This window comes from Stenotrophomonas sp. S39 (assembly GCF_016624665.1).
GTDB lineage: Bacteria > Pseudomonadota > Gammaproteobacteria > Xanthomonadales > Xanthomonadaceae > Stenotrophomonas.
Genome location: NZ_JACVTT010000036.1, coordinates 1 through 42,065, shown reverse-complemented (window position 1 = coordinate 42,065; position 42,065 = coordinate 1). Strand labels below are relative to the sequence as shown.

Genomic DNA, 42,065 nt, shown 5'->3' with positions numbered 1-42,065 from the left:
GTTGTTGGCGATACGGGTAACGCGCGCCGGGTAGCGCCGGGCCATGCCCGGTGTCGTGGGGCGTCGCCAGCCGAGCATGGGCTCGGCTCTACAATGGTCAATACACGTCGCGGCGGTAACGACCGGCCATCAACAGTGCCTCCTTGCACTCGGCACCGAGCACCTGTTCGATCACCGCATCCACCGCCGGGGCCATGCCCTGCAGGCTGCCGCAGACCAGGATCGTGGCGCCTTCTTCCACCCACTGCCGCAGCGTCGCTGCTTCGGCCAGCAGCCGGTCCTGCACGTAGCGGTGGGCGCCGCCATCGCGGCTGAACACCGCATCCAGCCGCGCCAGCGTGCCGTCGGCCAGCAGGGTCTGCAGCTCCTCGCCGAAATGGAAATCGTGCGCGGCCGAGCGTTCGCCAAACAGCAGCCAGGTGCGGCGCGCACCGCTGCGGGCGCGCTCGTGCAGGTGCGCGCGCAGGCCGGCAATGCCGGTGCCGTTGCCGATCAGCAGCAGCGGTACCTCGGCGGCCACGCCATGGAAATTCTGGTTGCGGCGCAGGCGCAGCTGCACCGGCTCCTGCATCACCGCGTGGTCGCACAGCCAGCCGCTGCCGATGCCGGGCGTGCCGTCGGCACGCAGCTGGCGGCGAAGCAGCAGTTCCAGCGCGCCATCGGCCATCACCGAGGCAATCGAGTACTCGCGATGCGGCAGCGGCTGCAGTGACGCCAGCAACCCGGGCAGGTCGCCCGGTGCGACGAGGCTGGGCAGGTGCGAGCGCACGACGCGATCCAGCAGGGCGACGCCATCGTCCAGACGCAGATCCGGATCGAAACCGCGCTCAAGCAGCCACGCGCGCGTGGAAACGGCAGCGTGCTGCGGGCCGATTTCGGCGATGTCACCGGCCTGCCACTGCGCATCGCTGCCGGCCGGTGGCTGCAGGCGCAGCCAGTACACCGGCCCGCCGAGGCTGCCGGGGTTGAGGTGTTCGCGCTGCAGCAGCGGCCACGGCTGGTACTCCGCCGGGCTCCAGTCAGGCAGCTCGCTCACACCGCCGCCGATCTGTCCCAACAGCTGCTGCCAGTGGCGCAGCGCGGCCGGATCGGCGTTGTCGACGTCGATCGCATCGAACATCGGGTGCGCGCCGTGTTGGCGCAGCCAGTCGTCGAGCCGGTGGCCGAACGCACAGAAATGGCCGTAGCTGCGGTCACCCAGCGCGAGCACGCCGAACTGCAGGTGGCCCAGCGAGGGTGATGTGCTCATCACCCGGCGCAGGAAGGGCAGGGCGTGATCGGGGGCATCACCTTCGCCGGTAGTGCTGGCGATGAACAGTGCGCGCTGGCTCTGCGCCAGCAGCGCGGTGTGGACTTCATGCAGCCCACGCACGCGCACCGGCAGGCTGGCGGCACGCAGGGCCTCGGCGCTGCGTTCGGCCAGTTCGCGGGCGAAGCCGGTCTGGCTGGACCACACCAGCAGCAGCGGCGTGACATCACCGCTGGCGGCGTCATCGCGCGGGCGCCCACGCCACCACACTGCGGTGCAGGCCAGCGCATACAGCGCGATGGCCAGCACGGCGCCCTGCCAGTGGCGCGTGGGCGGGGCACCCTGCCACCAGGCTTCGCCCAGGTGCAGGCGCAGCAGGGCGTAGCCGGCCACGGCCAGCAGCACCATCACGATGAGGTTGCCGAGCACGGCGCGCGTTGGCCGGCGGCTCATGCGGCCTGCTCGTCCAGCAGGCGCTGGAAGGCGCTGCTGAGATGTTCGCGCGGACCGTCGATCGCGCGTTCCAGGTAGCGTGCGGCCAGGCCTTCGCGCTCGGCCAGGGCCAGGCCCTGTTCGCGGCCGAGCACGGTCAGCGCAGTGGCCCAGGCATCGGCGTGCATCGCATCGTCGGCGACCACGGTCACTGCCGCTGCCACCTGGCGCACGGGCATGCCGGTGCGCGGGTCCAGGCTGTGGCTGTAGGCCTGGCCATCGGCGTGGTACTGGTGCCAACGGTCGCCCGAGGTGGCCACGGCCTTGCCATCCAGCGCCAGCACGCGCGGTGGCGTATCGCCGCGCGCGTCTTCTTCCGGGGCCGACTCCACCAGGACGCGCCACGGCTGTCCGTCGGGCTTGCGGCCGTAGCCGGCCAGTTCGCCGCCCACTTCGATCAGTGCCGCGGTGATGCCCTGCGCGCGCAGCCAGGCAGCGACGTGGTCGACACCGAAGCCTTTGGCAATCGCAGAGAGATCGAGTTCCAGGCCGCCAGGTTGCAGCAGGGTGTCAGCGCGCCACTGCAGCTGCTGCCAGCCACAGCGCGCACGCGTGGCCTGCAGGGTGGCGGCGTCGGGCACGCGGCGCGGGCCGGCCTGTGCACCGAAGCCCCACAGCGCGACCAGCGGGCCCAGGGTGGGATCGAATGCGCCGTCGCTGGTGGCGGCAATCGCCTGCGCGGCGGCCAGCACTTGGCGGGTTTCGGCCGGCAGCGGGCACCACTGGCCGGCGGCGGCGCGGTTGTAGCGGGCCAGGTCCGAGCCGGCGTCCCAGGTGCTCATCTGCGCGACCACGTCATCCAGGCGCGCCTGGATGCCGGCGTGCAGCGGGTGCAGGTCGCGCTGGCGTGGCGCCACCAGCGACACACTCCAGGTGGTGCCCATGGTGGTGCCGCCCAGGCGGGCGATGTCGGACAGGGGATCGGTCATGGCGGGGCGTTGCAGGCGCGGTGCCGGGACGGGCCCGGCACCGCGGTCCACGTTACTGCGGCAGCACTTCCAGGGTGGCGACGTAGCTCAGGCGGCGCTTGGCGGCCTGCTTCACCGAAGTCTTGTTGTCTTCGGTACCGGTTTCCAGCCAGTACATGCCGGCTTCGGGCCAGGTCACCTTGATCTCGCCCTTGGCATCGCTGGTCAGCTTCAGCTCGTCCTGCGCGTTGCGGTAGCGGGTGGCGCCACGCACGATCTCGAATTCCAGGCCGGCGGTCGGCTTGCCATCCACCAGCACGCGGAAGGTGGACTCCTCGCCAGCGAACAGATCGTTCGGATGGCCCACGGCCACCAGCTCGATGCCGCGGTTGGTCGGCTTCAGCGCGGTGGCGTTCGGCGCGCCGTTGGTGACGAAGGTTTCCACGCGGCCCACCGACTGGCTCACTTCCAGCTTCTTCGCATCCTTGGGCAGTTCGCCGAAGGTCGCGGCGGTGCCACGCCAGCGCTTGCGCTCGCCGTTCTGTTCGTAGGTGGCGAACAGGCCGTCATTGACCGAGGCGATGCGGTAGGTGCCCTGCTGCTTCAGCTCGATGTCGAACACGCTGCGGTACTTGCCGGTGGCGGCGTTCTGCGGCTGCACGCTGCTGCCGTCCGGCGCGGTGATCACCAGCGATTCCAGGCGCAGCGGCACGTGGTTGAAATAGAACAGGTCGTTGGAGACCGCACCGTCGACGGTGATCCACGGCGCGTTGCCGGCGATGACGGTCTGCGAGGGCAGCAGCCAGGCTTTGTGGGCCAGGGCGGAGAACGGAAGGGCAGCGGCCAGGGCGGCGGCTAGGACGAGCGTGCGCTTCATGCGGAAGACTCCAGGGGTGGTGGTGGGGCCAGAGCCCTTCCTGCGGAAGGGATCCGACCCGGGGGTCATGCAATTACGGTTTGACGGCGAGGGTGACCTGGCCCAGTTCGGTGGCGCCCTGCGCCTTGCCGTTCTGCGCGGCGGTGGCCGGCCAGGTGAAGGGGATCTTCAGCAGTTCGCGGCCGCCGACTTCGCGCACCGCTTCCACCACCAGGGTGTAGCTGCCCGGGGCCAGCTGCTTCAGGGCCGGCTGCTGGTCGTTGAACGACAGTGCGTGCTTGCCCGCCGGGCGGGTCGGACCGGTCACGCCATCCACCGGCACCTGCAGCGTGCGGCCGCTCTTGCGCCACCACTGGCGCAGGTCGGGCAACCACTTGGTGCCATGGCCTTCACTGTTGCTGGTCTGCTGGTACCAGACCGACAGGTTGGCGGCGACCTTCTGGTCGGCGCCTTCCAGCCACACGGCCACATACGGGCGGTGGTATTCGGCAACGTTGAGCTTGGGCACTTCGACGTTGATGTCGAGGGTGGCGGCATAGGCCGGCGAGGTGGCCAGCAGGCCGCTGAGGGCGATGGTGAGGGTGACGCGCATGGGGCGGCTCCGGAGGGAACGGATGGAAGTCAGTGGATCAGCAGCAGGGCGATCAGCAGCGGGATCATCAGGCCCAGGCCGACCAGCGGCCAGGTCATGCGCCGCTGCCGCGCATGCAGGTGCAGCAGGAACAGGCCGGTGATGCAGAACACCAGGCAGGCCACCGCGAACAGGTCCAGGAACCAGCCCCACGCCGGGCCCGCATTGCGGCCCTTGTGCAGGTCGTTGAGGTAGGACACCGCGCCGCGCGAGGTCGATTCGTATTCCACTGCACCGCTTTCGCGGTCGATGCTCAGCCAGGCGTCGCCACCGGGGCGCGGCAGCGACAGGTAGATTTCTTCCGGCGACCATTCGGCCGGGCGTCCGCCGATGCCGATGTCCAGCTGCGCATCCAGCCATTGCCGGGCCGGCAGCGGAATGGGGGCGTTGCCGTCTTCGCGGTCACCCAGCGCGCCGAGAAGCTCAGCCGGCAGTTCCAGCTTCTGGCTCTGCACCTGCGGTTTGGCTTCGATCTTCGCCGCGTGGTTCAGGGTCAGGCCGGTGGCCGCGAACAGCAGCATGCCGATCAGGCACACCGCCGAGCTGATCCAGTGCCACTGGTGCAGCGTACGCAGCCAGAAGCCACGGCTCTGTTGCTGCTGCACGGTGGAGGACACGGGACGGCTCACGGTGTTTTTCGGGGCGGGTGAAGACTACCCATTACAGCATTAATGAGAATGGCTCGCAATTAGGTGTCGTTGTGTATCCCGTGTGGGAGGAACCCGGGCAATGCCGGCCAGCGGCCGGCACTACCGGTGCAGTAGATCCACGCCATGCGTGGATGCCACAGCAGCGCAATGCCGGCCAGCGGCCGGCACTACCGGTGTGCAGTAGATCCACGCCATGCGTGGATGAAGCGGTGCCGACCAAGGTTGGCACCCACCACGGCAGGGGGCGCGGTCAGAACTTCGCGTTCAACGAGATCCAGTAACTACGGCGCTGGTCCTTGGTCGCATAGTCATCCACGCAGTTGAACTCGCTCTGGCTGATCAGCAGGCACGACTGCGAGACGAAGTCCTTGTCCAGCAGGTTGTTGACGCGTGCATTGACGGTCAGCCACGGCGTGGCATCCCAGCTGCCGCCCAGGTGGAAGATCGTGTAGTCCTGGTAGTAGCGGTTGTGGCTGGCGCCGCTGGCATCGAGGATGGTGTCGCGGTAGCGGTCGTAGCGGCCTTCGCCGATCAGCGACAGGCTGATGGCATCGTTGAGCTGCCAGTTGAGGCTGGCGTTGGCCATGTGCTTGGCCGGGGTGGTGCCGGTGATCGGCAGGCCCTTCTGCGGGCCGCTGGTCTGCTCGCTCTTGGTCCAGGTGTAGTTGCCGCGCAGCTGCAGGTTCTGCAGCAGGTCGACGTGCGCGGCCATTTCCACGCCACGCGTTTCGGCCGTGTCGATGTTCACGCTCTGGGTGAAGGTGCTGTAGCCCAGTTCCGCCCAGCCCGGTCCGATGTCCACGCAGTAGCCGCTGCCGGCCGGCGCCACTTCGCAGTTCGGGAAAGTGCCGCCGCTGGCGATCTTGTCATCGAACTTGTTGATGAAGCCGGTGACGTTCATGCCCCAGCGCTGGCCTTCGTAGTACGCGGCCAGCTCGTAGTTGGTGCTGGTTTCCGGCTTCAGGTTGGGCGAGCCTACCAGCGGCAGCACGCCCTGGCCGCCGAAGCCGCTGATGCCGGGGAACAGCTGGTCCGGACGCGGGGTCTTGTAGCCGGTGCTGACGCCGCCCTTGAGGGTCCAGGCGTCGCTGGCATTCCACACCAGGTAGCCGCGCGGGCTGACATGGCTGCCGAACACGTTGTGGTCGTCGTAACGCAGGCCGAAGGTCGCGGTCAGGGTGTCGGTCAGCGACCAGTTGTCCTCGGCGAACAGCGCCCACATGCGGTGCTTCTGTTTGGTGTTGCTGCGGTAGCCGGCGCCGTCCATGCCGAACACGCCGTCGATCATGTCGGTGTCGTTGTACTGGCCGCCGACGGTCAGCTTGTGCGCGCCGAAGTCGAGGTCGAGCATCGTGTCCAGCACGTAGCCTTCCAGTTCCATGGTGCGCAGCGGGCGCGGCAGGAAGGCCTGCAGGCGCGCCATCTCTTCGGCGTTGAGCGCACCGAGTGCGTTGCTGCGGCCGGCGGCGCAGTTGTTGGCGGCACCGGTGCGCTGGCAGACGTCGTTCCATAGGGTCTGCAGGTTGGCGCGCTCGTCCAGGGTGAGCGGCAGCGAGCGGCCGAGGTTGTTGCTCTTGCTGTGGGTCAGCGAGGTCTGCCAGGTGCCGAAGCTGTAGCGGCCCTGGTGGGTCAGCGACAGCTGGTCGCGCTCGTAGCGCTGGTAGGCGGTGTAGCCCACGCGCGGCTGCACCACGCGGCGGGTGATCGTGCCGCTGCCGTTCGGGTTGGGGATGACCGCGTTGCCGACGCGCCACAGGCTGGCCAGGCTGTCCAGGGTGCCGGTCTGGCCTTCACTGTTGTCGTACTTCTGCCGCGAGACGTCGTAGTCCAGCCACAGCTCGTGGTCGTCGTTGATGCGGAAATCCAGGCGCAGGCCGGTGTTCCAGTTGGTGTTGGCCACCGACTTGCCGCCGCCGCCGAAGCCGATGCTGCGCTCCCACGGCGTGCCATCGGGCAGGGTCAGCGCATCCCATTCGGGGTTGGACGCCTTGGCGTCGTAGTAGCTGCCGCGCACGGCCATGCTGATGCGGTCCTTCAGCAGCGGGCCGCTGAGGTAGACATCGGTGGTGCGCGCGTCGCCGAACTGGTCGTCCTGCTGCACGGTGAAGCCCTGGCTGAGCGAGCCGTGCCAGCTGTCCTGGTTGCGGCGGGTGATGATGTTGATGACGCCGCCCATTGCATCCGAGCCGTACAGGGTGGACATCGGGCCGCGCACCACTTCGATGCGCTCGATGGCCTCCAGCGGCGGCAGGTACGAGAACTGGCCGCCGCCGAAGTTGTTCGGGTACAGCTGGCCGACATTGCTCTGGCGGCGGCCGTCGATCAGCACCAGGGTGTATTCGGAGGGCAGGCCACGCATGGAAATGGTGGCGCGGCCGTTCTTGTCGGTGGCTTCCAGGCCCACGTCGATGCCTTCGACGTCGCGCAGCGCATCGACCAGGCTGGTGTACGGGCGCTTGCTCAGTTCCTCGCGGCTGACCACGCTGATGCTGGCCGGCGCATCGACCACCTTCTGTTCGAAGCCGGAGGCGGTGACCACCACCTTGTCCAGGGTCTGCGGGGCGGCGGCTTCGCCGTGGGCGAAGGCGGGGCTGGCGAAGGCGGCCAGCACGGCGCTGGTCAGCAGGTGGCGGGACAGGGACGAACGGACACGATGGCGCTGGGCCATGGCAGTAACCTCGAAGGATGCAGGGTGGTGCGATGCCAGCGCGGAACGCGTGGCATGCACGGGGAGCCCCGGTCAGGGGCAGCAGGGATGCAGCAGGGGATGAGGCAGGCAGCAGCGCGCAGGCGCGACCGCAGGTGCGGTCACGAAGGGCCGGAGATCAGGCCAGCGGCGGCGCCTGGCCGCGTTGCTGGCGGCGCCCGGGCGCATCGGCCCACGGCGTGTCCGGCGTGGCCAGCGGCCAGTGCGGACGGGCCCCGGCGCGGACCGGGGCGAGGGGAATCAGATCCAGTTCACTGCGCAGCCATTGGCTGGCCAGCAGCAGCGGCGGCGGTGCCTTGTCGGCGGCCTTGGTCGGCGTGCAGACGCAGCGGCGCAGCTTGGCCGGCGCGTCTTCTTCCATCGGCACTTCACCACCGCGGCCTTCCATCGGCTGCTGCCAGGCCTGCGCGGCGGCATCAGTCGCGTCGTGCGGCAGCAGCGGCAGCGTGCCCAGCAGCAACGCCAGCATCGCGACCCACGCCAACAGGCTGGCCAGTGCAGGGCGATGACCGCGCATGGCGGTACCGAACTGCACGAGGCGAAGCGGGCGAGGGCGGAACGGGCGACGCAAGGCAGACAACCCCTGGGCGTACGCCGGACCATCCGGCGTCAACGGGGCGTGATTGTAATGAGAGCTGTTAGCGGTTGCAAATGAGAATGATTGCCAAAGTGTCGCAGGGCCGCTGCGCCGGCCTCAGACTTCGCTCCAGCGCCGCAGCAGGTTGTGGTACACGCCGGTCAGCTGCAGCACCGCGGTAGCGTCGCCACCGGTCTGCCGCAGGCGTTCGATGGAGGTGTCCATTTCCCACAGCAGGCGCCGCTGCACATCGTCGCGGACCATGCTCTGCACCCAGAAGAACGAGGCCACGCGCGCGCCACGCGTGACCGGGTTGACCTGGTGCAGGCTGCTGGACGGATACACGATCAGGTCGCCGGCGGGCAGCTTCACTTCGTGCTCGCCGTAGGTATCGCTGATCACCAGCTCGCCGCCGTCGTACTCCTCCGGCGCGGACAGGAACAGGGTGCAGGAGATGTCCGAGCGCAGCTGTTCGCCGTGGGCCAGGTTCATCACCGCGCCATCGACGTGGAAGCCATAGGTGCCGCCGCCGCTGTAGCGGTTGAAGCGGGGTGGCAGGATCTTCAGCGGGAGCGTGGCCGCAAAGAACAGCGGGTTGCGCCGCAACGCGGCCAGCACGCCCTGGCCGAGCTCGGCCTTCAATGGCGAGGCATCGGGCAGTTGCTCGTTGTGCTTCACCAGCGCGCCCTGGGCGCCGACGGTCTCGCGACCGTCGGCCCAATCGGCCGCATCCAGCCGCTGGCGCATCTGTGCCACCTCTTCCGGGGCAAGCACGTTGGGTATATGCAGCAGCATGGCGGTTCCTCGTCGATACGCGGGGGAGTCAGGCTCCCCCGCGCAGGTGCATCAGAAACGGACGTCCGCGCTGAGCAGGAAGGTACGCGGGGCGCCCGGGGTGTAACGGTAGCCGCTCTTGTTGATGCTGGCCACGTACTGCTTGTCGAACAGGTTGTAGCCGTTCAAGCGCAGCGACACGTTCTCGTTGATCGCCCAGGACACCACCGCGTCATAGACCACATACGACTTGGTGAACGCAGGCGTGCCGACGGCACCGTCGGTACCGCGGTGCATGCCGGCGGCATAGCGGACGCCGCCGCCCACGGTAATGCCATGCGGCAGCACGTAGCTGGTCCAGCCGGTGAACGTATCGTCCGGGGTATAGACCAGGTTGTTGGTGCCATCGGCGGCCACCTTGGCACCATCCTTCACGTCGGTGTTCAAGTGGCTGTAGCCTGCGCTGATCGACCAGTTCTCGGACACGCGGCCCACGGCAGACAGCTCAACACCCTTCACCCGCTTGCTGCCGGTCTGCGTCGGGTTGCCAGCGTCGTCCAAAACGGTGGTGTTGATTTCGTTTTCCACATCGGTCTGGAACAGCGCCAGGTTCACCGCCAGCGCATCTTCCATGAAGGCCCACTTGCTGCCCACCTCGAAGGTCTTGGCCTTCTGCGGATCCAGCTTCGGGTTGTCGGCGCTGCTGGCCGAGCTGCTCAGCTGGAAGTTGGCGCCGCCCGGAGGCTGCTGTGAAATCGCGTAGTTGGCGTAGACGCTGACCGTGTCACCGACCTTGTACAGGGCACCCAGCTTCCAGTTCAGCAGGGTGTCGGACGCTTCCAGCGTGGGATTGCGCAGTACGGTGCCGGTGGGGTTGCTGCCACACACCGGGCCGCCACGGCCGCCACACACCGAGGCGCTGGCGTACTCGGTCCTGTAATGATCGGCACGTACGCCTGCGGTCAGCAGGAAGCTCTCGCCAAACGACAACGTATCGAACACGTAGGCCGAGGACGTGGTGGTCTTGCCGTGCGCGTCGGCACCGTTGTGTGCCCAGCTCAGGCCACCCACGTTCCAATCGGGGTTGTACAGGTTCGCGGCAGGCCAGCTGCTGCCACCGGTGGCGGCCTGGCCGTAGCTGTCCAGTTCTTCGCGGGTGAACTCCAGTCCGGCACTGAGGGCGTGGCCCACCGCACCGGTGTTGAAGTCGGCGCGCAGGTTCAGCTGGTCGGTCAGGATGGTGTTGCGCTGGTCCTTGAAGGTCGGCAGGCTGCGCGCGATCGCGTAGGTCGAAAGATCCGCTGCGTTGGTATAGGTGATGTTGCCGGTCGGCCGGCCGTTGGCGCCGCGCACGCCGGTGCCCATGAAGGCGGTGAGCAGGTAGTCCTGTTCGGTACGGCCCCAGCGGGCGGTGTTGGTCAGGCGCACGTTGTCGTTGAAGTCGTGCTCGAAGCGGAACGTGGCCATCTTCGCGGTGACGTCGTCGTGGTCGGCGCGGGTGCCGTAGAAGTTTTCAGGGTCCACCGGATGGCCGGCCAGCGCTTCCAGCGTCGGTTGCGGCGTCCAGCCGGGCAGGCCCAGGGTCGGCACGCCGCCATCGGGCACGTTGTCCTGCTTCACATAGAGCAGGTTGAGGTAATAGCGGGTTGCAGTGCCCAGGCCGAAGGCCAGCGACGGCGCGATGCCCCAGCGCTTGTTCTGCACGTGGTCGCGGCCCGGCTGGTCGCTGTCCTGCCACATGCCATTGATGCGCAGCGCGCTGGTTGCGCCCAGCGACTGGTTCCAGTCGGCGGTGGCGCGGCGCTGCTGGTCGCTGCCTACGGACACGCTGGCCGAGGTCGCATCCTGCAGGTTGGCCTGTTTGCTGACCAGGTTGATCGCGCCGGTCGGCGCCGAGCGGCCGTTGTCGGTGCCGGCCGGGCCCTTGGTCACTTCCACCTGCTCGATGTTGAAGACATCGCGCGAGATCGAGCCCAGATCGCGCACGCCGTCCACGAACAGGCTGTTGGAGGTGTCGAAGCCGCGCATGAACAGCGCATCGCCGGTGGTGGTGTTGCCGTTCTCACCGGCATAGAAAGTACCCACGCCCGGGCTGTTGCGCAGGGCTTCGGTGAGGGTGGTGGCGCCCTGCTGGTTGAACAGGTCGCTAGTGATGACCTGGATCGTCTGCGGCGTGTCCTGCAGGCGCTGGGTGAACTTCGGCGAGGCGACCTTGTCGGCTTTGTAGCCGCGGGTGGCGTGCACGTCGATCTTGTCCAGCGTACGGGCATTGTCGGTGGCGTCTGCCAGGGCCACGGCGGGCAGCGCGGCCAGGCCAAGGCCGGCGGCCAGGCTGGCGGTGGCCAGGGGCAGTGAACGAAGCGGGGAGGCGTGCTTGCGGCTCTTGATCGAGGTCATGGGATGGGCTTTGCCGGGGGCAGGAAGGCCCCATCGACGCAGCGGTCGGCGGGGCGGTTGGCGCGGGGGGATTGGGTACGGAAACGCGGGGGCGGCGCCGGTGCCGGCGCAGCGGCTCAGCTCAGCAGGGCTGGCGGTGCGTGCGAGGGCGGCTGACGACGGCCCGCCAGGCGTACCGCTGCTGCGGCGCGCACAGGCAGGCGCAGGGTCTGCGGGCCCGACAGCGGGACGAGCAGGCACAGGCGGTGCAGCAGGGGCGGGCTGTCGCCGTGGCTGCCTTCTGGGCCGGATTCGATGCGCGGGGCCAAGGGCCCGGGTGGTGGTGATTCGCCGGCACGCCCGCTGGCGTGTTCATCCAGCGCTGCTGCAGACGGGGACAGGGTTGCATCCCCGGATACACGGCGGCCTTCCTGCAGCGCCGACCACCCCAGCCACAGCGCCAGCAGCGCGGCCACGAGCAGCGGCCACCCCTGACGGGCGAGCAGGCACAACGCGGCGATGGGTGCGGGCGAAGCCAAGATGCGGTCCGTTACAAACCGTTACGAATCAGGCGCGCAGGATAACACCAACGATAATGATTCGCATCTGCGCACTTGGCAGGGGCGGCTGGGCGGCGCGCAGGGGTGCTGGGAGGGCGCACAAAGGGCGCGGGTGGCCAATCTGCAGTAGATCCACCCCATGGGTGGATGAAGGTCGGCGTCGGCGGGGGCAGGCACTCGGGCGCGCCCCCGCTCGGATCACTCGCGGTCGTCGCGGGTCCAGATGGCGTCGTGTTCGCGCTTGACCGGGAACTTGGGCGCGGCGGTGTAGGCCGGGGCACACAGGGCGCGGCCATCACGCACATCGAAGCGCGCGCCGTGCAGCACGCACTCGATGCTGCCTTCGGCGGTGTTGAACTCGCCCGAGGACAGCTCGAATTCCTCGTGCGTGCACTGGTCTTCCAGCGCATACAGCTCGCCGTCGAGGTTGAACACCACGATGGGCGTGCCGGTCACTTCATCGAACACGCTCTTCATTTCGCCCGGCAGCAGCTCGGCGCCGGCGCAGACGAAGGTCCAGGCCTCGCTCATGCCGATTCCCCGGCCAGCGGCTTTTCCAGGATTTCAAAGCGCAGGTCGTCGCGCTTGGGGATGCCGAAGCGCTCGTCGCCATAGGGGAACGGCTTCTTGATGCCGGTGCGCTGGTAGCCGCGGCGCTCGTAGAAGGCGATCAGTTCGTCGCGCACGTCGATCACCGTCATCTGCATGACCGGCACGTTCCACTCGCGCGCGGCATGGGCTTCGGCCGCATCCATCAGCTGCTTGCCGACGCCACCGCCCTGCTGGGCCGGGTCGACCGAGAACATGCCGAAGTAGCCCTTGCCGTCGACATCGGCAACGTGGGCGCAGGCGACCAGTCGGCCGTCGCGTTCAGCCAGCAGGATGGTCGAGCGCGGGCGGTCCAGGTCGCCCTGGATGCCCTCGGCATCGATGCGGGCGCCGTCCAGCAGGTCGGCCTCGGTGGTCCAGCCGGCGCGGCTGGCGTCGCCGCGGTAGGCCGAGGTGACCAGGGTGATCAGGGTAGGGATGTCGGCCGACGTGGCGGCACGGAAAGTCAGGGTGCTCATGCCGCCATTCTAGGTGGGGCAGGGGCGCCCGCAAAATGGCGCGGGGTCAGATCCCTTTCGCAGCGCGAAAGGGCTCTGACCCCTGGGTACCGGCTATGCTCCCCGTTCATCGCGTTCCCGCAGGAGGCAGGAATGAACAGGCAAAGCGGAGGCGGTGTGGCTGCGAAGGTCGTGACGCTCGGTCTGGTCGTGGCGCTCACCAGCCTTCTGGCGCGCATGGATGTCTCCGTTGCGGGCAGGGACGCTGCGTTCAACAGCTTTGCCTGCCCTAGGTTCAACCCGACGCGTGCACTGCCTGTCGCGCTGGAGGAACTGCGCGCGCACCCGGTCCGCTACCAGGGCCGCTTGGTGAAGGTGCGTGGCGCGTATGTCGATGGCTGGGAAATGTCGGCGCTGCATCCGGGGCCGCCGGTACGTGACCCGTGGGCGGCGGATGGCATCTGGGTGGAGGGCATTGCGCCGATGACGCTGCCGACAGAGCAGGTCGTTGAAATGACCGGGATCGTGTCGGCGGCGCGACCCGATGCGGTGAGCGGCAAGGGGCATTTAGGCAAGTGGCCGGCCCAGTTGTGCGTGTCGTCGGTGTGGCGGTTGTAGGCGTGACCGGGCGTGGGGTGCTGTGCTGGCCAGGCCAGGCCCTCTGCAAACGATGTGAGACGATGACGCCATCACACCGCTTGGCGGCATGGCCAGGCCGGAGGACATGCGGGACACCATGATCGCAATGAACTGGATTCGCCAGGATGAGCAGGGATGGCATTTCGATGCCTACTTCGACTATCTGGCAGGGGCAGCGGCGGACTTGCCCGACACACTTCGCGAGTTCGCGCTCGATTTCAGCAACTACGCGCTGCGCGGCCGCGATTCCCTGCACGACGCGCGCATGAGCGCGTTCCGGGTTGAAAAATCGGCTGTTGACGGTGCCGAAGGGGCGACGGTCAGCATCGAGGTGGTCCTGCTTGATCAGCAGTTCGAAGGCGAAATGCTGATGACGTACTCGGGCGTGGTCGGCTATCTCCTGCAGGAAACGCTGTGCAGTGACGACCCCGGCGTCGATGTGCTGGTGCATGAGGTATTAGTGGTCGAACCGGGGCGCTACCGGCACACCGTGCTGTTCGACAACGGTGGCGGCTATGCAGTGGAATTCTCCGGGTTCACCCGGGCGCGCCGCGAGCGCGGGCCATCGCGCATGTAACGCAGCGGAACCAACGAAAAACGCCACGGTCTCCCGTGGCGTTCTGCTTCCGTCAAGCTGCCAGAGCCTCAGCCCAGCAGCTTCCGCACCTTGGTCAGCGCAGCCATGAAGCGCTCGATCTCGGCGTGCGTGTTGTAGAACGCCAGCGAGGCACGGCAGGTGGCGGCAACCCCGTAATACTGCAGCAGCGGGTGTGCGCAGTGCTGGCCTGAACGCACGGCCACGCCTTCCAGGTCCAGCAGGGTGGCCAGGTCGTGCGCGTGCGCGCCGTCGATCAGGAAGGACACCACGGCAGCCTTTTCCGGTGCTTCGCCGAGGATGCGCAGGCCATCGACCTTGCGCAGCTCTTCGGTGAAGTGCGCCAGCAGCTCGGCCTCACGCGCTTCCACGTGCTCCAGGCCCAGGCCCTGCAGGTAATCCACGGCCACGCCCAGGCCGATGAAGCCGGCGATGTTCGGGGTGCCGGCTTCGAACTTGTGCGGGGCATCGTTGAACACGGTGCCGTCGAAGCTGACTTCCTTGATCATCTCGCCACCGCCGAGGAACGGCGGCATGGCGTCGAGGTGCTCGCGGCGTGCCCACAGCACGCCGGTGCCGGTCGGGCCGCACATCTTGTGGCCGGTGAGGGCGTAGAAGTCGCAGCCGATCGCAGCCACGTCGACCTTGCGGTGCGGTACGGCCTGCGAACCATCGACCACGGTGATGATGCCGCGCTTGCGCGCTTCACGGCAGATCTCGCGCACCGGGTTGACCGTGCCCAGCACGTTGGAGACGTGGGCCACGGCCAGCAGCTTGACCTCGGGGGTCATCGCGCGGCGCAGTGCATCCAGGTCCAGCGCGCCATCGGGGGTGATCTCGGCCACGCGGATCGTTGCACCGGTGCGCTGGGCGACCAGCTGCCACGGCACGATGTTGGCATGGTGTTCCATGCGCGAGACCAGAATGACATCACCGGCTTTCAGCCGCGGCAGCGCCCACGAATACGCCACCAGGTTGATGGCGAACGTGGTGCCGCTGCACAGCACCAGCTCGTTGCTGCGCGCGTTGAGGAAGTGGGCAAGCTTGTTGCGCGCGCCCTCGTAGGCGTCGGTAGCCTCGGTGCCCAGCGCGTGCACGGCACGGCTGACGTTGGCGTTGTAGCGGCGGTAGAACTCGTCCACCGCGCCGATCACCTGCACCGGCTTCTGGCCGGTGTTGGCGTTGTCGAAATACACCAGCGGCTTGCCGTGCACTTCGCGCATCAGCAGCGGGAAGTCGAGGCGGACGCGGTCCCAGTCGGGGGTGCCGGCGGGGGATTCGATCGGGCGCGGCGTGGACAGGTTCATGCCACGCCTGCCTCGGCCAGGGCCTTGTCCAGGCGGCGCGCCAGCTGTTCGCGCAGCGCTTCGGGCAGCACCTTCAGCGGCTCGTGGCAGAACGCGGCGCTCAGCAGCGCCTGTGCCTGCGGCTGCGGCAGGCCGCGCGAGCGCAGGTAGAACAGCGCATTGGCATCGAGCTGGCCAACGGTGGCACCGTGGGCGGCCTTCACTTCGTCGGCGTCGATCACCAGCACCGGCTGGGTATCGATCTCGGCGTCGGCCGAGAGCAGCAGGTTCTTGTTGGACAGGTTCGCATCGGTACCGTCGGCGCCTTCGCGGATCTGGATGCCGCCATGGAACACCACGCGGCTGCGGTTGGCCGCCACGCCGCGCCACAGCAGCTCGCTGCTGGTGTCACGGGCGATGTGATCGATGCCCAGGCGGGTATCGACATGGCGGCGGCCATTGCCGAGCAGCACGCCATTGGCGGTCAGCTGGGCGTTGTCGCCTTCCAGGCGCACGTTCAGTTCGTGGCGGCTGAGCGCGGCGCCCAGTTCCAGGTCGACGCGGTGGTACTGCGCATCGCGTGCCAGCACCGCATCGGTACGCAGGAAGCTGGTCTGGCGTGCGCTGCCGGCCTGCACGCGGGCGTGCTTGAGCACGGCGTCGCGGGCCACTTGGGCATGCAGCACGGTGTTGTCCAGGTGCGCCGAGTCACCCACGCTGAAGCGGTGCTCGACCACGCCCAGGCTGGCGCCGGCACGCAGTTCGATCAGGTGGCGGTGGTGCCAGGCCAGGTCGGTATCGCCAGCCACGCTGGCGAACACCAGCTGCAGCGGCACCTCGACCTGCACGCCTTCGTCCACGCGCAGCACCACGCCTTCATCAGCCAGCGCAGCATTGAGGCGGGCGAACACGTCGTCGCTGCGCTCGTAGCGGCGGCCGAGGAAACGCGCTGCATCCTCACCGGCGGCCAGCGCCGAGGACAGCGGCTCCAGCTGCACGCCGGCCGGCAGGCCGTGGGTGTCGCTGAGCGCGTCGCTGAGGCGACCGTTGACGAACACCAGGCGCGGTGCCGGGATGTCTTCCAGCACGGCCACGTCCAGCGCCGGCGGTGACAGCGGCGCAGCGGCGAAAGCGCGGCGCTCCAGCTGGCGCAGCGAGGTGTACTTCCAGGCTTCGCTGCGGGCGGCCGGCAGGCCATCGCGCAGCACCGTGTCGAGCACTTCGCGGCGCGCATCGCTGCCGCAGAAGGCCTGGGCCATCGAGTCGAGCAGGGCGCTCATCAGACCGCCGCCTCGCGCACCACGCGATCCTTGAGGAAATCGTAGCCGTGCGCTTCCAGTTCCAGGGCCAGTTCCGGGCCACCGGTCTTGACGATGCGGCCATCGGCCAGCACGTGCACCACGTCCGGCTTGATGTAGTCCAGCAGGCGCTGGTAGTGGGTGATGACCAGGAACGAACGGTCGGCCGCGCGCAGCGCGTTGACGCCGTCGGCCACGCTCTTCAGCGCGTCGATGTCCAGGCCCGAATCGGTTTCGTCGAGGATTGCCAGCTTCGGCTCGAGCACGGCCAGCTGGAAGATCTCGTTGCGCTTCTTCTCGCCACCGGAGAAGCCTTCGTTGACGCCACGGTGCAGCAGTTCGTCCTTCAGGTGCAGCACGGCCAGCTTCTGCCGCACCAGCTTGAGGAACTGCATGGAATCGAGTTCTTCCTCGCCACGTGCCTTGCGCTGGGCATTGAGCGCGGCGCGCAGGAAGTAGGTGTTGTTCACGCCCGGGATTTCCACCGGGTACTGGAAGGCCAGGAACAGGCCGGCAGCGGCGCGCGCTTCCGGATCCTGGTCGAGCAGGTCGCTGCCTTCGAACTGCACGCTGCCTTCGGTCACTTCATAGCCGTCACGGCCGGCCAGGACATTGCCCAGGGTGGACTTGCCGGCGCCGTTGGGGCCCATGATGGCGTGCACCTGGCCAGGCTTCACTTCCAGGGACAGGCCCTTGAGGATTTCCTTGTCGCCGATGCGGGCGTGGAGGTTGTCGATCTTCAGCATGATACGGATCCAGTAGAGCCACGCCATGCGTGGCTGAATAATCAGAACGAGGGCAGCAGGCGGGTCAGCCGACCGAACCTTCCAGCGAGACTTCCAGCAGCTTCTTGGCTTCCACTGCGAATTCCATCGGCAGTTCGCGGAACACCTGCTTGCAGAAGCCGTCGACGATCATCGACACCGCGTCTTCCTGGCTGATGCCACGGGCGCGGCAGTAGAACAGCTGGTCGTCGGAGATCTTGGAGGTGGTGGCCTCGTGCTCGACGGTCGCGCCCGGGTTCTTCACCTCGATGTAGGGGAAGGTGTGGGCACCGCACTGCTTGCCGATCAGCAGCGAATCGCACTGGGTGTAGTTGCGCGCGCCATCGGCGTTGCGGTCGACCTTGACCAGGCCGCGGTAGGTGTTCTGGCCGCGGCCGGCGCTGATGCCCTTGCTGACGATCTTGCTCTTGGTGCGCTTGCCGACGTGGATCATCTTGGTGCCGGTGTCGGCCTGCTGGCGGTGGTGGGTCAGCGCGACCGAGTGGAACTCGCCCACCGAATCGTCGCCCAGCAGCACGCAGGAGGGGTACTTCCAGGTGATGGCCGAACCGGTCTCGACCTGGGTCCAGGTGACCTTGCTGCGCGCACCACGGCATTCGGCACGCTTGGTGACGAAGTTGTAGATGCCGCCGACGCCGTTCTCGTCCCCCGGGTACCAGTTCTGCACGGTGGAGTACTTGATCTCGGCATCTTCCAGCGCGACCAGCTCGACCACCGCGGCGTGCAGCTGGTTCTCATCGCGCATCGGCGCGGTGCAGCCTTCCAGGTAGGACACGTAGGCCTTGTCCTCGCACACGATGAGGGTGCGCTCGAACTGGCCGGTGTGGCCGGCGTTGATGCGGAAGTAGGTGCTCAGTTCCATCGGGCAGCGCACGCCCTTGGGAATGAACACGAAGCTGCCATCGGAGAACACCGCCGAGTTGAGCGCGGCGAAGTAGTTGTCGCCCACCGGCACCACGGTGCCCAGGTACTGGCGCACCAGCTCCGGGTGTTCCTTGATGGCCTCGGACATCGAGCAGAAGATGATGCCCTTCTCGGCCAGTTCCTTGCGGAAGGTGGTACCGACGGACACCGAGTCGAACACCGCGTCCACCGCCACGCCGGCCAGCTTGGCGCGCTCGTGCAGCGGCACGCCCAGCTTGTCGTAGGTGTCCAGCAGCTCCTTCGGCACGTCATCCAGCGAGGCGTACTTCGGGCCCTTCGGCGCGGAGTAGTAGCTGAGCGCCTGCAGGTCGATCGGGGCGATCTGCAGCTTGGCCCAGTTCGGCATCGGCATGGTCAGGAAGTGGCGGTAGGCGTCCAGGCGCCACTGCGTCATCCACTCCGGCTCTTCCTTCTTGGCCGACAGGGCGCGGATGGTGTCCTCGTCCAGGCCCGGCGGCAGGGAATCCGATTCGATCTCCGTGATGAAGCCGGCCGAATACTTGCGGCCGAGCTGCTCATGGATCTCGCGGTTGGGGGTGTCGTCGTGGGCGACGGTTTCGATGGTTTCGGTGGCCATGGGGGGCTGCCTACGGATCAGGAGACGACGTCGACAGCGATGGTGCGGCGCTGTTCGTCATCGACAAGGGGAAGGGGGGGCAGGATCTGGGCGAGAGTGACATCGCGCAGGGCCTCGGAAACCACGTCGTTGATCAGCCGCCAGCTGCTGCGCGCGCCGCACTTGGGCGCCATGCCGCACTGGTGGTGGTCGTGGCTGCATTCGGTCAGGGCCAGCGGCCCTTCCATCGCTTCGACCACTTCGAACAGCGATATCTCGATGGACGGGCGGGTCAGCCGGTAGCCGCCGCGGACGCCGCGCAGGCCCTCGACCAGGCCGGCCTGGGCCAGCGGCTTGAGCACCTTGCTGACGGTGGGCGGTTCCAGACCGGTGAATTCGGCCAGCTCGGTCGCGCTCAGCACTTCACCCGGGCGGGCGGCAAGCACGGTCAGCACGACGGTGGCGTAATCGGTAAGTTTGGTGACGCGCAACATGGGGGATGCGAGTGGTTCTTAAAGCGGACTGAAATTGTACGCTTTTCTTCGCCAGCATCCAACCCGGGCATTCAGCCAGCGCTGGGGGCGGTCCTGGGCGGGCCGGGAACAACACACCGGGCGCCACCGGGGCGTAATGCTGCGGCATGCGGGTTGTTTTCGCAATCACCCGGAATGGGTGAGAATCGGGGTTCCTTTCGCTGCAGACCTCCCTTGCCGATGCCCAAGAAGATCCAAGCCCGCAAGTCCGCCATCCATGGCAACGGCGTGTTCGCCGTGGCCCCGATCAAGCAGGGCGAGCGCGTGATCCAGTACAAGGGCCTGCTGCGCAGCCACGGTGATGTCGATGCCGATGACAGCGGCGACGTCGAAAGCGGCCATACCTTCCTGTTCACCCTCAACGACGACTGGGTGATCGACGCCAACTACAAGGGCAATGACGCACGCTGGATCAACCACAGCTGCGACCCGAACTGCGAAGCGGTGATCGAGGAAGACGAGGACGGCGACAGCCGCGGCGACAAGGTCTTCATCGAGGCCCTGCGCGATATCAAGGCCGGCGAGGAGCTGACCTACAACTACGGCATCACCCTGGCCGAGCGCCACACGGCAAAGCTGAAGAAGATCTGGGAGTGCCGCTGCGGCTCGCCCAAGTGCACCGGCACGATGCTGCAGCCCAAGCGCTGACCGGAATGGGGTAGTGCCGGCCGCTGGCCGGCATGGGCCTGATCGCGATGCCGGCCAGCGGCCGGCACTACCAAGAGCGTCTGCACCTGCCGTGCACGGCCAGGTCACCGCGGTCCAATGGCCATTGGCCGACCCTGTGTGCTCCCTTTCCCGGAGCACACACCATGGCACAGCGTATCGCCGGCAAGCAGGTCGCCATCCTCGCCACCCACGGCTTCGAGCAGTCCGAACTGATCGAACCCAAGCGCCTGCTGGAAGCGGAGGGCGCCATCGTCACCGTGGTGTCGCCGGCAAAAGAGGCCAGCATCAAGGGTTGGAAGGACAAGGACTGGGGCGGCGTGGTGGCGGTGGATCTGCCGCTGTCCGACGCCGATGCCGGCCGCTTCGATGCGCTGGTCCTGCCCGGCGGGGTCATCAACCCGGACACGCTGCGCACCGATGAGGCCGCACTGGGCTTCATCCGCAGCGTGGCGGGGGCGGGCAAGCCGGTGGCGGCCATCTGCCATGGCCCGTGGCTGCTGATCAACAGTGGGCTGGCCGAGGGTCACGAGGTGACTTCGTGGCCCTCGCTGCAGCAGGACCTGGTCAATGCCGGTGCGCGCTGGCGCGACGCCGAGGTGGTCGTGGACGGCAACCTCATCACCAGCCGCAAGCCGGACGACATCCCGGCCTTCAGCGAGGCCGTGGTGAAGGCACTGGCCGCGTGATGCATTGCTGGTAGTGCCGGCCGCTGGCCGGCAGATAGGGTAACCGGGCTGCCGGCCAGCGGCCGGCACTACCCTTATTTGCCGAGAAGGCCGGCCGGCACCAGGTTGCCCAGGTTCTGGTTGAAGGTGACCACCAGCTTGCCGTTCTTCACCTGCGCCGACTGCACCTGCAGCGCGCCCAGCAGGCCGGCCACGGCCGGATCCAGCTTGTAGATCGGTTCGCGGCGGGCGTAATCGCTCAGCGCGGCATTGAGCAGTGCACGGGTACGCGAATCCAGGCGGCCGCCCTGGCTGGCCGGGCTGAAGTCATCCACGGTCGGGTCCTGCAGGTGGAAACCCTGGGTCTGTGCGTCGTAGCGCAGGCCGCTGCTGAGCTTGACCTTGCCCAGGTTGGTCGGGGTGCCACCGGCGGTGGCCAGGGCCAGGTCCATGCCCAGGTCGAGGCGCTCGCCCGCCGGCAGGCTCAGCTGCGGGTGGCTCATGGTCAGCGCGATCAGGCCGCCCAGCGCATCCTGGGTGCGCGGGAAGCTGCCATCCAGATACTGCTGCACGTCGCTGGCGGCAACCGCCAGTTCACGCCCGGAAATCGAGGGGGCCGCCTGCGCACCGATCGCGGCGGCGATCAGCACGGTGGACGCGGCAAGGCGGGTCATCAGGGAACGCAGGCGCATGGCGGTGGCCGGGGGGATGAATGAGGGCTACAGAGTAGCTTTGCACGCTGAATCGTGCGTGCATGCCGCTGCAACGGTTCAGTCCAGCGTTGGCTGCAGGTGCGCCGACTGGATCTGCCAGCCCTGGCCATCGGTGCGCGGCTGCACGCGGTACCAGCCGTGGTAGCGGAACAGGCCCTCGCCGGTCGTGGCGCGGATGCGTACCGGCACCTCCAGCAGGCGTGACGGCTGCTGTTCGTCCCGTGGCACGGGCGGGTCGCTGTCCAGGCGCAGGTTGCGCACGTCCGGCAGCAGGCGCAGCGCAGCATCATCGGCACGGCGTGCATCGGGCGGGGCGATGGCCCACGCCGCTTCGATACCGGCCTTGTTGTGGTTGAGCAGGTCCAGCACGTAGCGGTTGAGCAGTCGCGCCGGCGTTTCGCCATCGGGCGCGACGGCCGCATACAGCGGATCGATGCCGAGCGTCGCCACGGCGGGTGCTTCGCCTGTCGAAGCGGGGTGGCCCGGGCCTGCCGTCGCCGCATCTGCGGAAGGGGCTGCGGCAGCATCATCAGGCGGGGTCGGGCTGGAACAGCCCAGCATGGACAACGACGCGATCAACAACAGGGCACTGCGCATGTCTGCCTCCTCCCCGAGGCGACCTGGAGAACAGCAGTGTATCGGCAGCGCCGGGCTCAGCGCGATGCGGGCAGCTGTTCCAGCGCGTCCAGGGCCGGCAGCACCTGGGCTGCGATCGCCGCCAGCGCATGGCCGTCGGTGTCGGCGTGGCGCTGCACGATGTCGCGCAGCAGCTGGGTCGCGACCACCAGGGTGGCGCGCTCGTCACCGCTCAGGCCGGCCGTGCGCGGCGCGGTTTCCAGCAGGCGCATCAGGTCGCGGCTGGCGCGGTGCTCCAGTTCGATGGTGCAGCGCCCGGTGCACTGGTGCCCGTCCTTTTCGATCGGGGTCACCGAGATCCGGTAGCGGGTGGAGGGGCTGGCCATGAGGGTGTGCTCGCCTGGGTGTGGAGGGATGTGCCCACCATAGGCAAGGCGGCGACCGGCGGCGACGGCCGGGGCTGCACGCAGTGTTCCACCCGGTCCGTTCCCGACAGTGAAAAACGAGGTCCCGGCCAATGCTGGTGCGGCTGTCGGCGGGAACGCTGCGGGGCGGAAACGCTGTGTTGCGGTTTGCAAGGGGGCTGGCGGCGCCCCAAACAAAAACGGGACGGCCTGCGCCGTCCCGTCGGAAGATGCCGTTGGGCGCGCGCTTAGAGCGCGGCGTCCTTCAGCTTCTTCAGCGGGCGCACCTTCAGCTTGGTGGTGGCCGGCTTGGCAGCGAACCACTGCTCTTCCTTGGTGAACGGGTTGATGCCCTTGCGCTTCGGCTTGGCCGGCACGCTGACGGTCGAGATCTTCAGCAGGCCCGGCAGGGTGAAGGAGCCAGCGCCCTTCTTGTGCACCGAGGAAGCAACGGCGGTTTCAAGCGAGGCCAGCACCGCGCGCACGTCCTTGGCAACAACGCCGGACGCTTCCACGATGTGTGCAACCAGGCCCGACTTGGTCAGCACTTCCTTGATCGGCTTCGGAGCGGCCGGCTTGGCGGCAGCCTTCGTCGCGACTTTCTTCACTGCCTTTTTCGGGGCAGCCTTCTTAGCGGTCTTTGCCATGGTTTCCTGTTCCGTGAACGGTTGGTTGTGTGGTCGGCGCCGAACCCCGTCGGCAAGCGCAATGTAGGGCAACTCTCGAGCGCCGCCAATAGCCCGGAGCGCTGAAAGTGCATGTTTTTTCATATCCAGGCCGATTCAGTACATGTCCGGAAGCGGGCAAACAGGCGGTGCGCTGCAGTGCGCAATAGGGGGTGCCGCTGCTGCGGAACGCGCGAAACCGCTGAAAACAAGGGGAAAATTCATTTCGCGCTGGCGAGGAAGTGTCCACCGGGCTGGCCCGGGACTACGGCGTGCCCTGCGGCGGGGCGACGCAGGGCTAACGCGAGCCGTGCGAGGGTAGCCGTTCATCACCGCCACGCAGGAGCTGCACATGGGAATCTCGCGACACGCCACCGCGCACTGGGAAGGGGACCTCAAGTCGGGCAAGGGCCAGTTGAGCACGCCGCAGAGCGGGCTGCTGGACAAGACCCGCTACGGCTTCAACAGCCGCTTCGGCGATGAGAAAGGCACCAACCCGGAGGAGCTGATCGCCGCCGCGCACGCCGGCTGCTTCACCATGGCGCTGTCGGCCAAGCTGGGCGATGCCGGGTTTACACCGACCTCGCTGGATACCGAAGCCAAGGTCGACCTGTCGATGGAAGGTGGCCCGCAGCTGTCGCAGATCCGGCTGAAGGTGAAGGCGGTGGTGCCGGGCATCGATGCCGCGCAGTTCCGCGCGATCGCCGACGACGCCAAGCAGAACTGCCCGGTGTCCAAGGCGCTGAGCGCGGTGCCGATCAGCCTGGAAGCCGAGCTGGGCTGAGAAATCGCGGGCCGGGATAGCCACGGTAGTGCCGGCCGCTGGCCGGCAACCGCAAGATGTCGAGGTCCAGGTAACAGCCGGCCAGCGGCCGGCTCTACCACCCCAGCGCAATCACCAATCAATCGTTCCGGCAATCACCGTCTGCACCTGGCCGCCGGACCACACCTCGCCGGCGTCGTCCACGCGCAGCGTCAGCCGCGCGTCGTGGCCGACCTCGCGACCCTGGCTGACTTCATACGCTTGGCGGCCGCGCGGGAGCACGCCACGCAGGTCCAACCACGCGGCCAGCACGGCATTCGCCGCACCCGAGGCGGCATCCTCGAAGCGCCGTCCGTTGCCGACGAAGGCGCGCACGGCCAGGTCGAAGCCCTCGCTGCCATCGCTGAAGGCGTAGGCGAACACGCCCATGCTGTCGGTGGATTCGGCCAGCGTGGCGATGGCGTCCCAGTCCGGCTGCAGTGCACGCAGCGCGGCCTCGTCGGCCACCTGCACCACCCACCAGCTGCGGCCGCCCTGCATGCGTGCCGGCGGCAGTTCGCCCAGCGGCCAGCCCTTCAGCGCTGGCTGCAGGCGCGGATCCCCGGCCTGTGCGGTTTCGGCCAGCTGCGCGCGCGGGGTGCGGATGGCGATGCGCTGCTGCGCGCCTTCACCGCTGACCTGCAGGGGCAGCAACCCGGCGATGCCGTCCTGCACCAGCACGCCCTCCACCGGTGCGGCCAGACCGGCCTGCAGCACAGCATGGGCGGTGCCGACGCTGGGGTGGCCGGCGAAGGGCACCTCCTTCTGCGGGCTGAACATGCGCAGCCGGTAGCTGCTGCCAGCGGTCTGCGGCGCGAATACGAAGGTGGTTTCCGGCAGCCGGGTCCAGCGCGCGATGGCCTGCATGGCGGTGTCGTCCAGGCCCTCTGCATCGAGCACCACGGCCAGCGGATTGCCGGCGCCGGCGCGCGGCGAGAACACATCGAGCTGCAGGAAACGGCGGGTGGTCATAGGGGGGAACTCCAGAATCAGGCAGCGCGCAGCTTAGCGCGCCGTTGTAGAGCCGAGCCCATGCTCGGCTGTATCGGGGCGTGGGAAGAAGCAGCCGAGCGTGGGCTCGGCTCTACATCCAGCTGACCTGCCCGTCGATCACCGGCTGTACCTGGCCGCCAATCCACACCGTGCCTTCGGCATCGACGCGGACGTGGACGCGGCCGTCGCGGCCGACTTCGCGGCCCTGGCTGGCCACGTACGCACCGCCGCCGCCGGGCAGGGCGCCACGCGCGCGCAGCCAGGCGCCGATGAGCGCGTTGGCGCTGCCGGTCACCGGGTCCTCGGGCACGTTCACCGCATCCCCGGGGCAGAACGCGCGCACCACGCGGCTGTGTCCAGCGCCGGCTTCATCGGCGAACACCGCCACCCCGGTCGCGCCGGTGGCATTGGTCCAGTCGCGCAGGGCGGCCATGTCCGGGGCCAGGCCGCGCACGGCGGCGGCATCGCGCAGCGGCAGCAGCCACCAGCGCGGGCCGTTGTCCCAGAGCTCGGGGGCATGGCCGTCGGCGGCCAGCGCCAGCAGCGGGTCTGGTACCTGGCCGGGCGCGGCGGGCAGGTGGCGTGCCGGCGGGCTGGCCAGTTCGATGCTGGGTGCGTCCGCCGGGCCACTCACCCGCACCGGCAGCAGGCCGGCGGCGCACTGCTGGACCAGGGCGCCGCCGTCGCGCGGCGTGGCCAGGCCGCAGGTGACCGCGGCCCAGGCCGCGCCGACGCTGGGGTGGCCCGCAAACGGCAGCTCGCTGCCGGGGGTGAAGATGCAGATGTGGTAGTCGGCGCCGGGGGCGCTGGGGCGCAGGAAGAACACCGTCTCGGACAGGTTCAGCCAGGCCGCCAGCGCCTGCATGCGCCCGGCGGACAGCCCGTCGGCGCCCAGCACCACGCCCAGCGGGTTGCCGCTGCCGGGCTGGTGGGCGAAGACATCAAGCTGCAGGTAGCGGAAGGCGGCCATCGGCGGGTCCATTGGGCTTAGAATCGAAGGTTCCGCCCCCTCGGGCGGCTCCCCCACATTACACATAGCCTATCCATGTCAGCTTCCCCCCTTGTCGATCGTTGGATCGTACTGAAGTTCGGCGGCACCTCGGTGTCGCGTCGCCACCGCTGGGACACGATCGGGAAGCTGGCGAAAAAACGTGCGGAAGAGACCGGCTCGCGCGTCCTGGTGGTGGTCTCGGCACTGTCCGGGGTCACCAACGAACTGACCGCGATTGCCGATGGCGCGCCGGACAGCCGCGATCGCGTGGCCGCCCTGGTCGAACGCCATGAGGGCTTCCTGGCCGAGCTCGGCCTGGGCCGCGAAGTACTGGGCGAACGTCTGGCCGCCCTGCAGGGGCTGCTGGATGACCCGCGCGCGGCCACCCGCCCGCTGGAATGGCAGGCTGAAGTGCTGGGCCAGGGCGAACTGCTGTCCTCGACCCTGGGCGCGGCCTACCTGCACGCCTCGGGCCTGGACATGGGCTGGATGGACGCCCGCCAGTGGCTGGACGCGATGCCGCCGCAGCCGAACCAGAGCGACTGGTCGCAGCGCCTGTCGGTGAACTGCCAGTGGCGCGCCGACGCGGAGTGGATGCAGCGCTTCCGCGCGCAGCCGACCCGCCTGCTGATCACCCAGGGCTTCATTTCCCGCCACGCCGACGGTGGCACCGCCATCCTCGGCCGCGGCGGTTCGGATACCTCGGCGGCGTACTTTGGTGCGCTGCTGGGCGCCAGCCGCGTGGAAATCTGGACCGACGTGCCGGGCATGTTCAGCGCCAACCCCAAGGACGTGCCGGACGCGCGCCTGCTGACCCGCCTGGACTATTACGAAGCGCAGGAAATCGCCACCACCGGCGCCAAGGTGCTGCACCCGCGCTCGATCAAGCCGTGTCGCGATGCCGGCGTGCCGATGGCCATCCTCGATACCGAGCGCCCGGAACTGCCGGGCACCAGCATCGATGGCAGCGCCGCACCGGTACCGGGCGTGAAAGCGATCAGCCGCCGCAACGGCATCGTGCTGGTGTCGATGGAAGGCATCGGCATGTGGCAGCAGGTCGGCTTCCTGGCCGATGTGTTCGGCCTGTTCAAGAAGCATGGCCTGTCGGTGGACCTGATCGGTTCGGCCGAGACCAACGTCACCGTGTCGCTGGACCCGTCCGAGAACCTGGTCAACACCGATGTGCTGGCCGCGCTGTCGGCCGACCTGTCGCAGATCTGCAAGGTGAAGGTGATCGTGCCGTGCGCGGCCATCACCCTGGTCGGCCGTGGCATGCGTTCGCTGCTGCACAAGCTGTCGGACGTGTGGGCCACCTTCGGCCGCGAGCGCGTGCACATGATCTCGCAGTCGTCCAACGACCTGAACCTGACCTTCGTCATCGACGAAGCCGACGCCGATGGCCTGCTGCCGATCCTGCACGCCGAACTGATCGACAGCGGCGCGATGCCGGTGGAAGAGACCGAAGTGTTCGGCCCGCGCTGGCGCGAGATCGCCGGCACCGTGCGCCCGCGCGGCACGCCGTGGTGGCGTGGCCAGCGTGCGCACCTGCTGCAGCTGGCCGACGCCGGTACGCCGCGCTACGTCTACCACCTGCCGACCGTACGAGCCCGCGCCCGCGCGCTGGCCGCGATCAAGCCGATCGACCAGCGCTACTACGCGATCAAGGCCAACAGCCACCCGGCCATCCTTGAGCTGCTGGAAGCCGAAGGCTTCGGCCTGGAATGCGTTTCGCACGGCGAGCTGAAGCACGTGTTCCAGCACCTGCCCGAGCTGTCGCCCAAGCGCGTGCTGTTCACCCCCAGCTTCTGCCCGCGCGAAGAGTACGAAGCCGGTTTCGCGCTCGGTGTCACCGTCACCGTGGACAACCTGGAAGCGCTGCAGCGCTGGCCGGACCTTTTCCGCAACCGCGAAATCTGGCTGCGCGTCGACCTGGGCCGTGGCGAAGGCCACCACGCCAAGGTCCGCACCGGCGGCAAGGATTCCAAGTTCGGCCTGCCGATGGCGCGCGTGGATGAGTTCGTGCGCACCGCCACGGACCTGGGTACCCGCGTGGTCGGCCTGCACGCGCACCTGGGCAGCGGCGTGGAAACCGCGCAGCACTGGCGCCTGATGTGCGATGAGCTGGCCGGTTTCGCCCGCCGCATCGGCAGCGTGCAGACCATCGACATCGGTGGCGGCCTGCCGATTCCGTACAGCGACGAAGACGAGCCGTTCGACCTGGATGCCTGGGCCGAGGGCCTGGCCGAAGTGAAGGCGCTGCACCCGGCGTTCCGCCTGGCGATCGAGCCGGGCCGCTACCTGGTGGCCGAATCGGGCGTGCTGCTGACCCATGCCACCCAGGTGGTGGAAAAGGACGGCGTGCGCCGCGTCGGCCTGGATGCCGGCATGAACACCCTGATGCGCCCGGCGCTGTATGACGCCTGGCATGACATCGAGAACCTCAGCCGCCAAGGCGGCTATGCCGAGGCGGCGTTCGATGTGGTCGGCCCGATCTGCGAATCCAGCGATGTGTTCGGCAAGCGCCGCAAGCTGCCGGTGTCCACTGCGCCGGACGATGTGATGCTGATCGCCGACGCCGGTGCCTACGGCTATGTGATGTCCAACACCTACAACCAGCGGGCGATGCCGCGCGAAGACGTGATCGAGTGATCACCACCCGCGCCCTGCACCCGCCCACCGACACGCCCCGCGCCCGCGCGCGGGTCCGTGCCTGACCGGAAACACCATGACTGCTTTCGACAAACACCAGGTTTCCCGCTTCCGCTTCGTCCGCTGCGAATTCGCTGCGGATACCGGCGTGGCCAAGCTGGTCTACGCCTTCGATGACGGCCCGGAGATGGTGGAAACCATTACCGTGCCCGGCGCCCCGTTCGTACTGGACGACGCGCGTGCCGCCGCGGTGCAGCGCGCACTGCAGCTGCTGCACCTGATTGCCGGTGTCAGCTACTACAAGGCGGGCGTGCCGGAAACGGTCAGCATCGACAGCTATGCCATCGATGCCGATACCGCAGCGCTGGTGGAGACGGTCTACCTCAACGGCCTGGGCGAGTTCGCCTACCGCAACGGCCTGAACCTGCGCGGGCGCTTCCGCCTGCCGGTACAGGGCGACGCGGTGCAGGCGCCGGTGCTGGGCCTGCAGCCGCATGCGCTGGTGGCCATCGGCGGCGGCAAGGATTCGCTGGTGAGCATCGAAGCGCTGCGCCGTGCAGGCGTGGACGAGACGGTGACCTGGATCGGTGGTTCGCAGCTGATCCGCGCCTGCGCCGAGCGCACCGGCCTGCCGACCCTCAACCTGGGCCGCGCGCTGGCGCCGGAACTGTTCGAGCTCAACCGCCAGGGCGCCTGGAACGGCCATATCCCGGTCACCGCGGTGAACTCGGCGATCATGGTGCTGGCCGCGCTGCTGCAGGGCGTGGACCAGGTGGTGTTCTCCAACGAGCGTTCGGCCAGCTACGGCAGCCAGATTCCGGGCACCGGCGAAGTGAACCACCAGTGGTCCAAGGGCTGGGCATTCGAGCAGGCGTTCGGCAACCACGTGCAGAAGCAGGTGGCCGCCGATCTGCACTACTACTCGCTGCTGCGCCCGATGTCCGAGCTGGCGGTGGCCCGCCAGTTCGCCAAGAGCGATTTCTACGACGCGCATTTCTCCAGCTGCAACCGCAATTTCCACATCCTGGGCGAGCGCCCGGTGAACCGCTGGTGCGGTGTCTGCCCGAAGTGCCACTTCGTGTTCCTGGCGCTGGCCCCGTTCATGCCCAAGACCCGCCTGGTGCGCATCTTCGGCCGCAACCTGCTGGACGATGCCGCGCAGGCCGGTGGTTTCGATGCACTGCTGGAGTTCCAGGACCACAAGCCGTTCGAATGCGTGGGCGAAGGCCGTGAATCGCGTGCGGCGATGGCGACCCTGGCGCAGCGCCCCGAATGGAAGGAAGACGTGCTGGTGAAGCGCTTCTGCAACGAGATCCAGCCGCAGCTGGATGCCGCTGAACTGGAACTGGCACCGCTGCTGCAGCTGCAGGGCGAGCACCGCATTCCGGCGGCGCTGTGGGAACGTGTGCGTGAAGATTTCGCAGCTTGAAGGCAAGCGCGTTGCGCTGTGGGGCTGGGGGCGTGAGGGCCGCGCGGCCTTTGCGGTGCTGCGCGCGCGCCTGCCTGCGTTGGCCCTGAGCCTGTTCTGTCCGGCCGCCGAGGCCGAGGCGGCACGTGCGGAAACGCAGGGGCTGCTGGACGTGCGTGGCGAGCCCACTGCCGAGGCGCTGGCCGCCTTCGATGTGGTGATCAAGTCGCCCGGCATCAGCCCTTACCAGCCGATCGCGCTGGCGGCGGCGGGGCAGGGCACGGCCTTCATCGGCGGCACCGCGCTGTGGTTTGCCGAACACGCCGGTACCGATGGCATCGTGCACGACACCGTGTGCGTGACCGGCACCAAGGGCAAGAGCACCACCACCGCACTGGTGGCGCACCTGCTGCGCGCGGCCGGCCACCGCACCGGCCTGGTCGGCAATATCGGCCTGCCGCTGCTGGAGGTGCTGGACCCGCAGCCCGCGCCCGCGTTCTGGGCGGTTGAACTGTCCAGCTACCAGACCGGTGAAGTGGCGCGCAGTGGCGCCCGCCCGCAGGTGGCGGTGGTGCTCAACCTGTTCCCCGAACACCTGGACTGGCACGGCAGCGAACAGCGCTACATCGAAGACAAGCTGCGGCTGGTGACCGAGGCCGCGCCGCGGATTGCCGTGCTCAATGCCGCCGATCCGCATCTGGCCGCGCTGTCGTTGCCGGACAGCGAGGTGGTCTGGTTCAACCAGCCGCAGGGCTGGCACATGCGTGGCGATGTCGTGCACCGTGGCGAACAGGCCGTGTTCGATACCCGCAACACGCCGCTGCCGGGCCGCCACAACCGCGGCAACCTGTGCGCGGTGCTGGCCGCGCTGGAAGCGCTGGGCCTGGACGCGGTGGCGCTGGCACCGGCGGTGCAGGATTTCCGGCCCCTGCCGAACCGCCTGCAGCGCATCGGCGTGGCCGAAGGCCTGACCTACGTCAACGATTCGATCAGCACCACGCCGCACGCCAGCCTGGCCGCGCTGGAATGCTTTGCCGGCCAGCGCATCGCGCTGCTGGTGGGCGGCCACGACCGTGGCCTGGACTGGACCGGTTTCATGCAGCACATGGCGCACGACGAGCCGCCGGTGGAGATCGTCACGATGGGCAGCAACGGCCCGCGCATCCACGCGATGCTGCAGCCGCTGGCCGATGCCGGACGTTTCGGCCTGCACGCGGCGGGCGATCTGCCCGAGGCGATGGCGCTGGCGCGTACGGCGCTGGGTGCGCAGGGCGGGGTGGTGCTGTTGTCGCCGGGCGCGCCGAGTTTTGGTGCCTACCGCGATTACGTGGCCCGCGGCCGTCACTTTGCCGAACTGGCCGGGTTCGATCCGGACAGCATCAGCGCGATTCCGGGCCTGGGCATCGGGTAGTGCCGGCCGCTGGCCGGCAATCCGCGGCACCGCATCCACGCATGGCGTGGCTCTACTGCAGGGGCGAGTTACCATCGGCGCATTCCCGGACGGATTCGAGAAGCCTGCATGTGCACCTTCATCACCCTGTTCCTGCCCACCTCGTTTGCGCACGTTGAAGCCGCCGCGATCATGAAGCGCAGCGGCCGGAGCTTGTTCGCCCAGGCATCGCCCAGCCTGCAGGCGGCGGTCGGGCCCGGCTGGCAGCCGTGGCTGAGCGCCGCGCACTGCGATTGCGGCACGGCCCTGGCGTCGGCACGCACGGAGCCGGAATGGAAGGGCGATGCCGAGCGCTGGCGGAAAAAAGGCTGGAGCGAGGCGAAGATCGCCCGCGCCCTGGCAGAGCAGTTGGCGCATTTCGAGCAGGAGCGGCAGGCACGCCAGAGCAAAGGCCTGGGTGATGCCGGCCAGTGGCTGCAGCGCATCGACGCGCTGCTGCAGGCCGGTGCGGCGCGCATCGGCCTGCTGGTGCGTGACTACGACGGTGCGGTGAGTGCCCAGCAGCCGAACCCGCCGGAACATCATTGGTCGCGGGATCAGCTGGCCGCCGCGGATCTGCTGGCGCTCGCGCCGGGCACGTTGCATTGGATCGAGCGCGGGTGAGAGCGCCCTCCACGCATGGCGTGGATCTACTCCTGATCGATGAACGCGTAATCGCGATCAATCAACTGCTGCAGGTAGGCATCGAAGCTGGGCGCGATGACCGCATAGCTGTCCGGATCATGCAGGTAGCGCACCACCTGGCCGACGGTACCACCCGGTGCCGGGTCGAAATCCAGGTACAGCATCGAGGTGCCGCCGTTGTTCATGCAGTGCGAGAAACACAGGCGACGGTTCATCGGCAGGTCGCCATCGATGCCATCGCCCAGGATCTCCGGCTCGTCATCCAGCCACTCCTCGTAGATGGAGCGGATGCTGTCGTCCCACTGCTGCTGGTCTTCGAAAATCTGCGCGACCGAGCGCAGGTAGTACGGGTAGCCGCCGTCCTCGACGTCCGAACCCAGCACGTAGACCACCACTTCGCCCCCGGGATACTCGCGGAAGTGCGTGCCATCCACCCGCGACAGCAGGGCCAGCAGGCTGTCGGGCACCTGCGGCCACTGCGTGCGCAGGCGCTGCAGGTCTTCGGCGCTGGCGCCCTGGACATGTGCCCACTGCGCAGCGTCCTCGGCAGGCAGGCGCGGGACAAGGCCGGAAAGAAAGCGATCAACAAGGTTCATGTAAAAGAGGGGCGGAGGGGATCAGGTCGTATCCAACCACACCTGCGTCACGTCGCCAATGCAGAATGCGACGCGGGAGGGTGTTCTGCGACGTGATCCCCTCCATTCCCTTTTCAGTGGAGCAGTCACATGAACCGATGGCGTTGTGGCGTGGCGATGGTGCTGGGGCTGGCGGCGATGCCGGCCTGGGCGGCGATGAAGACCCAGCCGGTGGAATGGAAGCACCAGGGCACGACCTTCAGTGGCGTGCTGGTCTATGACGACGGCGACAACGACAAGCGCCCGGGCCTGGTGATGGTGCCCAACTGGAAGGGCGTGAACGAATCGGCCATCGAGAAGGCCAAGCAGCTGGCCGGCGATGACTACGTGGTGCTGGTGGCCGATGTGTACGGCAAGGGCGTGCGGCCGAAGACCGATGCCGAGGCTGGCCCGGTGGCGACCAAGCTGCGCAATGACCGGCCGCTGCTGCGGGCGCGCGCGCTGGAGGCGGTGAACGTGCTCAAGGCCCAGGCCGGCAAGGCGCCGCTGGATGCCAGCCGGATCGGTGCGGTGGGCTTCTGCTTCGGCGGCACCACGGTGCTGGAACTGGCCCGTGCCGGTGCGCCGCTGGCCGGTGTGGTCAGCCTGCACGGTGGGCTGGGTTCACCGCTGCCGGCACAGGCCGGTGGCAGCCATCCCTCGGTGCTGGTGCTCAACGGCGCCGACGACAAGAGCGTGACCGCCGAAGACATCGGCAGCTTCCAGAAGGAAATGGACGCGGCCAAGGTCGACTGGGAGTTCACCAACTACAGCGGCGCAGTGCACTGCTTCGCCGAGCGCGACGCCAACAATCCGCCCGGCTGCCAGTACAACGAACGGGCGGCCAAGCGCGCATGGAAGGCGCTGGATGAGTTCTTCGAGGAGCGGTTCCGGTAATCAAAGGCGTGGGGGCCCCCCCGGGGGCCCCCCCCCGGGGGGGGTGGGGGCCGCCCACGGGGCGGCCCCCCACGTTTCTTTTTGGGCCGACCACCGGTCGGCACCCACAGGAAGAGGTAGGTGCCGACCGTTGGTCGGCACACCTTCACCCATCAATGCGAGCGCTGCACCGCGTAACGGGCCAGGCCGCGCAGGGCCGCCACGGCATCGTTGTCGCCCAGGCCGTCAAGCGCGCGCTCGGCGGCTTCGGCGTATTCCTCGGCACGGCGGCGGCTGTAGTCCAGGCCGCCGGTGGCGCGGATGGCGGCCAGCACTTCCGGCATGGCCGAGGCGTCGCCGTCCTGCACGATGCTGCGCAGGCGCTCGCGGGTGGCGTCGTCCGAATGGGCCATGGCGTGGATCAGCGGCAGGGTCGCTTTGCCTTCGGCCAGGTCGTCGCCCAGGTTCTTGCCCAGTTCCTCGGCGTTGGCCGAGTAATCCAGCACGTCGTCGGCAATCTGGAAGGCATAGCCCAGGTGCATGCCGTAGTCGTACAGGGCCTGCTGGGTGGCTTCGTCCACGCCGCTGGCCAGCGCGCCCAGGCGGGTGCCGGCGGCGAACAGCACTGCGGTCTTGCGCTCGATCACGCGCAGGTAGGCGGCTTCGTCGGTGTCCGGGTTGTGCACGTGCAGCAGCTGCAGCACTTCGCCTTCGGCGATGCGGTTGGTGGTATCGGCCAGGATCTGCATGACCGGCATGCGGTCCAGTTCCACCATCAGCTGGAAGCTGCGCGAATACAGGAAGTCACCCACCAGCACGCTCGGCGCGTTGCCCCACAGGGCATTGGCGGTGCTGCGGCCGCGCCGCAGGCTCGATTCGTCCACCACGTCGTCGTGCAGCAGGGTGGAGGTGTGGATGAACTCGATGATCGCCGCCAGCTGGTGGTGCTCCGGGCCGGCCGTGCCGACCGCGTGGCCGGCCAGCATCACCAGCATCGGCCGCAGGCGCTTGCCGCCGGCGGAAATGATGTGGTCGGCGATCTGGTTGATCAGTACGACGTCCGAGGACAGCCGGTGCCGGATCAGGGCATCGACGGCGGCCATGTCGGCCGCAGCAAGCGACTGGATCTGGGGCAGGCCCAGGGCGGGACGGGTGTCTTCGGTGATGGTCATGCGATCAGGCTTTCAGGCTCACCGCCAATTATAGGGGCTGGCCGTGAAATCGGGCGGAAACCGGCCCATCCGGCCTTTTCGCAGGGCGTTGGCCGGCCTGGCGGCGTGAATACGTATGCAGGCAGCGCCATGCCCGGGAAGCCGCCGCTAAGCTTGCCGGAGTTGGTTTTCGGCCCGCTTCCGGTGGGTCCCGCATGCCCGGAGGGGGGCTGTCGATGTCGCACAATCCATGGTGGCGCGGAGCCGTCATCTACCAGATCTACCCGCGCAGCTACCTCGACGCCAGCGGCGACGGGGTGGGCGACCTGCCGGGCATCATCGAGCGGCTGGACCACATCGCGGCGCTGGGCGCCGATGCGATCTGGATCTCGCCGTTCTTCAAATCGCCGATGGCCGATTTCGGCTATGACATCGCCGACTACCGCGATGTCGACCCGCTGTTTGGCAGCCTGGAGGACTTCGACCGCCTGCTGGCCAAGGCGCATGGCCTGGGCCTGAAGGTGATGATCGACCAGGTGCTCAGCCACACCTCGCTCGAGCATGCGTGGTTCCGCGAGAGCCGCCAGGACCGGACCAACCCCAAGGCCGACTGGTACGTGTGGGCCGACCCGCGCGAGGACGGCACCCCGCCCAACAACTGGCTGTCGCTGTTCGGCGGCGGCGCCTGGCAGTGGGAGCCGCGCCGCGAGCAGTACTACCTGCACAACTTCCTGGTCGACCAGCCGGACCTGAACTTCCACAACCCGGACGTGCAGCAGGCCACGCTGGACAACGTGCGGTTCTGGCTCGACCGCGGCGTGGACGGCTTCCGCCTGGACGCCATCAACTTTTGCTTCCACGACGCGCAGCTGCGCGACAACCCGCCCAAACCGGCGGACAAGCGCGTGGGCCGCGGCTTCAGCCCGGACAATCCGTACGCGTATCAGTACCACTACTACAACAACACCCAGCCGGAGAACCTGCCGTTCCTGGAGCAGCTGCGTGCGCTGCTGGACGAGTACCCGGGCGCGGTGAGCCTGGGCGAGATCTCCTCGGAGGACTCGCTGGCCACCACCGCCGAGTACACCCAGGACGGCCGCCTGCACATGGGCTACAGCTTCGAGCTGCTGGTGGACGACTACAGCGCGGCCTACATCCGCGACACGGTCTCCCGCCTGGAAGCGGTGATGACCGAAGGCTGGCCGTGCTGGGCGGTGTCCAACCATGACGTCGAACGTGCGGTGAGCCGCTGGGGTGGCCGTCCGTCCGACCCGCGCCTGGCCCGCATGCTGGTGGCGATGCTGTGCTCGCTGCGCGGTTCGGTCTGCCTGTACCAGGGGGAAGAGCTGGGCCTGGCCGAGGCGGAAGTCGCCTTCGAGGACCTGCAGGACCCCTACGGCATCACCTTCTGGCCCAACTTCAAGGGCCGTGATGGCTGCCGCACGCCGATGCCGTGGACCGATGCCCCGCTGGCCGGCTTCACCACCGGCAAGCCCTGGCTGCCGATCCCGGCCGAGCACCGGGCGGCGGCGGTGGCCGTGCAGGAGGCCGACCCGGGTTCGGTCCTGGCGGCCTTCCGCGGCTTCCTCGTCTGGCGACGGACCCAGCCGGCCCTGCAGCACGGGGACATCCGTTTCCTGGACAGTGCCGAGCCAGTGCTGCTGTTCGAGCGTATGCTTGCAGATGAAACCCTCCTGCTGGCCTTCAACCTGTCGGCCGAGTCGGTGAGCCATCCGCTGCCGTCGGGCAACTGGCAGCAGGTGGCGGTGCCGGGCCCGGATGCGGGCACGGTGCAGGGCAATGAACTCCAGCTGCCGCCGCGCGCGGTGTATTGCGCACGACGCAGCTGACCGATTTCTCCGGTGGCGGTACTTGCGGGGACGGGGCCGAAGCGCCCCGTCCCTTTTTTGTGGGTCGTTGTTGGCCGTCACTTTCCAACTATTGGAATGGAATCGGCCGGGGTGGGCGTGGACACTGGTGGCCCCCCTCCATGGTGGACCTTCCATGCATGGCTTCTCTTCGCTGTTGCGCCTGTTGGCACTGGCGGTGGCGCTGTCCATTGCCCACCCCGCCTGCGCCACCCCCATCGTGATCGTAGGCCCAGCGCTGGAAGAGGCCTTCGAGGGTTCTGACGTGGTGCCCGGCCTGAAGCAGTTGCTCGGGCCGGAGTACGCGGCGTTCCGGCGCAACTTCGATGAATCTGCGACGCCGGTGCCGCTGAAGAGTGGTGGCCTGCTGCTGGCCGGGTGGCGGCTGGGCTTTCCTGATTCCTACGGTGCGGTGGTGGTGCGGCATCCAGACGGAAGCCTGGACGCGGCCTACTACAACGCGGGTCAGCGCGCCCCGCGCCACTTCTCGAACGCAGACCAGCCCCACCACCTGGCGCTGCGGGCCTGGGCGAGGCAATACGTTGGCGATGCGCCGCAGATCTTCCCGGACGGTTGGGATTCGTAAGTTGCTGGAGTTTTCCAAGTGAAGAAGAACAGGTGGCCCTGCGGGCCGGGTCTGGCCGGGGCTGCATGGCACAGACCGACGGGCAGCTGATCGATTTCTCCGGTGGCGGTACTTGCGGGGACGGGGCCGGAGCGCCCCGCCCCTTTTTTTTGGGGGGACTGTCGCCTGAACGCGATGCTGGACGCTTCTGCTTCGGCACATGCCGCCTGTTACAGCGGCCGCGTAGCGGCAGGAGGATGCGCGGCAGCGAGGGTCTGCAGCATCGCGAACTTGGCAGGATGCGCCTGCGCGAAGTACTGCGTGGCGGTGGGGTCAAGCTTGCCTTCTTCGTAGGCCCAGCCAAGCAGGTACTCCCGGGCATGCGGGCCAAGCCTGAGTTCTTCCGGCACCAGGACCTGCACCGATAGGGAGTTCGGCAGCGCATGCCTCAGCAGATACTGGGCACTGAGCCGGGCAAGCCACTCTGTATCCTCTGCAGACAGGTGTTCAAGCGTCCATACGTCCTGCGACCGGGCCAATGCGGAGACTTCAGCCAATGCGATGAGTTCGTTGGACAGCCACTGGTTTGCGAGGGTGGCGCGTAGATCGGCCCGGGGCAGTGACCTGAGCAGTGCACCAAGACCTTCTGCCGTGCCTGCAAAGAAAACCAGTACGTAATTGAGCAGATACGCCGCGCTCTGGCCAAGCGCGGTGCGGCCCGGCTGCCCGGCCTGGATGGCCAGTGCGCATTCCAGCAGCGGTAGCAACCGGGCCTTGTCATGCCACAGCCGGTGTACTTCGCTGGCATCACGATGAAGTGCCATCAGGGTCTTCTGCAGAATCTGGTTCGGGGCATTCATCGGGTTTCTTGTTGTTCTGGACGACACGCTTGAAGATGGTAATGCACGGTGGCCGGCGGTCTTCAAGCCACTGATCCTGATGGCCCTCCCCGCATGGCGGATTTCCGATGCGTTCCTTTGATTCCTGGTTGCGTGTATTGGCACTGGCGGTGGCACTGTCCGTTGCCCATCCCGTCTGCGCCACGCCCATCATGATCGTAGGCCCAGCGCTGGAGGATGCCTTCGAGGGCTCTGACGTGGTGCCTGGCCTGAAGCAGTTGCTCGGACCGGAGTACGCGGCGTTCCGGCGCAACTTCGATGAGTCGGCGGTGCCGGTGCCGCTCAAGGATGGAGGGCTGCTGCTGGACGGGTGGCGCTTGGGTTTCCCTGTACACCATGCCGCGGCGGTCCTGGTCCATCCCGATGGCGCCCTGCATGCGGCGTATTACAACGCGGAAGACCGAGCGGTGCGTTACTTCTCCACGACAGGTGAACTGCAGCACCGCGTCCTGCTGGTCTGGGCCAGGCGATTCGACCTGCCGCGTGTCCATTTGAGTTCCACCAGTGGTTCCCCGGAAGAGGGCGCCTGAGTCCTGACGAGAGAGAGGTTGTGCCATGTGGGAACTGCTGGGGCAGATCATTACCGTGGCCCTGAACAATGTTGGCCATGCTCTTGGCCGATCCAGCGGGCGCATCCTGCTGGTGATGATGCTGGTCATCGCCATCAGCTGCGCTGTGCTGATCTCATGATGTTCTGCCGGGTGCATCCACGCCATGCGTGGATGCATTCAGTAGACCCACGCCATGCGTGGATGCATTCAGTAGATCCACGCCATGCGTGGATGCATTCAGTAGATCCACGCCATGCGTGGATGCGATACCGGGCGCGGTGTCCACGCGCAAAAAGAAAACCCGCTGCGTGTGCAGCGGGTTTCCGGTCCTGCTCCCCTTGTGTGTCGCCGGGCATGGCCCGGCGCTACCGGGGGGGGGGGCGCCCCCCCCCCGGGGGGGGGGGGGGGGGGGGGGGGGCCCGCGGCCGGCACTACCGATCGTGGTCAGAACTTGTAGTTCACGCCCAGCACGTAGGTGCGGCCCCACTCGATGTATTCCAGCGGGCGGTCCGTGGTGCCGGCGTAGGTGCGGTACGGCTCGTTGGTCAGGTTGCTTCCCTGCAGCAGCAGGGTCAGGCCACGCATGGCGCTGCTGTCGCTGAAGGTGTAGCTGATCTGCGCATCGGTCACGTTCTCGCCCACCACGTAACGCAGCGTGCGGTTGCCGTTGAAGTTGCCGATCTCACCGATGAAGTCCGAACGACGGCGCTGGCTCACGCGCGCTTCGAAGCCGTTGCGCTCGAAGTAGGCGGTGAAGTTGTACACGCGCTCGGACAGGCCGGGCAGACTGATCGGATCCGAACCCACGCTGGAGGCGCTTTCCGGGTCGAGGATCTTGATGTCGCTCTTGTTGAAGGTGGCACTGGCCTGCACGCCGAAGCCACGCAGGCTGTCGGTCAGCATGTCCAACGGGAACGATGCAGTCAGTTCCAGGCCCTTCAGCGTGCCGCCCTTGCCGTTTTCCGGGGTGGAGAACGTGCCGGTGGTCAGCACCGGTGCGGTCATGCCCGGCGGCGGCACGTAGCTGCCCAGCAGGTCGGTGAAGTCGTAGTCATCCACCGACTGGGTGTAGACGTAGCTCTTCAGGTCCTTGTAGAAGATCGCGGCGGCCACGTAGGCCTTTTCACCGAAGTACTTCTCGTAGGACAGGTCCAGCGCGGTGGCACGCCACGGATCCAGCAGCGGGTTGCCGCCGCTGCCGCCGGGCTTGCCGGTGGCGGTATCCACGCCGAACTCCAGGCCGGCACGCATCTGGTCCACGCGCGGGCGCGCGACCTGCTTGGCCGCGGCGAAGCGCAGCGTCTGCTGGTGCGGGAACATGAAGGCCAGGTTCAAGCTCGGCAGCCAGTCGTTGTAGGTCTTGCCGTTGGAATACGGCTGGATGTTGCTGCCGGCCGGCTGCGAGCTGTCCCAGTAGCGCGAATCCGAGCTCTGGTCAGTGTGCTGCATCTGCACGCCGATGTTGCCGCGCACACCCACCTTACCGATGTCGGTGTTGATGTTCAGGCGGGCCCAGGCGGTGGTGATCTTTTCCTGCACCACCCACGACTTCGGGATCAGGTAGTCGAGGTTGTCGACCGGGTTGAAGGTCATGTAGCGGCCCACGGCCGCCGGCACGTTCCAGGCCGGGATGTAGCCGATGCCGGCAAAGCCCAGGTTGACGGGCGAATACTGCAGGTCCGGGGCGATGTTGGCATCGCCCTGCGCACCCAGCAGGATGTTGCCTTCGGACTGGGTCTTGGTCTTGCGGCGGTCGGCGTAGTTCACGCCGATGTCCACGTCCGGTGCCCACGAGGCGATGGCCTCGGGCAGGGCGATGGTCGCGGCCAGCTTGGCACCCTTCAGGCGGTCTTCCACCTGCGGCACCTTGCCGTAGCCGGAGCCGTAGATGGTGTTGGTCAGGAACAGCGCATTGGGATCGGAGTAATCCAGGCCCGGGCTGATCTGCGAGAAGCCGTTCGGGCGGATCTGCAGGCCGATGGTGTCCAGCTGCGGCATCGGGGTCAGCTGCAGGTTGTTTTCCAGGTTCAGCTCATCGCGCGTGGCCTTGGAGTAGTTCACATCGGCGACGAGCTTGACGCTGCCGAAGGTGAACTCGTTGTTCCAGCCGAACGCATCGATCTTGTCCTTGCGCTTGTTGTACATGCCGCGCACCAGCGGGTAAACGCCGCTGGCGGTGCCACCGGTGAAGGTGCCATCGGCATTGACCTGCGGGTTGCTGATCAGCAGGCCCGGGGTATAGCCACCATTGAAGTTGCTCAGGTTGAGCTCGAACTGGTTGGCGGTGTCGATCTGCTCGGCTTCGGTGTGGAACGCATCGAAGGTGCTGGTCCAGGCGTTGTTCGGCCGGAACTGGATGGTGGCCATCACGCCGTCGCGCTTGTTGTTGCCGGTACGGCGCAGCGCCTTGATGCCATCGGAGAAGTACGTGCCTGCGGCCACGCCCGGGCGGTTGCCGTTGGTGGTCTGCTCGGTGGTCCACGGCTCGTACAGGCCGACCTGGTTTTCCTGGATCGGGTTGTCGCTGTGCGCGTAGCCGATCGAGATGCCCAGGGTCTTGTCGAAGAACTGGTCGATGTAGCTGGCGCTGAAGCGGTTGCCGAATTCATCCACATTGGCGGCTTCGCCGAGCGAACTCTTCTGCAGGCGGCCGCTGACGGCGATCACGCGGTCGGGGAAGCTGAGCGGGCGCACGGTCTGCATGTCGATGGTGCCCGACAGGCCCTGGCCGACCAGGGCGGCGTCCGGGGTCTTGTAGACGGTCACGCCGTTCACCAGTTCCGAGGGGTACTGGTCGAACTCGACGCTGCGGTTGTCGCCGGTGCTGACCACTTCACGCCCGTTGAGCAGGGTGGTGGCGAAGTCGGGCGACAGGCCGCGCACGCTGATGACCTGGGCACGGCCGGCCACGCGCTGGGCGGCCAGGCCGGGCAGGCGGCCCAGCGATTCGGCGATGCTGACGTCGGGCAGCTTGCCGATGTCTTCGGCCGAGATCGCTTCGACCACCGAGGTGGCGTCCTGCTTGATCGCAATGGCGTTTTCGATGCCGCGGCGGATGCCGGTGACCTGTACGGTGTCCAGGTTGGTGGCGGACGTACCGGTGGCGGTTTCGGTGGACTGCGTGGATTGCGCCGACGCCAGCGACGGCACCAGTGCAACGGCCAGCGCCAGACTCAGCGCGGTGCGCGTGTGGTTCAACATTTTCCCCTCCCAGGCAATGTTGTAGAGCATCTTGTGGTCGTCCCGGCGGTGCCGTGGACGTGCGACGCGGTGGCCGCTGTCGTCGCCGCTATGGTAGGCAGCGGCTTCTCCGCGGGAATCACCCTGCATACGTATTCAATGGCTTTCGCAGCGTTGTAATCGATTCCAGTGCCCGTATCCCGGCGCTCTGCGCCGCCGCCCGCCCGGGGGGGGGGGGGGGGCCGGGTTGAGGCCCGCCCCGCCGCGCGGGGGGGGGGCGGCGGGGGGG

General features: G+C 67.8%; 41 protein-coding genes. 14 read left to right on the top strand and 27 right to left on the bottom strand.

All coding sequences use genetic code 11. The features are described from left to right. Positions 1-97: 97 nt before the first annotated feature. From IAE41_RS11335 to IAE41_RS11280, 12 genes are all read right to left on the bottom strand, one after another. Positions 98-1,702, bottom strand: coding sequence for a sulfite reductase subunit alpha (locus tag IAE41_RS11335; RefSeq protein WP_200733189.1), 1,605 nt, complete (start codon positions 1,700-1,702; stop codon positions 98-100). Further along, positions 1,699-2,670, bottom strand: coding sequence for an FAD:protein FMN transferase (locus IAE41_RS11330; RefSeq protein WP_200733188.1), 972 nt, complete (start codon positions 2,668-2,670; stop codon positions 1,699-1,701). The genes IAE41_RS11335 and IAE41_RS11330 overlap by 4 nt, the downstream gene beginning before the upstream one ends. Positions 2,671-2,722: 52 nt before the next feature. Continuing rightward, positions 2,723-3,526: a DUF4198 domain-containing protein gene (locus IAE41_RS11325; RefSeq protein WP_200733187.1), complete on the bottom strand. Its 804-nt coding sequence runs from the start codon at positions 3,524-3,526 to the stop codon at positions 2,723-2,725. A gap of 73 nt (positions 3,527-3,599) precedes the next feature. Next, complete coding sequence (locus tag IAE41_RS11320) at positions 3,600-4,118, bottom strand: DUF2271 domain-containing protein (RefSeq protein WP_108760238.1); 519 nt, start codon at positions 4,116-4,118, stop codon at positions 3,600-3,602. Between the two features lie 29 nt (positions 4,119-4,147). Next, the gene (locus IAE41_RS11315) at positions 4,148-4,786 is read right to left on the bottom strand and encodes a PepSY-associated TM helix domain-containing protein (protein WP_200733186.1); all 639 of its coding nucleotides are present in this window, start codon (positions 4,784-4,786) and stop codon (positions 4,148-4,150) included. A 271-nt stretch (positions 4,787-5,057) separates the two neighbouring features. Continuing rightward, on the bottom strand, positions 5,058-7,475 hold the full coding sequence (locus IAE41_RS11310) for a TonB-dependent receptor (protein WP_200733185.1): 2,418 nt from the start codon (positions 7,473-7,475) through the stop codon (positions 5,058-5,060). Between the two features lie 157 nt (positions 7,476-7,632). Then, a complete protein-coding gene (locus IAE41_RS11305) occupies positions 7,633-8,031 on the bottom strand; it encodes a hypothetical protein (RefSeq protein WP_200733184.1) in 399 nt (132 codons plus the stop codon). Between the two features lie 177 nt (positions 8,032-8,208). Continuing rightward, entirely contained in the window at positions 8,209-8,886 is a 678-nt protein-coding gene (locus IAE41_RS11300) for a Fe2+-dependent dioxygenase (protein ID WP_108760235.1), read from the bottom strand. A 51-nt stretch (positions 8,887-8,937) separates the two neighbouring features. Then, the gene (locus IAE41_RS11295; protein WP_200733183.1) at positions 8,938-11,262 is read right to left on the bottom strand and encodes a catecholate siderophore receptor Fiu; all 2,325 of its coding nucleotides are present in this window, start codon (positions 11,260-11,262) and stop codon (positions 8,938-8,940) included. 116 nt (positions 11,263-11,378) lie between these two features. After that, positions 11,379-11,780 (bottom strand): hypothetical protein, encoded by a 402-nt coding sequence (locus tag IAE41_RS11290; RefSeq protein WP_200733190.1) that lies wholly within the window; start codon positions 11,778-11,780, stop codon positions 11,379-11,381. A gap of 219 nt (positions 11,781-11,999) precedes the next feature. After that, positions 12,000-12,332 (bottom strand): non-heme iron oxygenase ferredoxin subunit, encoded by a 333-nt coding sequence (locus IAE41_RS11285; RefSeq protein ID WP_079220947.1) that lies wholly within the window; start codon positions 12,330-12,332, stop codon positions 12,000-12,002. Further along, positions 12,329-12,868, bottom strand: coding sequence for a GNAT family N-acetyltransferase (locus IAE41_RS11280; protein WP_200733182.1), 540 nt, complete (start codon positions 12,866-12,868; stop codon positions 12,329-12,331). Before IAE41_RS11280 ends, IAE41_RS11285 begins: the two co-directional genes overlap by 4 nt. Before the next feature lie 132 nt (positions 12,869-13,000). Here IAE41_RS11280 and IAE41_RS11275 point away from each other — a divergent pair, with 132 nt between their 5' ends. Both IAE41_RS11275 and IAE41_RS11270 read left to right on the top strand, forming a co-directional pair. After that, positions 13,001-13,465: a hypothetical protein gene (locus IAE41_RS11275; protein WP_200733181.1), complete on the top strand. Its 465-nt coding sequence runs from the start codon at positions 13,001-13,003 to the stop codon at positions 13,463-13,465. 118 nt (positions 13,466-13,583) lie between these two features. Further along, the gene (locus IAE41_RS11270; protein WP_200733180.1) at positions 13,584-14,063 is read left to right on the top strand and encodes a hypothetical protein; all 480 of its coding nucleotides are present in this window, start codon (positions 13,584-13,586) and stop codon (positions 14,061-14,063) included. 68 nt (positions 14,064-14,131) lie between these two features. Here IAE41_RS11270 and IAE41_RS11265 read toward each other — a convergent pair whose 3' ends face one another. The 5 genes from IAE41_RS11265 to IAE41_RS11245 all read right to left on the bottom strand — a co-directional run bounded on the left by IAE41_RS11265 (position 14,132) and on the right by IAE41_RS11245 (position 19,424). After that, on the bottom strand, positions 14,132-15,388 hold the full coding sequence (locus IAE41_RS11265) for a cysteine desulfurase (RefSeq protein WP_200733179.1): 1,257 nt from the start codon (positions 15,386-15,388) through the stop codon (positions 14,132-14,134). Further along, entirely contained in the window at positions 15,385-16,647 is a 1,263-nt protein-coding gene (sufD, locus tag IAE41_RS11260; RefSeq protein WP_200733178.1) for a Fe-S cluster assembly protein SufD, read from the bottom strand. The genes IAE41_RS11265 and sufD overlap by 4 nt, the downstream gene beginning before the upstream one ends. After that, positions 16,647-17,411 (bottom strand): Fe-S cluster assembly ATPase SufC, encoded by a 765-nt coding sequence (gene sufC, locus IAE41_RS11255; RefSeq protein ID WP_108746119.1) that lies wholly within the window; start codon positions 17,409-17,411, stop codon positions 16,647-16,649. The genes sufD and sufC overlap by 1 nt, the downstream gene beginning before the upstream one ends. A gap of 64 nt (positions 17,412-17,475) precedes the next feature. Next, positions 17,476-18,951 carry a Fe-S cluster assembly protein SufB gene (gene sufB / locus IAE41_RS11250; RefSeq protein ID WP_079220956.1) on the bottom strand — a complete coding sequence of 492 codons (1,476 nt, stop codon included), beginning with the start codon at positions 18,949-18,951 and terminating at the stop codon, positions 17,476-17,478. Positions 18,952-18,968: 17 nt separating this feature from the next. Further along, a complete protein-coding gene (locus IAE41_RS11245; protein WP_079220957.1) occupies positions 18,969-19,424 on the bottom strand; it encodes an SUF system Fe-S cluster assembly regulator in 456 nt (151 codons plus the stop codon). Between the two features lie 219 nt (positions 19,425-19,643). On the opposite strand from IAE41_RS11245, the gene IAE41_RS11240 reads away from it, so the two are divergent. Together IAE41_RS11240 and IAE41_RS11235 are read left to right on the top strand one after the other, a co-directional pair. Continuing rightward, a complete protein-coding gene (locus IAE41_RS11240) occupies positions 19,644-20,111 on the top strand; it encodes an SET domain-containing protein-lysine N-methyltransferase (protein WP_012479369.1) in 468 nt (155 codons plus the stop codon). Positions 20,112-20,275: 164 nt separating this feature from the next. After that, positions 20,276-20,818: a type 1 glutamine amidotransferase domain-containing protein gene (locus IAE41_RS11235; protein WP_200733177.1), complete on the top strand. Its 543-nt coding sequence runs from the start codon at positions 20,276-20,278 to the stop codon at positions 20,816-20,818. Between the two features lie 74 nt (positions 20,819-20,892). On the opposite strand, the gene IAE41_RS11230 is transcribed toward IAE41_RS11235, so the two are convergent. The 4 genes from IAE41_RS11230 to IAE41_RS11215 form a co-directional block, all read right to left on the bottom strand. Next, a complete protein-coding gene (locus IAE41_RS11230; RefSeq protein WP_200733176.1) occupies positions 20,893-21,489 on the bottom strand; it encodes a DUF1439 domain-containing protein in 597 nt (198 codons plus the stop codon). A gap of 78 nt (positions 21,490-21,567) precedes the next feature. Continuing rightward, complete coding sequence (locus tag IAE41_RS11225; protein ID WP_200733175.1) at positions 21,568-22,107, bottom strand: hypothetical protein; 540 nt, start codon at positions 22,105-22,107, stop codon at positions 21,568-21,570. Positions 22,108-22,163: 56 nt separating this feature from the next. Beyond that, entirely contained in the window at positions 22,164-22,472 is a 309-nt protein-coding gene (locus IAE41_RS11220; protein WP_079220962.1) for a DUF3861 family protein, read from the bottom strand. A gap of 266 nt (positions 22,473-22,738) precedes the next feature. Beyond that, positions 22,739-23,137: an HU family DNA-binding protein gene (locus IAE41_RS11215; RefSeq protein ID WP_079220963.1), complete on the bottom strand. Its 399-nt coding sequence runs from the start codon at positions 23,135-23,137 to the stop codon at positions 22,739-22,741. A 370-nt stretch (positions 23,138-23,507) separates the two neighbouring features. Here IAE41_RS11215 and IAE41_RS11210 point away from each other — a divergent pair, with 370 nt between their 5' ends. Then, positions 23,508-23,939, top strand: a complete 432-nt coding sequence (locus IAE41_RS11210) for an OsmC family protein (protein WP_079220964.1) — start codon at positions 23,508-23,510, stop codon at positions 23,937-23,939. A gap of 111 nt (positions 23,940-24,050) precedes the next feature. On the opposite strand, the gene IAE41_RS11205 is transcribed toward IAE41_RS11210, so the two are convergent. Both IAE41_RS11205 and IAE41_RS11200 read right to left on the bottom strand, forming a co-directional pair. Further along, the gene (locus IAE41_RS11205; RefSeq protein WP_200733174.1) at positions 24,051-24,929 is read right to left on the bottom strand and encodes a PhzF family phenazine biosynthesis protein; all 879 of its coding nucleotides are present in this window, start codon (positions 24,927-24,929) and stop codon (positions 24,051-24,053) included. A 112-nt stretch (positions 24,930-25,041) separates the two neighbouring features. Then, a complete protein-coding gene (locus tag IAE41_RS11200) occupies positions 25,042-25,920 on the bottom strand; it encodes a PhzF family phenazine biosynthesis protein (protein WP_200733173.1) in 879 nt (292 codons plus the stop codon). Between the two features lie 75 nt (positions 25,921-25,995). Between IAE41_RS11200 and IAE41_RS11195 the strand changes: the two genes are divergently transcribed. From IAE41_RS11195 to IAE41_RS11180, 4 genes are all read left to right on the top strand, one after another. Then, the gene (locus IAE41_RS11195; protein ID WP_079220967.1) at positions 25,996-28,590 is read left to right on the top strand and encodes a bifunctional aspartate kinase/diaminopimelate decarboxylase; all 2,595 of its coding nucleotides are present in this window, start codon (positions 25,996-25,998) and stop codon (positions 28,588-28,590) included. A gap of 76 nt (positions 28,591-28,666) precedes the next feature. Next, complete coding sequence (gene murL / locus IAE41_RS11190) at positions 28,667-30,019, top strand: UDP-N-acetyl-alpha-D-muramoyl-L-alanyl-L-glutamate epimerase (RefSeq protein ID WP_200733172.1); 1,353 nt, start codon at positions 28,667-28,669, stop codon at positions 30,017-30,019. Beyond that, positions 30,000-31,409 (top strand): UDP-N-acetylmuramoyl-L-alanine--D-glutamate ligase, encoded by a 1,410-nt coding sequence (gene murD / locus IAE41_RS11185; RefSeq protein WP_200733171.1) that lies wholly within the window; start codon positions 30,000-30,002, stop codon positions 31,407-31,409. Before murL ends, murD begins: the two co-directional genes overlap by 20 nt. Before the next feature lie 108 nt (positions 31,410-31,517). Next, positions 31,518-32,051: a hypothetical protein gene (locus IAE41_RS11180; RefSeq protein WP_200733170.1), complete on the top strand. Its 534-nt coding sequence runs from the start codon at positions 31,518-31,520 to the stop codon at positions 32,049-32,051. A gap of 26 nt (positions 32,052-32,077) precedes the next feature. Here the strand turns inward: IAE41_RS11180 and IAE41_RS11175 are convergent, their stop codons facing one another. Next, positions 32,078-32,668 carry an SMI1/KNR4 family protein gene (locus IAE41_RS11175; RefSeq protein ID WP_200733169.1) on the bottom strand — a complete coding sequence of 197 codons (591 nt, stop codon included), beginning with the start codon at positions 32,666-32,668 and terminating at the stop codon, positions 32,078-32,080. Positions 32,669-32,797: 129 nt separating this feature from the next. Between IAE41_RS11175 and IAE41_RS11170 the strand changes: the two genes are divergently transcribed. Then, positions 32,798-33,583: a dienelactone hydrolase family protein gene (locus IAE41_RS11170; protein WP_200733168.1), complete on the top strand. Its 786-nt coding sequence runs from the start codon at positions 32,798-32,800 to the stop codon at positions 33,581-33,583. A gap of 152 nt (positions 33,584-33,735) precedes the next feature. On the opposite strand, the gene IAE41_RS11165 is transcribed toward IAE41_RS11170, so the two are convergent. Continuing rightward, on the bottom strand, positions 33,736-34,734 hold the full coding sequence (locus IAE41_RS11165; RefSeq protein ID WP_079220972.1) for a polyprenyl synthetase family protein: 999 nt from the start codon (positions 34,732-34,734) through the stop codon (positions 33,736-33,738). 215 nt (positions 34,735-34,949) lie between these two features. Between IAE41_RS11165 and IAE41_RS11160 the strand changes: the two genes are divergently transcribed. Further along, positions 34,950-36,563 (top strand): alpha-glucosidase family protein, encoded by a 1,614-nt coding sequence (locus tag IAE41_RS11160; protein WP_200733167.1) that lies wholly within the window; start codon positions 34,950-34,952, stop codon positions 36,561-36,563. A 154-nt stretch (positions 36,564-36,717) separates the two neighbouring features. Continuing rightward, a complete protein-coding gene (locus tag IAE41_RS11155) occupies positions 36,718-37,167 on the top strand; it encodes a hypothetical protein (protein ID WP_200733166.1) in 450 nt (149 codons plus the stop codon). 209 nt (positions 37,168-37,376) lie between these two features. Here the strand turns inward: IAE41_RS11155 and IAE41_RS11150 are convergent, their stop codons facing one another. Then, on the bottom strand, positions 37,377-38,072 hold the full coding sequence (locus IAE41_RS11150) for a hypothetical protein (RefSeq protein WP_200733165.1): 696 nt from the start codon (positions 38,070-38,072) through the stop codon (positions 37,377-37,379). A gap of 41 nt (positions 38,073-38,113) precedes the next feature. Here IAE41_RS11150 and IAE41_RS11145 point away from each other — a divergent pair, with 41 nt between their 5' ends. Together IAE41_RS11145 and IAE41_RS22655 are read left to right on the top strand one after the other, a co-directional pair. Further along, positions 38,114-38,575: a hypothetical protein gene (locus IAE41_RS11145; RefSeq protein WP_200733164.1), complete on the top strand. Its 462-nt coding sequence runs from the start codon at positions 38,114-38,116 to the stop codon at positions 38,573-38,575. Between the two features lie 25 nt (positions 38,576-38,600). Next, positions 38,601-38,735, top strand: a complete 135-nt coding sequence (locus IAE41_RS22655; protein ID WP_265349647.1) for a hypothetical protein — start codon at positions 38,601-38,603, stop codon at positions 38,733-38,735. Between the two features lie 305 nt (positions 38,736-39,040). On the opposite strand, the gene IAE41_RS11140 is transcribed toward IAE41_RS22655, so the two are convergent. Then, complete coding sequence (locus IAE41_RS11140) at positions 39,041-41,797, bottom strand: TonB-dependent receptor (protein WP_200733163.1); 2,757 nt, start codon at positions 41,795-41,797, stop codon at positions 39,041-39,043. Positions 41,798-42,065: the final 268 nt, after the last annotated feature.

Coding starts and splice junctions, on each gene's coding strand:
- IAE41_RS11230 (WP_200733176.1), bottom strand. CDS start 21,489: ATGCGCCTGCGTTCCCTGATGACCCGCCTTGCCGCGTCCACCGTGCTG.
- IAE41_RS11180 (WP_200733170.1), top strand. CDS start 31,518: ATGTGCACCTTCATCACCCTGTTCCTGCCCACCTCGTTTGCGCACGTT.
- IAE41_RS11175 (WP_200733169.1), bottom strand. CDS start 32,668: ATGAACCTTGTTGATCGCTTTCTTTCCGGCCTTGTCCCGCGCCTGCCT.
- IAE41_RS11205 (WP_200733174.1), bottom strand. CDS start 24,929: ATGACCACCCGCCGTTTCCTGCAGCTCGATGTGTTCTCGCCGCGCGCC.
- IAE41_RS11295 (WP_200733183.1), bottom strand. CDS start 11,262: ATGACCTCGATCAAGAGCCGCAAGCACGCCTCCCCGCTTCGTTCACTG.
- IAE41_RS11275 (WP_200733181.1), top strand. CDS start 13,001: ATGAACAGGCAAAGCGGAGGCGGTGTGGCTGCGAAGGTCGTGACGCTC.
- IAE41_RS11265 (WP_200733179.1), bottom strand. CDS start 15,388: ATGAACCTGTCCACGCCGCGCCCGATCGAATCCCCCGCCGGCACCCCC.
- IAE41_RS11270 (WP_200733180.1), top strand. CDS start 13,584: ATGATCGCAATGAACTGGATTCGCCAGGATGAGCAGGGATGGCATTTC.
- IAE41_RS11200 (WP_200733173.1), bottom strand. CDS start 25,920: ATGGCCGCCTTCCGCTACCTGCAGCTTGATGTCTTCGCCCACCAGCCC.
- IAE41_RS11240 (WP_012479369.1), top strand. CDS start 19,644: ATGCCCAAGAAGATCCAAGCCCGCAAGTCCGCCATCCATGGCAACGGC.
- IAE41_RS11155 (WP_200733166.1), top strand. CDS start 36,718: ATGCATGGCTTCTCTTCGCTGTTGCGCCTGTTGGCACTGGCGGTGGCG.
- IAE41_RS11170 (WP_200733168.1), top strand. CDS start 32,798: ATGAACCGATGGCGTTGTGGCGTGGCGATGGTGCTGGGGCTGGCGGCG.
- IAE41_RS11235 (WP_200733177.1), top strand. CDS start 20,276: ATGGCACAGCGTATCGCCGGCAAGCAGGTCGCCATCCTCGCCACCCAC.
- IAE41_RS11165 (WP_079220972.1), bottom strand. CDS start 34,734: ATGACCATCACCGAAGACACCCGTCCCGCCCTGGGCCTGCCCCAGATC.
- IAE41_RS11195 (WP_079220967.1), top strand. CDS start 25,996: ATGTCAGCTTCCCCCCTTGTCGATCGTTGGATCGTACTGAAGTTCGGC.
- IAE41_RS11285 (WP_079220947.1), bottom strand. CDS start 12,332: ATGAGCGAGGCCTGGACCTTCGTCTGCGCCGGCGCCGAGCTGCTGCCG.
- murL (WP_200733172.1), top strand. CDS start 28,667: ATGACTGCTTTCGACAAACACCAGGTTTCCCGCTTCCGCTTCGTCCGC.
- IAE41_RS11300 (WP_108760235.1), bottom strand. CDS start 8,886: ATGCTGCTGCATATACCCAACGTGCTTGCCCCGGAAGAGGTGGCACAG.
- IAE41_RS11320 (WP_108760238.1), bottom strand. CDS start 4,118: ATGCGCGTCACCCTCACCATCGCCCTCAGCGGCCTGCTGGCCACCTCG.
- sufB (WP_079220956.1), bottom strand. CDS start 18,951: ATGGCCACCGAAACCATCGAAACCGTCGCCCACGACGACACCCCCAAC.
- IAE41_RS11335 (WP_200733189.1), bottom strand. CDS start 1,702: ATGAGCCGCCGGCCAACGCGCGCCGTGCTCGGCAACCTCATCGTGATG.
- IAE41_RS11330 (WP_200733188.1), bottom strand. CDS start 2,670: ATGACCGATCCCCTGTCCGACATCGCCCGCCTGGGCGGCACCACCATG.
- IAE41_RS11245 (WP_079220957.1), bottom strand. CDS start 19,424: ATGTTGCGCGTCACCAAACTTACCGATTACGCCACCGTCGTGCTGACC.
- IAE41_RS11305 (WP_200733184.1), bottom strand. CDS start 8,031: ATGCGCGGTCATCGCCCTGCACTGGCCAGCCTGTTGGCGTGGGTCGCG.
- IAE41_RS11160 (WP_200733167.1), top strand. CDS start 34,950: ATGTCGCACAATCCATGGTGGCGCGGAGCCGTCATCTACCAGATCTAC.
- IAE41_RS11225 (WP_200733175.1), bottom strand. CDS start 22,107: ATGCGCAGTGCCCTGTTGTTGATCGCGTCGTTGTCCATGCTGGGCTGT.
- sufC (WP_108746119.1), bottom strand. CDS start 17,411: ATGCTGAAGATCGACAACCTCCACGCCCGCATCGGCGACAAGGAAATC.
- IAE41_RS11145 (WP_200733164.1), top strand. CDS start 38,114: ATGCGTTCCTTTGATTCCTGGTTGCGTGTATTGGCACTGGCGGTGGCA.
- IAE41_RS11215 (WP_079220963.1), bottom strand. CDS start 23,137: ATGGCAAAGACCGCTAAGAAGGCTGCCCCGAAAAAGGCAGTGAAGAAA.
- IAE41_RS11310 (WP_200733185.1), bottom strand. CDS start 7,475: ATGGCCCAGCGCCATCGTGTCCGTTCGTCCCTGTCCCGCCACCTGCTG.
- IAE41_RS11140 (WP_200733163.1), bottom strand. CDS start 41,797: ATGTTGAACCACACGCGCACCGCGCTGAGTCTGGCGCTGGCCGTTGCA.
- IAE41_RS22655 (WP_265349647.1), top strand. CDS start 38,601: ATGTGGGAACTGCTGGGGCAGATCATTACCGTGGCCCTGAACAATGTT.
- IAE41_RS11210 (WP_079220964.1), top strand. CDS start 23,508: ATGGGAATCTCGCGACACGCCACCGCGCACTGGGAAGGGGACCTCAAG.
- IAE41_RS11325 (WP_200733187.1), bottom strand. CDS start 3,526: ATGAAGCGCACGCTCGTCCTAGCCGCCGCCCTGGCCGCTGCCCTTCCG.
- sufD (WP_200733178.1), bottom strand. CDS start 16,647: ATGAGCGCCCTGCTCGACTCGATGGCCCAGGCCTTCTGCGGCAGCGAT.
- IAE41_RS11220 (WP_079220962.1), bottom strand. CDS start 22,472: ATGGCCAGCCCCTCCACCCGCTACCGGATCTCGGTGACCCCGATCGAA.
- IAE41_RS11280 (WP_200733182.1), bottom strand. CDS start 12,868: ATGAGCACCCTGACTTTCCGTGCCGCCACGTCGGCCGACATCCCTACC.